The sequence below is a fragment of the Bdellovibrionota bacterium genome (assembly GCA_035292885.1).
In the GTDB taxonomy this organism is placed as follows: domain Bacteria; phylum Bdellovibrionota_G; class JALEGL01; order JALEGL01; family DATDPG01; genus DATDPG01.
Map to the genome: position 1 here is coordinate 1 of DATDPG010000189.1, position 57,671 is coordinate 57,671.

The 57,671-nt window shown below is 52.1% G+C and carries 42 protein-coding genes (1 of these 42 running past the window's edge); 22 read left to right on the forward strand and 20 right to left on the reverse strand.

All coding sequences use genetic code 11. The annotated features are described in order from the left end of the window. The 4 genes from VI895_13670 to VI895_13685 all read left to right on the forward strand — a co-directional run. The coding region (locus VI895_13670; protein HLG20848.1) for a TonB-dependent receptor at window positions 1-722 on the forward strand (722 nt) is incomplete at its 5' end. A 390-nt stretch (window positions 723-1,112) separates the two neighbouring features. Next, a complete protein-coding gene (locus VI895_13675) occupies window positions 1,113-2,159 on the forward strand; it encodes a polysaccharide biosynthesis/export family protein (protein ID HLG20849.1) in 1,047 nt (348 codons plus the stop codon). Continuing rightward, window positions 2,156-4,567 carry a polysaccharide biosynthesis tyrosine autokinase gene (locus tag VI895_13680; GenBank protein ID HLG20850.1) on the forward strand — a complete coding sequence of 804 codons (2,412 nt, stop codon included), beginning with the start codon at window positions 2,156-2,158 and terminating at the stop codon, window positions 4,565-4,567. Before VI895_13675 ends, VI895_13680 begins: the two co-directional genes overlap by 4 nt. Next, window positions 4,560-5,324: a CpsB/CapC family capsule biosynthesis tyrosine phosphatase gene (locus VI895_13685; protein HLG20851.1), complete on the forward strand. Its 765-nt coding sequence runs from the start codon at window positions 4,560-4,562 to the stop codon at window positions 5,322-5,324. The genes VI895_13680 and VI895_13685 overlap by 8 nt, the downstream gene beginning before the upstream one ends. Before the next feature lie 28 nt (window positions 5,325-5,352). Here VI895_13685 and VI895_13690 read toward each other — a convergent pair whose 3' ends face one another. The 5 genes from VI895_13690 to VI895_13710 form a co-directional block, all read right to left on the reverse strand. Then, window positions 5,353-6,795, reverse strand: a complete 1,443-nt coding sequence (locus tag VI895_13690) for a radical SAM protein (GenBank protein HLG20852.1) — start codon at window positions 6,793-6,795, stop codon at window positions 5,353-5,355. Next, the gene (locus VI895_13695; GenBank protein HLG20853.1) at window positions 6,792-7,373 is read right to left on the reverse strand and encodes a flavoprotein; all 582 of its coding nucleotides are present in this window, start codon (window positions 7,371-7,373) and stop codon (window positions 6,792-6,794) included. The genes VI895_13690 and VI895_13695 overlap by 4 nt, the downstream gene beginning before the upstream one ends. Further along, window positions 7,370-9,535, reverse strand: coding sequence for a B12-binding domain-containing radical SAM protein (locus VI895_13700; protein ID HLG20854.1), 2,166 nt, complete (start codon window positions 9,533-9,535; stop codon window positions 7,370-7,372). Before VI895_13700 ends, VI895_13695 begins: the two co-directional genes overlap by 4 nt. A gap of 191 nt (window positions 9,536-9,726) precedes the next feature. Further along, the gene (locus VI895_13705) at window positions 9,727-10,443 is read right to left on the reverse strand and encodes an SDR family oxidoreductase (protein HLG20855.1); all 717 of its coding nucleotides are present in this window, start codon (window positions 10,441-10,443) and stop codon (window positions 9,727-9,729) included. Continuing rightward, window positions 10,419-11,531 (reverse strand): alpha/beta fold hydrolase, encoded by a 1,113-nt coding sequence (locus VI895_13710; protein HLG20856.1) that lies wholly within the window; start codon window positions 11,529-11,531, stop codon window positions 10,419-10,421. Before VI895_13710 ends, VI895_13705 begins: the two co-directional genes overlap by 25 nt. A gap of 21 nt (window positions 11,532-11,552) precedes the next feature. Here VI895_13710 and VI895_13715 point away from each other — a divergent pair, with 21 nt between their 5' ends. Then, on the forward strand, window positions 11,553-11,693 hold the full coding sequence (locus VI895_13715) for a hypothetical protein (GenBank protein HLG20857.1): 141 nt from the start codon (window positions 11,553-11,555) through the stop codon (window positions 11,691-11,693). 346 nt (window positions 11,694-12,039) lie between these two features. Here the strand turns inward: VI895_13715 and VI895_13720 are convergent, their stop codons facing one another. Continuing rightward, the gene (locus VI895_13720) at window positions 12,040-13,221 is read right to left on the reverse strand and encodes an ATP-binding protein (GenBank protein HLG20858.1); all 1,182 of its coding nucleotides are present in this window, start codon (window positions 13,219-13,221) and stop codon (window positions 12,040-12,042) included. Window positions 13,222-13,346: 125 nt separating this feature from the next. On the opposite strand from VI895_13720, the gene VI895_13725 reads away from it, so the two are divergent. The 4 genes from VI895_13725 to VI895_13740 all read left to right on the forward strand — a co-directional run bounded on the left by VI895_13725 (window position 13,347) and on the right by VI895_13740 (window position 18,223). Continuing rightward, entirely contained in the window at window positions 13,347-13,931 is a 585-nt protein-coding gene (locus tag VI895_13725) for a flavoprotein (GenBank protein ID HLG20859.1), read from the forward strand. A 173-nt stretch (window positions 13,932-14,104) separates the two neighbouring features. Further along, complete coding sequence (locus tag VI895_13730; GenBank protein ID HLG20860.1) at window positions 14,105-16,219, forward strand: DUF5916 domain-containing protein; 2,115 nt, start codon at window positions 14,105-14,107, stop codon at window positions 16,217-16,219. 168 nt (window positions 16,220-16,387) lie between these two features. Further along, window positions 16,388-17,398 carry a cupin domain-containing protein gene (locus VI895_13735; GenBank protein ID HLG20861.1) on the forward strand — a complete coding sequence of 337 codons (1,011 nt, stop codon included), beginning with the start codon at window positions 16,388-16,390 and terminating at the stop codon, window positions 17,396-17,398. Window positions 17,399-17,446: 48 nt separating this feature from the next. Beyond that, window positions 17,447-18,223 carry an aspartyl/asparaginyl beta-hydroxylase domain-containing protein gene (locus tag VI895_13740; protein HLG20862.1) on the forward strand — a complete coding sequence of 259 codons (777 nt, stop codon included), beginning with the start codon at window positions 17,447-17,449 and terminating at the stop codon, window positions 18,221-18,223. 9 nt (window positions 18,224-18,232) lie between these two features. On the opposite strand, the gene VI895_13745 is transcribed toward VI895_13740, so the two are convergent. Then, window positions 18,233-20,035, reverse strand: a complete 1,803-nt coding sequence (locus VI895_13745) for a hypothetical protein (protein HLG20863.1) — start codon at window positions 20,033-20,035, stop codon at window positions 18,233-18,235. A gap of 84 nt (window positions 20,036-20,119) precedes the next feature. Between VI895_13745 and VI895_13750 the strand changes: the two genes are divergently transcribed. Next, a complete protein-coding gene (locus tag VI895_13750; GenBank protein HLG20864.1) occupies window positions 20,120-20,293 on the forward strand; it encodes a hypothetical protein in 174 nt (57 codons plus the stop codon). A 97-nt stretch (window positions 20,294-20,390) separates the two neighbouring features. Here VI895_13750 and VI895_13755 read toward each other — a convergent pair whose 3' ends face one another. Beyond that, window positions 20,391-21,461: an efflux RND transporter periplasmic adaptor subunit gene (locus VI895_13755; GenBank protein HLG20865.1), complete on the reverse strand. Its 1,071-nt coding sequence runs from the start codon at window positions 21,459-21,461 to the stop codon at window positions 20,391-20,393. Between the two features lie 1,515 nt (window positions 21,462-22,976). Here VI895_13755 and VI895_13760 point away from each other — a divergent pair. Together VI895_13760 and VI895_13765 are read left to right on the forward strand one after the other, a co-directional pair. Continuing rightward, entirely contained in the window at window positions 22,977-24,737 is a 1,761-nt protein-coding gene (locus VI895_13760) for a hypothetical protein (protein HLG20866.1), read from the forward strand. A 141-nt stretch (window positions 24,738-24,878) separates the two neighbouring features. Beyond that, on the forward strand, window positions 24,879-26,129 hold the full coding sequence (locus VI895_13765; protein ID HLG20867.1) for a hypothetical protein: 1,251 nt from the start codon (window positions 24,879-24,881) through the stop codon (window positions 26,127-26,129). A gap of 14 nt (window positions 26,130-26,143) precedes the next feature. Here the strand turns inward: VI895_13765 and sat are convergent, their stop codons facing one another. Further along, window positions 26,144-27,877: a sulfate adenylyltransferase gene (sat, locus tag VI895_13770; protein ID HLG20868.1), complete on the reverse strand. Its 1,734-nt coding sequence runs from the start codon at window positions 27,875-27,877 to the stop codon at window positions 26,144-26,146. Further along, on the reverse strand, window positions 27,871-28,737 hold the full coding sequence (locus VI895_13775) for an inositol monophosphatase family protein (protein HLG20869.1): 867 nt from the start codon (window positions 28,735-28,737) through the stop codon (window positions 27,871-27,873). The genes sat and VI895_13775 overlap by 7 nt, the downstream gene beginning before the upstream one ends. Before the next feature lie 45 nt (window positions 28,738-28,782). Here VI895_13775 and VI895_13780 point away from each other — a divergent pair, with 45 nt between their 5' ends. Continuing rightward, on the forward strand, window positions 28,783-29,526 hold the full coding sequence (locus VI895_13780; protein HLG20870.1) for a sulfite exporter TauE/SafE family protein: 744 nt from the start codon (window positions 28,783-28,785) through the stop codon (window positions 29,524-29,526). 162 nt (window positions 29,527-29,688) lie between these two features. Next, window positions 29,689-30,531 carry a sulfotransferase gene (locus VI895_13785; GenBank protein HLG20871.1) on the forward strand — a complete coding sequence of 281 codons (843 nt, stop codon included), beginning with the start codon at window positions 29,689-29,691 and terminating at the stop codon, window positions 30,529-30,531. Between the two features lie 157 nt (window positions 30,532-30,688). Here the strand turns inward: VI895_13785 and VI895_13790 are convergent, their stop codons facing one another. From VI895_13790 to VI895_13805, 4 genes are all read right to left on the reverse strand, one after another. Beyond that, the gene (locus tag VI895_13790) at window positions 30,689-32,311 is read right to left on the reverse strand and encodes a glycosyltransferase (GenBank protein HLG20872.1); all 1,623 of its coding nucleotides are present in this window, start codon (window positions 32,309-32,311) and stop codon (window positions 30,689-30,691) included. Between the two features lie 239 nt (window positions 32,312-32,550). Beyond that, complete coding sequence (locus VI895_13795) at window positions 32,551-33,807, reverse strand: TldD/PmbA family protein (protein HLG20873.1); 1,257 nt, start codon at window positions 33,805-33,807, stop codon at window positions 32,551-32,553. Window positions 33,808-33,830: 23 nt separating this feature from the next. Next, window positions 33,831-35,342: a metallopeptidase TldD-related protein gene (locus VI895_13800; GenBank protein HLG20874.1), complete on the reverse strand. Its 1,512-nt coding sequence runs from the start codon at window positions 35,340-35,342 to the stop codon at window positions 33,831-33,833. Further along, window positions 35,266-37,587 (reverse strand): fused MFS/spermidine synthase, encoded by a 2,322-nt coding sequence (locus tag VI895_13805; protein HLG20875.1) that lies wholly within the window; start codon window positions 37,585-37,587, stop codon window positions 35,266-35,268. The genes VI895_13800 and VI895_13805 overlap by 77 nt, the downstream gene beginning before the upstream one ends. A gap of 612 nt (window positions 37,588-38,199) precedes the next feature. Here VI895_13805 and VI895_13810 point away from each other — a divergent pair. Beyond that, window positions 38,200-38,982 (forward strand): hypothetical protein, encoded by a 783-nt coding sequence (locus VI895_13810; GenBank protein ID HLG20876.1) that lies wholly within the window; start codon window positions 38,200-38,202, stop codon window positions 38,980-38,982. Here the strand turns inward: VI895_13810 and VI895_13815 are convergent. Next, complete coding sequence (locus VI895_13815) at window positions 38,955-41,534, reverse strand: lantibiotic dehydratase (GenBank protein HLG20877.1); 2,580 nt, start codon at window positions 41,532-41,534, stop codon at window positions 38,955-38,957. The genes VI895_13810 and VI895_13815 overlap by 28 nt on opposite strands. A 191-nt stretch (window positions 41,535-41,725) precedes the next feature. Between VI895_13815 and VI895_13820 the strand changes: the two genes are divergently transcribed. From VI895_13820 to VI895_13840, 5 genes are all read left to right on the forward strand, one after another. Beyond that, a complete protein-coding gene (locus VI895_13820) occupies window positions 41,726-42,598 on the forward strand; it encodes a hypothetical protein (protein HLG20878.1) in 873 nt (290 codons plus the stop codon). A 73-nt stretch (window positions 42,599-42,671) separates the two neighbouring features. Continuing rightward, a complete protein-coding gene (locus tag VI895_13825; GenBank protein ID HLG20879.1) occupies window positions 42,672-43,580 on the forward strand; it encodes a hypothetical protein in 909 nt (302 codons plus the stop codon). A 25-nt stretch (window positions 43,581-43,605) separates the two neighbouring features. Continuing rightward, complete coding sequence (locus tag VI895_13830) at window positions 43,606-44,091, forward strand: nuclear transport factor 2 family protein (protein HLG20880.1); 486 nt, start codon at window positions 43,606-43,608, stop codon at window positions 44,089-44,091. Continuing rightward, on the forward strand, window positions 44,088-45,245 hold the full coding sequence (locus VI895_13835) for a hypothetical protein (protein HLG20881.1): 1,158 nt from the start codon (window positions 44,088-44,090) through the stop codon (window positions 45,243-45,245). Before VI895_13830 ends, VI895_13835 begins: the two co-directional genes overlap by 4 nt. Window positions 45,246-45,328: 83 nt before the next feature. Next, entirely contained in the window at window positions 45,329-47,752 is a 2,424-nt protein-coding gene (locus VI895_13840) for a di-heme oxidoredictase family protein (GenBank protein HLG20882.1), read from the forward strand. Between the two features lie 68 nt (window positions 47,753-47,820). Here the strand turns inward: VI895_13840 and VI895_13845 are convergent, their stop codons facing one another. Continuing rightward, the gene (locus VI895_13845) at window positions 47,821-49,158 is read right to left on the reverse strand and encodes an ATP-binding protein (protein HLG20883.1); all 1,338 of its coding nucleotides are present in this window, start codon (window positions 49,156-49,158) and stop codon (window positions 47,821-47,823) included. Between the two features lie 151 nt (window positions 49,159-49,309). On the opposite strand from VI895_13845, the gene VI895_13850 reads away from it, so the two are divergent. Then, window positions 49,310-50,017, forward strand: a complete 708-nt coding sequence (locus VI895_13850; protein ID HLG20884.1) for a response regulator — start codon at window positions 49,310-49,312, stop codon at window positions 50,015-50,017. A 101-nt stretch (window positions 50,018-50,118) separates the two neighbouring features. After that, window positions 50,119-50,895, forward strand: a complete 777-nt coding sequence (locus VI895_13855) for a PilZ domain-containing protein (protein HLG20885.1) — start codon at window positions 50,119-50,121, stop codon at window positions 50,893-50,895. 41 nt (window positions 50,896-50,936) lie between these two features. Here VI895_13855 and VI895_13860 read toward each other — a convergent pair whose 3' ends face one another. The 4 genes in view from VI895_13860 to VI895_13875 are tightly spaced (at most 19 nt apart) and all read right to left on the reverse strand, a layout consistent with a single transcriptional unit that may run on beyond the window. Then, window positions 50,937-54,230 (reverse strand): FG-GAP-like repeat-containing protein, encoded by a 3,294-nt coding sequence (locus tag VI895_13860; GenBank protein HLG20886.1) that lies wholly within the window; start codon window positions 54,228-54,230, stop codon window positions 50,937-50,939. Continuing rightward, window positions 54,227-55,933, reverse strand: a complete 1,707-nt coding sequence (locus VI895_13865) for a CRTAC1 family protein (GenBank protein ID HLG20887.1) — start codon at window positions 55,931-55,933, stop codon at window positions 54,227-54,229. The genes VI895_13860 and VI895_13865 overlap by 4 nt, the downstream gene beginning before the upstream one ends. Window positions 55,934-55,952: 19 nt before the next feature. Continuing rightward, window positions 55,953-57,170: a hypothetical protein gene (locus VI895_13870; protein ID HLG20888.1), complete on the reverse strand. Its 1,218-nt coding sequence runs from the start codon at window positions 57,168-57,170 to the stop codon at window positions 55,953-55,955. Continuing rightward, window positions 57,128-57,671: the 3' end of an FG-GAP-like repeat-containing protein gene (locus VI895_13875; protein HLG20889.1), read on the reverse strand. Its footprint extends 1,496 nt past the window's final position; 544 of the gene's 2,040 nt are visible here — the last part of the coding sequence; its start codon lies beyond the right edge, outside the window; the stop codon is at window positions 57,128-57,130. Before VI895_13875 ends, VI895_13870 begins: the two co-directional genes overlap by 43 nt.

A 57,671-nucleotide genomic window follows, 5' to 3' on the forward strand; every position in this document is an offset into this window, starting at 1 on the left:
AGCTCTTCGATCCGTTCCACGCGAAGCTCCTCTACAGCCGGGCATTTCGCGCGCCCGGAATCGAACAGATCCGTTTGGGAAATGACATTCAGCCGGAGACCACCGACATCGTGGAGGCCGAATTCGGATGGAGCGCGACGCGACGCTCGATCCTCACCGCCAATTATTATGAAATTCTGATCGATGAACCGATCGTCTTTTCCTTTGATTCCGTGCGGAGCGTGGACAGTTACCAAAATCTCGACGGCATCCACACGCGGGGCATGGAAGCCGAGTATCGCTATACCGACTCCTGGGGGTACGCCCTGCTCTCTTATTCCTTCTATGCGCCCGTCGGTATGGTGGAACCCTTTTACGAAGTGCCGGGGAGAGATGACGTGCTCCTCGGCTTGCCGGCGCACAAGATTGTCGCGCATTCGAGCATAAAGATCCTCGGCGGTTTGCGCGTGAATCCCACGCTTATCCTTACGAGCCCGCGCTACGGATTCGTTACTCAGGATAGCAACCGGGATCCGGTCAGCCGATCCCTCGGCGCTCACATCGAATGCAATCTCTACGTTGTTTATCGGGATCTGGGGATCAAGGGGCTCGATCTTGGGGCGGGGGTGTACGACATTTTCAACGATGCGCCGTCTTTCGTGCAACCGTACAATGGCGGTCATGCACCTCTTCCCGCCGCCTCGCGGGAATATTTGGCGAGAGTCACATACGCCTGGCGATAGCTGAAAAAGTGCCTCGCACATAATTCACTATTATCGCTGACCGCGCACATTGAATTCCAACGTGTTACCAAAAAGGAAGTCACAAGAGTATGTGAAGCCGCATTTCGTCCGACCCAAAGAATACTGCGGGGCGTCTCAATAATTACCTTTTTGTTGATCAAAACACCAAGGGGTAATCTCTCGGAAACCCTTGCAATGCCTTGAATTCCCTGCGTATAGGAGGAACGGACAACGAGGAACGACGTCGACATCAAAGATGACAAAGGATCGCGAATTCCGCGGAGTGGTCCAATCTTCCACGAGGCACAAAATACCCTCTGATCAAATTCAGAGATCCCGGCTCTTAATGACGTGATGCTTCCGGAGAGCTTAGAAGACGGAGAGTTCCTGTTGAGGACCCAAGCAGCTCTGTTCGCATTGTTCGTCGCCAGCTGTGCGGCTCAGACCATTCGGCTGAAACAAGAAGACTATGTACGCGTGCAAAGGCTAGAGGTGCCCAAGAATCGAGCGAGCGAAACCGTGGAACAGGCAATTCCAGAAGGAGCCGGCCCGACGCAGGCTCAGGAAGTTCAGAGCCAGGAGTACCCCATTGGAAAGGGGGATCGCCTCAGCATCGGTGTTTACGGACGGAAAGAGTTGTCGAGTGAAATTTCGGTCCGCGGCGACGGAACGATTTTTGTTCCGCTCGCGGGTGACATTGAAGTCGAGGGTAAAACACCGAGAGAAGTTCAGACGATGTTGCGGGAAAAATTATCGCGATATTTTCGCGAACCAAATGTCGGTGTCCATGTGAGCGAATATCGGGCCTCCGGTTTCTCCGTACTGGGCGCGGTCAATGCTCCGGGAAGATTCCCGCTGATGGGGCCGCTATCAACGGTGTATGAGGCCGTCGCCCTCGCCCACGGCTTCACCCCAAGCGCGGATCCTTCAGACAGTTACGTGATCCGAAGGTCTTCTCGAATCCCGCTCAACCTGGAAGCGCTATGGAACCAAGACGCAACCGTGGAAGCGTTCAATATGATGCCGGGAGATATCTTGTTTGTGCCTGGAGGCGAGCAAAACTTCATTGCGGTCCTTGGCCACGTGGCCCAACCCGGCCTCATTCCGGTCAAGGGCCGAAACATGATGTTGGCGCAAGCCCTGGCGTTAGCCGGAGGCCCGAAAAGGGGCGCCAAACTCGATGAAGTCCGGATCTTGCGAAAGGTGGGAGCAGGCCAATTCGATTTTCTGACCGTGGACGCAAAACGCCTGTTGGCGCGCGGAATCGCGCCGATGCTCCCGGGAACGGAGATGCGCGCCGGAGACGTACTTTATTTGCCGCAAACGGGCTTTTCCAATTTCCGCGATGCCTTGCAAGAAATGATCCCCGTGATTCAGGCATTTACGATCCCTCTGGGTCTCACCACGGACATCCTGATCTTGAAGGATCTGCTTTGATCGAAAGGACGGATAAGAGTGGCTTGGAAGGGATGCATTCACTCGCGGAACTGGTATCGATTCTGAAGAAGAGATGGAGGCTCGTCATCGCCGGTACATTATCGGTGGTTGGGTCAACGATGTTTTTTACCTTTCGGGCGATTCCAAAATACCGGGCGGCGGCAACCGTACTTGTCGAGGATTCGAACTCGGGTCACAACCCGTTCAATCAATGGACCAAAATGGGAGCCGCCAATCCCCACGTTCAAACGGAAATCCAGTTATTGAAGAGTCGAAGATTGAGCGAGGCGGTTGGAACGACTCTTGGACTGCAACTCGCGATGTCCGAAGAAGACAAAAAGAAATTCGAACAAATCTTCTTTCCGCCCCAGATCGAAAGAACCGCCCCTCGGGTATGGTTTGCCTTGGAAGGTGCCCGGCTCAAACAGGAGACTACAGGCGGAACCGTAGCTATTCAGGAGGTGAACCTGCCCGTCCACCTGGGGTCTGCCGTGTTTTCAATGAAGAAGCGTCCGGAGGCCGGTGATCGAATCCGTTTCGCCTTGCAAGGCTCGATAGATGTGGCCGGGTGGATCGATTCGGTCACCAGCGTTCGGGCCGTTGGAGAGGATTCCAACGTGATAGAAATCGTGGTGGAAACCGACAACCCGGAACTGGCAAGGAATCTGGTCAACGCCCGAGTGGATCGTTACGTGCAATTCAATATCGCGCGCCGCGGAAAGGACCTGGCACAGACCGAGGAGTTCTTAGCCACCCAACTCGAACAAACCCGATCCCAACTGACTCACGAAGCCGATACACTGCGCGGCTTTCGAGAAGAGCGCGGCGGAATCGACCCCGAACTCGAAATGAAAAAAATAATGACGGTCCGCGAGACATTGGAAACACGGCTCCTCGACCTTCGGACGCGCACGGACAAATTTGAGCAGGCGGAAAAGGCTCTTGCCGCGGGGGTGGATACGACTCGGCTCGTTGCCATTCTCCTCCAATCCGGCTTCGTGGTTTTGGAAAAACTCGCCTCGGATCTGCGCGAAGCCGACCAGAAGCTGGTTGAACTCGGCCACAGTCTGACGCCGGAACATCCGGAATACCGAGAAGCGTTAGAGAGGCAAAATGCATTGCTTCAACAAGCTTTCCAGCTTGTGGCTTCCCAGCTCCAATTCCTGCGACGAGAAGAAAAAGTCATTCGCCAACAAATCCAACGGAACCAGGATCAACTGGCGGCCATCCCCAAAATGGAGCTCGACTTCATTTCGCTCAAGAGGGCCTCGGTAGCAAAAGAAAACGCTTTTTCGTTCCTCTCCACCGGGTATGAGGAAACCCGAATTGCCCGCGCGGCCACGATCCCGAGTGTGTCGGTCATCGATGAAGCCATCATTCCACGAGCACCCTTTTGGCCGCGGCCGATGCAAAATTTCTGGATGAGCCTTTTGGCCGGATTTCTTCTTTCAGCCGCAGTCGCGATGGCGGCCGACTATCTGAAGGATACCATCGAGGAAATGGCCGAAATCGAGAAATTGATCGAACGGCCGATCTTGGGGGTCATTCCCCGGCTTACCGAACCGGAACAGCTGGCTACGGCTCGTTTCTCCCTTCGGCGGTTCCTGGATACCAAGAGTACGGGCAGTCCGATTGTTACTCACGCGAATCCCAAAAGCGTTGACATGGAAGCGTTTCGGGCTCTTCGGACCAATTTGCATCTGTTTTCCGCCCCAAACCAGACCCAGGTTTTGCTGTTCTCGAGTTCCATGCCGGGCGATGGAAAAACGACCATCGTTTCAAATTTCGCGTACGTCCTTTCCGATCTCGGAAAGAATGTCTTGATCCTGGATGCGGACTTTCGAAATCCGAATCTCGGGCGCGTCTATCAAAGAGAAAGCGAACATGGGCTGTCCGATATTGTGAAGGACGAGCAGATCAATTGGAAGCAATGCGTTTGTGAGATTCGAACGCGAGACAATGCCCATGGGGTCCTCCATTTTATTTCCGCGGGCCGTGAATCCGAAGACCCTTCCCGCCTTCTGCATTCCGCGCGATTCGGCAAGCTGGTGAACGACCTTCGACACCGATATGACTACGTGCTTTTCGACTCTCCGCCCATTTCACTGATTCCCGATGCCGTTTTGCTGGCCAAGTTCGTCGATGGAGCGGTGTTGGTCGTGGCGCCCTCCCGGACAAAGCGGATCGCCTTACGGGCGACGTGGCGGCGTCTGCAAGAAGTGCAAGCTCAAGTCTATGGAGTCGTTCTCAATCTGAGGGAGCGCAGCACATCGATCTCTTCGTACAATGGAGGCTATGGGTACGGGTACTATGCTCAGTATGGCCGGGCGCGGAAAGAGGTTTCCGTCGTGTCCAAGCACCTTCGGAAGATCAAGTTCCTCCGATTGATGAAACAAGGCCATGGTTGATCTCCACTCGCATATTCTTCCCTGTCTCGACGACGGCGCGACTTCAAGGGAGGAGGGGATCGAACTGATTTCCATGCTGAATCGGCTCGGATTCACCGAGATCTGTGCAACGCCGCACCATATTGAAGGAGGGTGGATGCCGCAACTCTCCCGGATCGACTCGGCATTGGACGATTTAAGGACAGAGATCGAGTCCCGTTCCCTTCACGTGCGCCTTCTCCGCGGGGCTGAGTATTACCTGGATGTATCGCTCTTTGATCGGCTCGCGGCCGCCGAAATAATCCGCCTGGGCGAGTCGAACATGTTCCTCATCGAGTTTCCCCACACCGTGAACGCCGATCTTCTTTGCGCCAGCTTATTCCGGCTGGCTCAAGAGTGTGCCGCAGCGCAGCTCACCCCGCTTCTGGCTCATCCCGAGCGATACAATGGAAAAGATTTTGTGCGGTGGATCGCCCAGCTCAGCCAGTACGGTTTTTTATTTCAAATGGATTTATTGTCGCTTTCGCATCGTTCTCCCCGTCACGTGGGAAAACAGGCGGTCCAACTGCTCGAACGGCAAGCCTATTACGGCTTCGGAAGCGATGTGCATCGACCTACGCCTTCCCTGGAAGCAGAACTGGAAGGAGCTCTTGATCAGGTTGAAAGACTCGGCGGCAGGAAGAGCTTTGGTCTGTCTCAACTGGCTGATCCGCGTTCAGACCTTTTCACGCCCGCTTCCAAGGACGAAACCTCCCCTTGGTGGGAGGGGGCGAAGTAGCGTTCGATCGCGCGACGTACAGCGATTTTCACCGAGATTTATTGTCGGATCCGGGTTCGTCGGCCCGGTTGAAGCAGTTGTCCAATACTTTGTCCAACCGCTGTGAATCCCCCTGAAGTCGGGATAGGTGGATCAAAATTTCTTCGATCACACCGCGGATGAGGTCGCACCGGTGTTTGGGAATGGGTTTCAACCGTTTCGTCTCGATTTCCACGCCCGCGACGCAGATGAAACAGAGATCTTGTGCCCAGCAGGAATGGCACTGCATTTCTTCCTTGTTCATTCCCTCGAATTTCGATTGAACTTGCTGAAACTTGGGAGCGTGCGAGAAGTCGGCGTTCGAGATATGCCCCATATCGAATTCAGCTCGATCATTCATCATCTGGCAGGGAAAAACCTTACCCGTGGACGAGACCGAAAAGAGATCCTTTCCCAAATTGGCGTAACAAAATTGGTTGGACGGTCTCTTCTCCTTCACGAAAAAAAGGCCGAGGACGTGCGACACTTGGTAGAGAACGATCGGCCGGTCGCTTCCCAGGGTTTCCAGAGAAAAGCGCGCGGCTTCGCGAAAGGCGGGAATAAGAAAGTCGTAGAATTCTCGTGTGGCGCTAGAGTCCTCAACCTCCCCCGCTGCGGGACCGATGGTGATCGATCGCGAGCCGAATTCGTCGCGGAAAAATTCGAGAAGAGTTTTGGGGGTGATCCCCATCTCACGATGTTTGGTCGTATAGGTGCTCTCAATGTTCGGGGAGATTCCCATCTCTTTCAGAAGTCTCAGTCCGGAAGCTATTTTTGAGTAACTCCCTTTTCCGCTGAGTGTAGGCCGAAGGAGGTCGTTGATCGGTTCCGGGCCGTCGATGGAAACTGTGACGCCAAAACGGTATTTGGCCAACATTTCAACGTTTTGCGGTGTGAGCAACGTGCCGTTTGTGACCAGCGAGAACGCAGGCTCCGACGCGCCCCTCCTCTTCGATTGCTCCAAGGCATACTCACAAACCTTGGGGATGAGAGGCGCCTGCAGCATCGGTTCACCGCCGAAAAAGGTGATCGTTCCGATATGGCCGAACGCTTCGTAGAATCGATCCACCGCTTGAAACGCCAGGTCCGGGCCCATCATTCCCGGAGGCGAATTGTAGGTTCCCCCATTTGCAAAACAGTATCCGCAACCCAAGTTGCACGCGTTGCTCACGTTGAGATAAAGACTGATCGGCTTTTCTCTCGTCATGGTTTTCAGTTTGATTTGATCCAATCGCGACTGAGTGCGTTCCATTACGGAAATAGCTTCAGACACACTTTCCTCACTCCCCCCGAGTTCAGCCGCAATTTCAACTGTTTCTTTTCCGGTTTGAAGTTGCTTTGCGATTTCACCGAAGTCCTTGCTCAGTCTTATCAACGAGGATGCTTCGCGGTGATAGAGAAGATATTCCTCCGCATGTTCGATCAAATGAAAATGGGGAAAGCGGGCTTTCAATGAAATAGCTCCTGGCAAACGTGGAGAACCATCGATTCCGTGCAATAAAGCTTCTCTTCCACCTCACCCGTGGCCTTGACCGTCACGCGACACGTCTCTTGCGGGATAAATCGGTGCCCGTACTCCTTAAGTAGTTTGAGATTTCGTTGTGTAACCCGGCTTTCGTACATTCGCCGGTTCATCGTCGGACCGAAATAAACAGGACTCGTCGCCGCCAAAACGAGGCCCGCCACCAGACTATCGCAAATTCCATGTGCGCACTTGGCGATCGTGTTGGCCGAGGCGGGATAAACCAACGTCACATCGGCCCAATCGGCGAGGTTGATATGGGGAACGGGAAACTCCTCCGTCGTATCCGTGTGATGTACGAACATCTTCCGACCGATGAGCTTTTCGACAACTTCACGTTCAAAGAAGCCAAGCGCCGCAGGTGTAGCTGCTACGATCACTTCATGCCGGCCGATCTCAGGATGATAAAGAAGATTGGAGACCAAACGCGGCGTGACCTCAGCCTGGACACACCCCGTGACCGCCAAAACAACATGGGGCAATCGACCTTTCGGCTTCGCCGAATTCATGCGGCTTGAACCTCCGCTGTACGCTTGCCGCGCGGGCGCGTCAGCCGAACGATGCCGGCCCGGAACCACTTATAGAGATCTGTCCGGAGATCACGTACTTCAATGCCGCCGGCTTTTTCCACCGCGCTGATCAAGAGGGGATTAGGCCCCGCACGCCTTAAAATCGTTCCCAGGCGTTCCGAAATCGGAATCCATGCAAAGTCGACGGCGTTAAAGAGAACCCACTGACTGGCGGCTGTGCCGGGAAACGACAGGATCCGGGAATCCTCGGAAAGCGAAATCTCCCACTCCTTCAAGTTCTCACCGGCGGAGAAAGCCTCACCACCCGGCAATACGATTTCCATCTCCGAAAGCGGCTGTTCGAGTTTCTTCCCTTCTCCCTTATCTCGATAGCGTGAAACATATAACAAGTGAGCCGCCCAGCAGCACTCGGACGGGAAAAGACCGGCTAAAACCGGAAGGTTTTGTCCTAGGCGCGCCATAAGTCTTTCCGTTTCCGCCTGCTGCTCCGGCGTCGGTTCTTGAATATTCACCAGCGAGAATTCCAAAGCATTGTCCAGATCGTGATCCGCGACCTTTTGGACGGAAGCCACATAGGGATTCCCTCCTTCGGCTATAGGAGCGCCGGGATCAAAATTAAAATCATAGAGGTGAATATAGTCGCCGGCTTTGGCGTATTCCCATACGGTTTCAAGCGTTTCCAGATATTCTTCCGGTTGCTCTCCAGGGAATGAACGAATCGTGTTCAGGTGGGCGGTTATCGGTGTGCCGCGCAAATCGCCCAAGAATCTCAAAACGCGTTCCCGGTCGTACCCCTTTTTCATGAGCTTTAAAACGCGGCTGTTGGCCGATTCCATTCCGACATGGAGAAGCGTGACACCGCCTTGGGCCAAGAGTTCGAGCCTCTCCTTCGTGAAATAGTTCTCGACGCGCGAATGCGCGTACCATCGCGTGGAAAGCTTCTCCCGCGCGATCCGTTCGGCGATCTCAACGTGCTGTTTCGGTATGAGAAGTTCGTCGACAAAAAAGAGCTTGGTGGCTCGATAAAGCTTTTCGTACGTTTTGATGTCGTGAATGACCGAATCGGTGGTACGCGCGCGAAATTGGCCGAAATAGTTTTCATGATGATTGCAAAACGAACAGATGTCGTAATAACAGCCGCGGGTACAGTACATCGGCAGAACCGGCTCCGGCGTCCAGTAGGACTGTAGCCGAAGTCCCGAAAAGTCGGGCGTCGGCAGCTGATTCAAATCTTCTATTTTTTGGGAGGAGTTATGCCGGATGCTTTCTCCCTGCCGATAATGAAGATTGGGCACCGTTTTCAATTCACCACCGGTTACAACCGCATTCAGGAGAGAAAGCAGTGCTTTTTCTCCTTCGAAGGTCACGACGTAATCAAAGATATCGAATGTCTTGGCGTTACTGCAGATCACGTCCCGGAGCGTTGTGATAAAGCTTCCTCCGATCACGAACGCTTTGGAAACCGCTGCCTCCCGCATCCATCGCGCCAGCAGGAGTGCGGGCAGCAGTTGCTGTGGATTCGCACAGGAGAAACCGACGAGGTCAAATGGCGAATTCCTCGTTAAGAACGAGAGGTGCGATTGGAAAAACTCGTGAAGAAGCCGGTATGAATTCTCTTGTCCGGCGAATTGAATAAGATCGTCCATGGAAAAGCGCATTCGCGTGCGGTCGATCTCGACCGAAAAACCATTTCCACCGAATGTGTGCCGTATCGGATCCGGCTCGGTTGAATAACATTCCAATGCAAGTCGAACGATCGCCATCGCGCGGTCATACATACGGGTGTCGTAATAGCGTTTCGGGTCGTGAAAGATGTCAATGGCATCCTGGATCGCAGACCGGAGCTGCGGCAGCATATACAGAGCTTTAGCCTGGAGCGTTTCCGTCCCTCCCACGGCTTCTTTGGAACGAATCTTTTCTTCTTGTTTCAGCAAAGTCGCAGGTTCGAGTAAAAAGCCCAGGAAACCAAGATTGCTGTCCCAGACATCCACCTCTCCAACGCCTTGGGCTTTAAGATATCCTGTCAGGCAAGGGATCCCGAGAGTAGGCATGTCGACATAGGATGCAGGAGGGTACACCAGCAGCACTTTGGCGCCGGCAAGATTATGCGGAGAACCGCCCGTCGGGTGTGGTTTTTTCATCTTTCTTTAAGGGAGGCTTGGGTATTTCCTTCGACGATTCTATTTTAAGATATGAATCCCGCCTCAGTCTAATCATGATCTACGTCATGATTTGTGCGGGTACTTGACAACCGAGTAAACAGGAATCAACCGCGATTGCGAAAGCCCCGATCGCAAAAGCCGCCGCACTATAAGCCAATAGAATCAATAGGTTATTTATTTGGATGGATCGACAGATCCCTAATAATCACATGGAGGGGCTGGGTGAGCACAAAAAGAATAGCTCGCGCCACATCTTCCGGCTGCAGAAGTTGTTTCGCCAGAGCTTCGCGCTCCTCACGATCGGTCCAATATTCATTCCATAAATCCGTCACCACCGTGCCCGGGCGAAGCGTCGAAACTTTGATCCCGTAGGGCTTCACTTCCTTTTGAAGCGCGTCCGAAAATCCGACAACGCCATACTTGCTCGCCGTATACAGCGCCATGTTTTCCTGGGGGACGGTTCCTGCAATCGACGAAATGTTCACAATGTGGCCGCTTCGCTGGCGTTTCATCAGAGGGAGGACTTCTCTGCAGCAAAGTGTCGTGCCCAAAAGGTTGGTGTCCAAGATCTCACGGATTCTTTCCACCGGAGTTCCATCGAGCGGAGCGCTCGTTAAAATGCCGGCCGAGTTAACGAGAACGTCGATCCTCCCAAACGTCTCGAATGTCTGGTGAATGAGTGCCTGAATATCCTTGGGATTGCGGATGTCGGCGGGGAAGATTCTCGCGTTACGTCCGCAAGCCTTTTGCACCTTTTGAAGCTCCGCCTTCCGGCGGGCCGCAAGACAAAGCTTCATCCCTTCTTTGGCCAGCAGAATAGCTGTGGCGTTTCCAATGCCGCTGCTGGCTCCTGTCACAATGGCTACTTTGAGATTTTTCTCAGCCATGTTGCAATGCGATCCGGAATCTCGTCCGACATCTCATACGGGACATCGTACTCAAAGCCTGGGAAATCGCGACATGCTTTTGTAAAAAAATGATTCAGGCCTTTAAAGCGATGAACCTCATACGGCACATGGGACTTGGACAGCGATGCAGCCATCGCCGCACATTCTTCCACCAAGATTTCCGCATCTTCTTCGCCGTGCAACAAGAGAACAGGAATCCGAAGGTTTTTGGCTTCCAAGGCTGGTACGTTCGAAATCTGTTCCGACCAGAGCGCGAGGCTTTTTCCCATCCATGGAACGTTTTTGATTTTGCCGCCGGTTTTCGAATGGAGCGACCGGACATATTGAAAAATCCGGCGTAGGCGAGCGATCTCGCTTCGAGTTTCGGCGCCAGGTCTTTTCATCCGTCGAGCCTTAAAGAGAGTCTTATTCAAGATGACTCGATCCAGTGAATGCGCCCGTGCGCCGGCCAGGACAACTCCTCGTATTTGCCGACTCTTCAGAGCGGCGGAAATCGCCAAGTTGGCGCCCTCACTAAAGCCAACGAGGATCACGGGTTTTCCTTTCATGCGATCCGCAACACACTCCGTGGCGGCAATGACATCCTCCAGCAGATTGGTCCGGCTTACCTCTTTCCAATTTCCCCCGCTCTTTCCCACGCCCCGTTTGTCGTACCGAAAGACACCGATCCCATGGCGGATCAGTTTCCGGCTAAGCTCCCGGAAGGGCCTCGCCTGTATGACATTTAGATCCCTCTCCTCAAACCCCGAACCACTGTCTCGTGTCTCCTGGCCGCTCCCATGAAGCAGGATCGCGGTGGGAAGCTTCGTTCCTCCTTTGGGAACCTCAAGTGTACCCCAAAGACGGGTTCCATCTTTCGAGCGAAAAGATAGATTCCTCTCCTTTCCTACAGGATCGTCACTCCGGTAACGAAGAGTTCTCTTCGGTTCTTTTATTTTTCTTATGTGCGCAACAAAGGGAATAGAGTCAGCGAATCGGCGGATGCGCAATTCAAGTTTCGGAAAAGTAATCGTTCGGGGCCCAAGGTCATCCCACTCGACGTGTCCGGACAGATCTTCGCGGTTCACTCGAATGTCAGCGGTATCGAAATGGGATCTCTTATCTGCCCGCCGCACAGTCAATTGTTCAATCCGATGATCATCCATGTTGTAGGCCACGTGCTCGATCCAGGAATGACGTTTCCCCCTTGGACGGAGGGGAAAGAAAGGAAAAACGAGATGGGTACCTAAAAGCGTAAGGTTGTTCCCGTTCTTAAAAAAGTGACTCCAAGATTCCCCCAATTTGGACCTAAACAATGCCCAGCCTCCTCGATGGGAACGAATCCATATTCGGTCGGTCCATTTTTTTCGGCCGGCTTTCTGGATTGTTTCGAGCTGTACGTAACGTAAATGCCGCCCCTCATATTCCGCAAGAGCGTACCGTTTGAACCCAGGTGACTTAACCGTGTTCTCAAAGATCGTTCTCCGGCGGCTCGAACGGACTCGAACATACGAACGCCCCACAATTCGGCCATCGAGCGTTTCTAGAGAGAACGAAAAACCGCCGAGCATGGGAGAGATAGTACCTTACCTTGAATCACGTGACTCGAACGGACCGAGAACGAAAATTGCGGTTCAGCAGAGTTTCGAAAAATTCAATCGGTTTCTGTAACGTCACCCTTCCCATCCGCCGGGACTCTTGAATGTTCGAAACTAGGTAGCTCTCCACATGGCCGTCGATTTGCCGTAAAAAGCCATTTAGACCCCGAAGAAGGGAAACGGTAAAAGTACGGGAATGTTTTATTTCCACCGCAATAAGTGGCTGTGATCGATCTTGTCTGGATTCCAAGACAAGATCCACTTCAAACCCCTCCTTGGTCCGGAAATAATATACCCGTCGCAATTCTGTATGTGCAGCCCATCGGTAAATGGCTGCGACGAAAGACGCCTCCAGCATGATGCCTGGATCTTGTGGGAGCCCGCCTGCAAGTTCCCAGGCCATCCAAGGTTCTGTGAAATAGATTTTCGGAGTCTTGATAATCCGGTTGGAGCGATTTGAAAAATACGGTTCCAATAAAAACACCTGGAAACTGGCTTCCAAAATGGAAATCCACCTCTTCACCGTGTTGGGAGCAACCGACACATCGCGGGCAATATCCGAAAAATTGAGCATCTGACCGTTCCGCAAGCTCAAAATACGTAAGAAACGGGTAAAATCCCGCAGGTCCCCCACCTCGGCGATTTGGTGCAGATCTCGTTCAATATAGGTTTGGATGTAGCCCTTCAACCAGCTTTCTCGTTTCTTGGGGAATAGAAAAGGCTCGGGGTACGAGCAAAATTGAAACCATCCGTCTTTGGTAAAACGCTTTTTATGTTTCCTCCACTCCAGAACGTCGAAAGGAAGCAAAGGCAAGTACACCGCTCGTCCCGCGAGACTCTCTCCGATGCGCGCATGCAACAATAGATTTTGTGAACCAGTTAGAAAAAAGCGGCCCGGGCGTCGGTCTTTGTCGACGGCGGCTTTAAGATACGGGAAAAGATCCGGCGCGGCTTGAACTTCATCCAGGATGATCGGAGATTCCGTATCCAAAATGCTGTTGGGATCCGTGAGTACCGTGGCCTGAATTGCGGGGTCGTCCAAAGAGTAATAGGGAATGTTCGGATACAGATGCTTGAGCAACGACGTCTTACCGGACTGCCGGGGCCCCACGACCGCCACGATCGGGTGGCGACGTGCGAGGGTTCGAATTCGCCCTTCGATCGTCCGAGATACCCACATACGACCAATTTGCATTCTTACTGCAAATTAGTCAACATCCATTCTTGTACGGGGAAAATGGGCGGTAGACAGATTTTACGGCCGGACACCGTAGAAGGTAGTAAGATCGGTTTCAATTTATTACGGTGAAGAAATTGCGCCAAAGGAAACGTCATGTCCTGCTTATGGTGACAGGCTGCGTCCAAGCCGAACTTACACCGAAACTCGTTTCCGACTTGAAATCCTTCCCCGGGATCGGCCGGCCGGAAGTCATTGTCGTAGCCACCCGGCCCGCGCTTAAATTTTTCAACACGGCAAAAATTGAACGACTTACGGAGCATAAGGTTTTTGTTGACCACGAGGACGGCACTGTGGAATTTCCGGTCCCGCACATAAATCTTCCCGAATGGGCGGATGCCATCTTTGTTTATCCCGCTTCAGCGAACACGATTGCTAAATGTGCCCACGGACTGGCGGACAGCCTCGCTTCCAATATTGTGTTGGCCGCAAAACGCCCCGTATTTTTTGGCCCTACGATGAATAAGGCTATGTACGAAAATCCTGTGACTCAACACAATCTAAGACTCCTCAAAAAGGCGGGATATGTTCTTTTGCCTCGAAAAATGTGCCGAGTCACGGTGAAAGCCACGGGGCAGGTGGAAGAAAGGCTTTTCTGCCCGGAGAGCATGGTGCTGGCCATGTGCTTAAAGCTATTCCGACACAGTCCATGAAAAGGCCCTATGCATACAATCCGCAGCGTTGATTGTCACATCTGCTGTTCTTCATCGTAAATATATATAGTAATCATCCGATGCGAATGTGGTCCTTCCTCGTTTTCGTTTTGTTCTTTCACTCGATAGCTCTTGCAACTGAAGGTGAACTCCATGGCCATGACACAGTCCCTGTGGCCAACGCCGTTAGGAGTGGCGAAACGATTCAAATAGACGGGAAACTCGATGAAAACTCGTGGAAGGAAGCCCCCGTTTACACCGGGTTCACTCAAATGCTGCCTTTCTTGGGACAACCGGCGACGGAACGGACGGAGTTCCGGGTTTTGTATGACGACGTGAATTTGTATTTTGGAATCATTCTTTTTGATCGAGAACCGGACAAGATCGTGAAACGGGCGATGAGCCACGATTCCGTCCGCACGTTTGACGATGATTTTGTGACCGTTAATATCGACCCTCAGCACGATCATCGCACCGGTTATAGTTTCACGGCTAATCCTCGCGGAGCGCAAGTAGATGGTAAGGGAATCAACAATGGGAACCTTTTTATCACCGAATGGGACACGGTCTGGAGTGCAGGAGCACAAATTCGAGAAGACGGTTGGGTAGCCGAGTTCAAAATTCCGTTTACTTCTTTGGATTATGACGCAGCGGGCAATAAAGAGTTCGGTCTCAATGTCACGCGACAAATCGCCCGCAAGTCCGAGCTTTCCGTATGGGCGCCGCTCTATCGCCCTTTCCCGCCACGGGGTACAGACCTGGAGACGGCCGATTTTGGTCATCTAGCCGGTGTCGAATTCTCGCCAAAGCCGTGGAGACATTTGAGCCTGCTTCCGTATTTTTCCTCCGGTTTTCGTGAGAATCTTACGGACACAGACTCGGTAATACCCGCCCATACGAGAGACGTCGTTCTGAAACCAGGAATTGATCTGAAATATCCGATTGAACGGACGGCGATTTCTCAACTCACCGTAAATACTGATTTTTCGCAGGTGGATGTCGATAACCAGCAGATAAACTTAAGTCGGTTCGACCTGTTTTTTCCGGAGAAGAGGCCGTTTTTTTTGGAAGGGAGCCAATTCTTTGAATTCGGAGTACCCCAATCGGCACAACTTTTCTTCAGCCGGAAAATCGGACTTCAAGACGGCCGGGAAGTCCCTATTCTCGCAGGGGGCCGTTCTTATGGAAAAATCAACAGATCGGAGTACGGCTTTCTAAACATCCAGACGGAAGACACATCCCAGGTCCCGGATCGGAATTTTACCGTCGCGCGTTTCAAGCAGGATATTTTTGCGCGATCGGAGATGGGATTCATGGCGATCCATCAGCAGGACACCACCGGTCCTCTCGGATCGAACACGTCGGGTGGAATCGATGCTACCTTTCGATCGGTCAACGGCCGTTTGGTAGTGAATAATTGGGCCGCGGCCACCAACTCCGATCCCAACATGCCAGACGAAATAACCGGAAACGGCACATCGGCGTACAACGGAACCGTTTGGCGACCGGGGTTATGGGAAGTTCGGCAATCGAATCTGTATGTAAGCGATGAATTTAATCCAGAAGCTGGATTCTTCACACGCGCCGGCATATTTGAGCCCGCAGCCTCACTTTACCGGAGCTTTCTTTTCCCGGAATATGGCTTCAGCGAAACTAAGGTCGGTGTCCAAGGAAATTTCTTCACTTCTGATGAAATGGATCAGTTTCTTGACTATACGTCGCAAGGAGATATTACGCTGACATCGAACAGCGGCTACACGTACCACATCGTCGGAAAACACTTCTCTGATAGAGCCCTCAACCCCTTCGTCCTCAATTCAAAAGTAACAATTCCTGCCGGTCGATATACGGAGTCGAACGTCGGATTCGGTTATTTTACGCCATCGCGATATGCTATCAGTGGATCCGTCGAATACAGTTACGGTGGATTCTACGGCGGGACAATCCACACCTGGATCCCGACTTTCACCGCGAAACCGATCGACGGACTTTACCTAAAAACGGACGCAAGTATAAGTCGGATCGAAATTCCTTCTTTGAACGCGGACTATTTTTCTTCGGCTCTCAATTTCTCCGGCAGTTACTCATTTCTTTTCAAGATGTCGATCGATGCCAATGTCGGTTGGAATCAGGATAACTCTCTCCTGGTGTTCCAATACCGATACCGTTGGCATTTCGCCTCTTTAAGTGATTTGTTTGTCGTTTACAATGAGGAGCGAGCTTCTTCGAATTTGAACACGAGCTTTCGAGGTCTTATTTTCAAGATCGTGGGGTATTTTTCGATCTAAGGAAACGGATTTGGGGTCGCCAAGATCTTATGGCATAATCACCGGGCATCGAAGTCAAATATTCGCGGTATCGTGTCGGGAAGAGGGAACAACAATCTGAAGCGAGTTCCAATTGAAATAGACAAAGACCTAAAGCGCATTAATCGGCTGTGGGGCACGAATCGACCTATGCTCATCGATATCCCCAAGAGCCTGCCCAGCCCGGAAAATGCTGTTGAATGGGCGCTTTCCATCTGTCAGGAAGATCGTGCTCTCATCGGCACCGCTATGCGGCGGGTATTTAAGGACGGAAAAGATGACGATGATGCGATGATCTATGCCTCTCGGGGAAACGCGAACGCCAAAACTCGCGCGGCCCTGATCAGCGGCGTGCGTAAGAAGCTGGCCGTTCAATTGCAAACGGACTTTCTTGAGAAAAAGGCGCCGGAGTTCGGGAAATATATCAAGCGGGCATTTCATTCGGCATGGTCCATGGCTTACCCATTCGGGTATGATCCCGGCATTTCTCTCTTCGTAACGGGTTCAGACCACGTATATGATGCGCACTGCGATGTGGGAGACGGCATTTTGCTTCAGTTTCACGGCAGAAAAATCGTTAAACTGTGGGGGCCAACTCAAAAGTTCTACGAGAAGGTTATCTTCGATCACGATTTTCGTGGAAAGCCGGAGCTGTTCGAGAGTCCCATTGCTACATATGAACTAATAGCCGGGCAAGGGATTTACTTACCACGAGGAGCCATGCACGAAATATCTGTTCGCGGCGGAGAAATATCCGTATCTGTAGGGATTCGGCCCGAATCGATTTATCCAGTGATGACGCTCTGTACGGAATTATGTGAGATGGCAGGAGTCAAAGACGCTTTCTCGGTTGTCCCGGGGTGCAACGATTGGTCCAAGTTTCTGGCGAAAATGTTCAACCCGACAGATTTTAAGAGGTATCTCGGCAGCCGCACGATGCCCCCCGCTCTTCGCCAAAACCTATTGACAGTTCTCCAGCCAAAATCTGAAAAGCTGTCGGAACGACTGGCGCAATTATTGGACAGATGGTGGCAAAAATTTTGCCGGCGACGGAAGCCTTCGCCGACCGGTCCCCTCCCCGCTAGGCCGATCGACCGCGAGGCAATCCTTAAACAGTGGGAGGACGAGAGATATCGAGCCCGTGAGCAGAAACGAGGTTGATCAAACACATTTGCTTGGGTTTGTGGATGAGGCGAAGGAAATGAGCTTGTGAATATCCTTCGTCGTCCTAATTTCCCGGAAGCCATACGCACCTTCTTCCATGACCATGAGGAATGGGAGCGAAGTGGTGAGCTGCTTCGACGGAAATATTGGAAAACACACGATGCGATAGAGGAAAAAAAGCGGAGTTTCGCTTGGATTCAAGGAAAGAGCGGGTTGCCCTGGCTGGAGTTATCCATCAAATTTCCTTTCGAGGAGATGCTGGAAGAAGCGAGGCGTTTGCGTCATAGATTCGTATCACACAGATCAGGCGGGAGAAGAGGATACCTTGACGGAAATCGTGGATGGACGGCGTTAACGATTCATGGCCTGGGTTCCGAGATTACCGGTAATGCCCATAACTATGGCTATGAAGATGACAAGGCAGCACCTCACAAGTGGACGGAAATCGCCGACATGTGTCCAGTCACCACACGATTTCTCAAAAGAGTGTATCCTTGCGACAAATTTTATCGAGTTCGATTCATGGTGATGGCGCCCCAAGGGTTCATATTTCCGCACACCGACCGCGAGAATTCCTACCTGGGCGAAGTCAATTTTGCTCTCAATCATCCAACAGGATGCTTTCTAAAGATGAAAGGGGCGGGTTTTGTCCCGTTCCGAGCAGGAAAGGCCTTTATTCTCGATGTCTCGAACATCCACGCCGTGGTGAATTTGTCAGATGAAGAACGGTACCACATGATCGTTCATGGTGAAACGATCCGAAATGAAAAATGGGGAAGGCTGATCGAGAAGAGCTATCGCGACTTTATGCGACGTAAGTAAGGACCGGTTCTAAAATAAGTAGTTCGTCCATATGAAGTAAACGGCTCCCAGCCAAAAAGGTTGAAACAATACGTATATGAGCGGTTTCATTCCAGCGTCAATTGTGGCGGTCACACGGGTTCCAAGCCGAAGTTCCGAAGTGTCGGGGCATCTTATCTGACCCTTAATCAACACAGTAGACTCGGGTGGGGACATACCCATAAACGCCCATTCCTTGGATTCGCGTGGTACGTATGTAGGAGAAAGATGAATTAAACGTCCATTGCAGGGTATTCCGGTCACAACCAGCGACACCCGAAATGGTAATCCCATTCTAAGTTCCGAAGCCTTTTTCTCGGAAATCAACAATTCGATTCCCAACTCTCCAGTAGCCAATAGAACGAGGGGATCCCCCTTACGCACGGAATGTCCAGCGACGTCATGAAGCATCGGCGTAATCACAATCCCTCGATCCGGGCTTCGAATCATAAGATCCGATCCCCCTTTTGAAATTCGGAAGAGCGGCGCACCAACCCCCACATGTGCACCCTCTTCCACGTATACCTCTTCAATCGAACCCCCACCCGTTGATCGCACGAGTGTGGACTGCAGAGGGAGAATCGTACCCTCCGCCGGAATTCTATAGGGAATGGGAGCCATAAGGGCTGCGCCTAGCAGGAGCATGCACACGATGGGTTTCCAAGATATTCTAAACCGGTAGAGAGATCGCAAGAAATGGGCGCGATTTGTCTGTGGTACTCTTCGTAGAAGGTAGCCGATCATTCGCGATATCAAGGCTAGAAGCATGAGCAGATAAAGAATTTGCGGGAAAAAAATTGAATATGCCCATGCGATAGAGACAAGCCATAAAGTGAGCAGAAGTTCGCACGTTAGAAAGAAGATCGTGGAGAAATAAAACAGCCAGAACCAGCGAATCTCCCGCGATGTTGGAACGGATGTTGTTTGGGCTTTGTTCCCCGTAATCGCCTGAAGGATTCTTGAATTGCAGTACCGGAAGCTTCGCGAATAGAGATTATCGATGTTGAGCAGATCGGACAAAATGAAATAGCCGTCCAGTTTGAACACGGGGATAATGCTGAACAAAATATCAATCCCATTGGCGAGACAAAAAAGAAGCCCAAGCAATTGGATGTAGGACCCGGAGGGCGCCACACTCCAAACAATCATTCCGCAGCTCCAGAGTACGAGTTGAGATAAAACGCCGGCGAGCATGACGAGGATTCTATTTCGTTGTCGGAAGAAGTAGCTGTCTGAAACGTCCGCGAAGAAGGCCGGAAGAAATCCAAGAAAAAGAATCACCCCCATACGCCGAACCTTCCCTCCGAACTTGTAACAGGTTAGTGCATGGCCGAATTCGTGGGCGACAACAGAGAAACGATTAACAAAAGTCGCCAACACGATGTGGTTGAGCATTTGATATATCGGTTTGTTAAATCCCCTGATCCAGTAATCGCTGTGGACCCAAAACAAAACCTGTGCGACGAAAAACAGTCCGGCCATCAAAGTCAGCGTGAAACGGGAAAACAGCAGGTTGATAAGCGGCTTAAAACGGCCGAAAATTTCCTGGGGATCAAACAGATTGAACTGTGTGGTGAGAGCCGGCAGATGGCGCTGTCCCCCGTCCGCCGTGGAAGTTTGTGTTCGCAAAATGGCCTCTGTGGCGGTGTCTTTAGCCCAAAGGTGATCGCGTTCTAACTCGTTCCCAAGATTCGATCTTTTGGTGATTTCGATGAGCCCAACGGGATCCGCATTATGGAGTCGACAAAAAAGGTCTGACCAGAAGTTCACTTCGATCGAGGTGGGATGCTTCATGCCCCAGCGACGACGCAAAAAGCGAGCAAACATGTTTTTGAGAGACGAAGTGATTGCGAGCCGCTGAGACGGTGAAAGCTTGAGATGGTGATCTGGTTCCAGGAGTCCTTTTCTATCCATATTTACGAGAAACCCTTCGATGGAATCGGATTCCATTTCGACGCCGTATTTATTCGAAAGAAATTCGCTTGCCTCAACGGCAGTGGCCGGGCACCGTTGGAAGAATCGGAGAAGCCCATATTGGAAGAAGGACAGTGACCAGTAGGTACCGAGAATCGGGTCTGCGGCAATGTGACTTAGTTTTCCGCGAGAATATGTGCTTCGGATCGAAATATCCGATCGAACTTTAAAGATCCTATACGACAAGATTCACGCGTATGTAGCGAGTGATCTGCCGCAGGAGAATCGTCCCTGCCGTTCGCCATCCGATGGCGATATGCCCGATTCCGGTCATCCCCGGTTTAAGTCCGGGATGTGCATTATCGCAGTCGGCATATACGCGGAAAAATCGTTCTGGCGGTTCAGGTAAGTCCTCCTTCGGAGTTTCCGCCATAGGCGCGATCCTGGTCAGGGTCGCCGTAAAGGTCTCTTCCGGAATCGCCTGGACCTTGAACTCAATCAAGTCGCCTTCGTGGATGAGGGCAACGTCCTTTTCGCTGACATAGATTCGAATCATCATTTTTCGCAGGTCGGATACTTCCATGATTAGATTGCCGGGTTCGACCTGCTGCCCGATCAAACGCGAAATATCGGAGGATACGACGACGCCATTTATGGGCGAGCGTACGAGCGGATAAGCTTCTTTGGTACGGCCGCCATGTAAACGAACAAGGGGCTGGTCAATAGTGACCGCGTCTCCTTCCTGAACAAAAACCTTGTCGATGGTGCCTAAGAGAAAGGTACGAACAAAGAATCTACGGGATGGCTCGACGAGCAGGTTGCCACCTACGTGTAACTTCCATGGGAAGACCAACAAGATGACGGTGGCAAGCGCAAATTTCCCGATTTTCGAATTCACAACACGAACCAGGAGACGCGAATCGGTGGCATGGCTGCGAATCTTTTTAAGCTGCTCAAGCCCTTCGACGGCTCTGCCCGGCATGAACGATAAAGTATTCTTGTGTTCGGCTTCATCGAGGCCCAGAGTTGAAAGAGGGTCCTCCAGAAAACCGAGAGTTTCGGATTTCTGTAGAAAATCGAGCACCTGATCTCGATCGATCTGAAGCCCATGTTCGTCACGTAATTTAATACACACGGTTTCGATATCCCATTCTCCGGATTCAAATTGTTCCGCTACCAAGTAACCGGTGGAATCGAGACGTAATGTGGCTCCCGTACGGGAATCATTAAGTTGAAAATGGGAGGGATCAAGTTGCTGGATTTGAAGATCGGATCGAAGCTTGGGTTGTCGCCTTGCGGTAGTCATCTGAAAAAGTCCTTGATTTCTAGAGCGTTAGGTTAACACAGCTGTCGTCTATGGGAAGCTTGACACGACCTTAGTGGTTTTGTTAGCTTATGTATGTAACTTTTGTGATTAATTGTTACTAAAGTTACGTGCCTACTAGATCAATAGTTTGGTAGGTCTTCGCCGAAACGGCTAACCGGCAGCGAAAGCGCGGGGCGCAAAGGTGGTGACCTAAAGGCTGGCATGTGTGTTGGCCGATGGTTGATTATCTGTCGAAACGAAGGAGTCTAAAATGAAGAAAGAAACAAAGAAAGTGGAAGTCAAGAAGGTTAAATTGGATCTCGAGATCCTGGAACTTGAGGCCAAGATTGCTCCCAAGCTTACGCAGTCTTCTGGCGCAGAGTGCTAATTTAGCCTTCCTAACGGCTTAGAGAAAAAGGCCCCCAAGCGGGGCCTTTTTCTTGTGGTGCGCCCATCATGGGCAATTGTCCAGTAATTCCCAGAGAATCCAGTTTGATAAATGTGCGCGTATCGGTTCTAAATCTTCCATCAAGATCTTCAGAGTTGTATTTGAGCGACCGTTGCAGCAAAGTCCAAACAGTGGGCTAGAGGCCGTAAAAGCGTATAGAGAACAGCAATTCCCGTAAAGTGAAGCGACCCGGACGAGGCTCTTGGAACTGATTATCTCGGTATTCTTCAAGCAAACGGTCTAACCCACCATATTTGTTTTCTCAGAAATTCCATCAAATTCACCCGCGATTCGAATAGACTTATTGGTCCCTCGATCTCTTCCTACCCTAACAACCCTATGAAGATGAAAGACCTTACAAAATAGTAGTGCGGGAGGAGGATTTCCCGACATTCAGAGAAGTAGCGTATAAAGTTTCGGCTAAGATCAACATCACGGTTTCCAAAATCGTAACCGGTTCCCTTTGTGGATAGGGCTCAAAATAGTTGCCATGTAACGTCCTTGGGAGGTACTTAACTGAGGTGATTTGGACTCTTCCATGGAAGGATCCATCTTTCTTTCTTGCTGAGGAGTCGGATGTTCAGGGATCTCAGGCTTCTGTCGACCATAATCTTTTTTTTCGGGATTTCCTTGCCTCCTCAAAAGTTATTCGACAGCAGAAGAAGGATGCTCAAGCCCGAGTTGTCCAACTGAATCGCCTTGAACGATTGCGTGGAGAGGAGGTGCGCGCATACTCCCACGCAATTCGAGAGATCACTGTCATCAACTCGCTGATCTCGCGATCGAACAGAGCTCCAATCAAGGACCTAGAGCTTTGGGAGGATTATATTTACCTGCTGACTTCCGACAATACGTCCTGGTATTTCTCGCTCACAAAGGCCTGTTACCGATTTAATTGTCCGCTGACCCAGATCTTAAATCCATCCACTTACGGTAGAATCGGAAACCTCTGGAACCTATATCTCGAGTCCTATCTCCATCAAACGACTGAACGATTCGACCGACAAGATCTTGAGATTCTTTTTTCGGAAGAAGGTCAGTCCCCTTTTCTGATCAGTGCTTTACCATTGCTGGCCGATCCCAATATTAACGTTACGATCCTAGTTTTGGGTCCAGACCGTTTTGACTCCAAGTTTTTGGAGGCCCTGCGGAAAGTCATTACCACCGGGGCTCCAGGCGCTCGTTTTATGGTAAGTCCCCTCAGAAAACAGGGGCGTAATACGCGCGCGAAGAAGACCGGTCCCCAACCAGCGCGCCTACTTACCTGGAGGTTTGACCACTCGTTCCTGAAATCAGGAACCCAGCTGCGGGTGTTTAAAAAACAGCTGATGAATCTGAGTCGTGGCACAATCCGGCCCTTTCTCCAGGTGCATCTTGCGATGGATTCGTTTCCCAGGCAGCAGCAAGCTATCTTCGCCGTCATGGATACTGTTCTTGAGATCCAAAATAATATCTCCGGATTCGACCTAAGAATACACGTCGGGAGCCTCATAGGCCCCGACGGACGTGAACTGAACTGGGAAACACAGCAAATGCGAATCGCTAATGTGGAAGATGTGATCAAGACGCTGCTCTGGGCCGAGTTCGACAATCGGGCGCTGGTTCCGAAACGAGCTCGCCGCTGTTCCGACGACGTATATGCCTCAGGAGTTTCATTGAGAGCGCGACAGCCGACTGAAGTGGAGAGCTGTTTTCCGTTGGATGAGATTTCCACATTGGAGCCGCCATTAAGTCGTCACCATCTACGTTTTGGGCGTGATTTTCAGGATATGATCATCGATGAATTTGAAGCTGAAAAGCGTCCACATAAATTTCTCTTCTTCGGCAACGGCCCTTTTGTTGTGGGCTCAACGCCGAGGCATGCGACTGCAAGGAGCATTTTACGGACGTTTCAGCGATGGCGTCCCCTTAAGTCGTATCTTAAGGTTTTTAGAAATTCCGAAGATCAAAAAAAAATGCTTTCGGTTTTGGACCTCCTCGTACGTAACGAAATCCTTGAGGTCCGCAGACCCCTTCAGCGCCGCCGTAAGATCTCGGCCCCGTCCAAACATGGCTGTATTCATTTCGTAGGCGTGGGACCCGGCGAAGAGGGTGCCATGAGCATCGGGGCGGCCGCCGCCTTGGACGGTGCTGAGGAGATTTGGATGCAGGATCTCGGACCTCCTGGATTTGAGCGCGCGTTTTTGCGTCGATGGATTTACAATGCTCCAAAGGTCGTGAACCTGAGCAGCTTTTATGATATCGCCGAGGCCTCGCGCTCTCTCTTTTATAACATCACCCCTCGGCGAATTTTGCACCTGGCGCAACAGGGACGATCTATTACCTTCGCTTTCTCGGGAAACCCCGAGGTGTGGGTGTATCTCACGGAAGTGGTAAAACAGCACACGTTGCATCAGAGGGTGGCCCTGAAGCTGACTCACTCTATGTCGTTCATAGACATCATGTACGAAGCGACCCCCCTCTCGTTTCCCGACAAAGTTCAAGTGCGCCTTGGAGGCGTGACCGCTCCGGATATTTCGCCAAATATGGATTGTATCCTTGGTCAGTTGGGGGATAGAGGAAAGACAGGATTCCACAGCGCCACGAAGCAGCTGGTAGAGGATCTCCAGCGATTTTTTCCTGATGACCATCCGATATTTCTGTCCGGAAACCACGCAATTTCCGGGACCCAGAAATCTTTACAAATATCGGTGAAGGAGCTTGCAGCCGTAGCTCTGAAATTCAATCAATGGAATTTCAGCGCTTTGATCCCTTCACTTAGCCGTGGACGGCTGGTTCAAAAGTTGTTTGCGGAAGGAAACCCCGACAATTCAATGGTTTTCTTCTGACGGTCGACGTGGTGAAGAAACTAGATATCCACGGGCTTACGCCCGGGGATCTTCTAAGGTGTATTAGAGGAGATTATCTCCAAAATCCTGGATAAAATGGATAAATTAGAAGTAGTTGAGTAACCTTACGTTCTATCATCTGTGTTGAACCTTCCTTTTCAAGTTTACTTTGCCTTCCCCGACGGTCTTCTTCGTTATAATTGTCCGGAATGTGGTTTCCAATGTTGCAAGGGCGCTGGTTTCGGTGTCACCGCTAAAGAAATGACCAAACTGGAAGTCTTGTACCCTACGCTTAAATATTTTGCTCAACCAGCTACCAGACGAGCCGTAACAGGCGTGCCACTCATCAATCTGAAGCCGAAATGTTTTTTCTTACAAGACTCTGGTTTTTGTGACATACAAGCCAAACACGGCCGCGATTTCAAACCTATAGTTTGTAAAACATTCCCGGCAAACGCCTATTTCTTTTCGAATGATATTCTTGTGGTGGACGTTAACTTTCTTTGTCCGCTTAAGATTTCTAGCTCTCCAGAAAATGATGCGGTTTTGTATTATGAGGACATTTTGAAAGATATTATGGTTGCAGCCGATTACATTAAAGGCGCAGGAACAGTAACAGCTAGGAGGCCCGAACAACCCCCACAAGTGAGAGAACTCACAAAGCAAATCATTCAGCATGAAACTTGGTCTCGAGACTCTTTTCGTAGGATAGAAACGACGGACTTGTTTGATGTGCTTGCCACCTGGGAATTAACGTCTCTACAAGAGAATGACAGTGAACCTGAAGTGCCACCGCCACATTTGATCACAGAAAAAAAACAAGAGCTTGAGTTGTTCCGACGGCAAATAGTAATGTTTATCGGCGCTGAAGATTACCTTGCGACACGAAGCACTATCGACGATATGGCATTAATTGTACTGTCTTCGTCGATCCGGATGTCAATCTTGAAACGATTCCCCCACATTGTGTACGAAACGGAATTTTTGCCATCTATCTCACGAATATTTTGTGCTGCGTCAACCCTTGTTCAACTTGCGTCAATAACGCAAGGCACTCCCTGCTCTCTGCAAGCAGTTTCTACAGTAACGTCCTCGTTTCTCGCTGCAATTTTCCTGCTTGGACATTTAGATCATGTGCCAACGATTCCAGCCCCAAGAGAGGGAGAAAAGATGACCATTGACGCAGCACTGTCCTACGAAGGTAACATAAAAAGATTCTTTCAATTCGTATATGAGCAGAACGACGAACTAAATCTAACGTTGAGAGAGATTGTTGAGCAGCATGCAAAAGAAGATCGATTTGACTCGTTGATGTTTCTTAAGAGCTTATCCGGGAACGCAATAAGCCGTATGAAGTTTCTACCAAAGGGCCCAACGCATTCGATATCGTAACTTGATGTGTCAGATTACTGCTTAATGAGCTTTGCTTGATCCAAAAACCCAAGAATCTTTTTTGCACTTTCACCTACATTTTCGGTGTCGGTCCTTACCAGGACTTCGGGGTTATCAGGAGGTTCATAGGGATCTGATACTCCTGTGAAGTTTTTAATCTCGCCTGCGATCGCTTTTTTATATAGGCCCTTTACATCCCGATTGATCAACGTATTTAATTCGGCCTTCACAAAAACCTCTACAAAAGGAACGCCGTCTTGCGCCGCAAGTTTTCGCACTTCATTCCGAATCTCTTTGTAAGGCGAAATCGCAGCCGTTATTGCGATGACACCGTTTCGCGCTAAAAGTCGGGCCACGAATCCAATCCTCCGAATATTGGCGTCGCGATCTTCTTTGGAAAAGCCAAGCCCCTTGGAAAGATACGTGCGAACCTCATCCCCGTCCAAAATTTCAAGTCGGCGATTGGAGAGTTGTCGTTTAATGACATTCGCAATCGTACTTTTTCCTGCACCTGACATTCCCGTGAACCAAAGGATGAAACCCCCTGGTGAATTCGTAGAGATTGTAGGAGCATTTGTGCGATTTTCGGATTTTGTATCGGCAGCGTAATAATCGCGAAGAACCTTTGCAACTTCAGGGCGTGTAAACTCTTGGGGGAGGTTCCCTCCACTACGCAAGATGTCGCGTACTTTGGTCCCAGAAAACTCTAATCGTTCAGAATCCCCATGAGGGCAGGTGCGCTCAGAGGCTAGGTTTCCGCATGCCTTGCAATAGAATGTGGGATCAAATTTGAGAGCAACTACACCCAACTCCGATGGTTCAAAACGATCAAAAATCTCCTGAGCCTCGAGCGGCCCGTAAAACTTTCCGACGCCTGCATGGTCGCGCCCTACAATGAAATGGGTGATGCCGTAGTTTTTCCTAACCAGGGCGTGAAAGATGGCTTCGCGAGGTCCCGCGTAGCGCATAGCCGCAGGGAAAGCTGCAAGCAGCGTACGGTCTTTTGGATAATAATTCTCGATCAGAATTTGATAGGCCTGGAAACGGACCGATGCGGGGATATCATCGCTCTTGGTTTCACCGATAAGAGGATGGATCACGAGACCATCGGTAAATTCCAAGGCAAGCTTTGTTAGATGTTCATGCGCGCGGTGGATTGGATTTCGCGTTTGAAAGCCGGCCACACGTTGCCATTTTCGCTGAGCGATCTTTTCTCTTAAAGCTTTTGGGGTCAGACGATACTCGGAAAAAGAAAGATTGGAGGGGAGGGGTAGAACCTTTACCTTTCCGCCAATCAAAAGGGTCGGCCTAGAAAGGAGATAGGCCACTCCTGGATGGCTCGGATCTTCCGTGCGATAGATCGCCTTTGCCTCATGTTTTGGATCTCGCTCAAAAATCTCTTCGATTTGAAGAACTCCCCAGAGTCGATCTGTACTATCGTAAAGCGCTGCCTTCTTCCCCACAGATAGCTCTTTTCGCTGGATATCATTGATAGCTATCGTTATGGGTAGTGGCCAAACCGTCCCGTTTGACAGTCGAAGTCGGTCGAGGACGTTTAAATAGTCAGCAGACCCCATGAACCCTTGCAAAGGACTAACAGCTCCTACTGCAATGAGCTCTAAATCTGCCAATTCCCGATTATCGAGTGTGAGCTTTGGAAGTGTCTTAGCTTCTTTTTCAAATTCAGAAAGCTCCGCCGAAGAGACGAGGCATTCAATTAATTGCCCACCATGAGGTTCGGTTAGCATAGTTTTGCTTGATCAGGTGCTACGGAAAAGACCTCTTTGGCTACACGGTTCCAAATTTCTTGGGGTGCCGCAAAAATCCCACCCGGTTGATGAGGATCCTTTTTACCATAGCGAAATTCTTTTCCATAACAGTCTGTAACGATACCGCCTGCGCCACGAAGAAGCGCTTCCGGCGCACATGTATCCCATTCCTTCAAAAATGGTACCGGATGAACGTAAAGATCGGCTTGATCTTGCGCGATCATCGCACATTTTAGCCCTACGGAGCCACAAAGGACGATTTCTGCGTTCTTTAGTCTTGTCTTAAGTTGTTCCAGTTTTGGATCCGGGTGAGATCGGGAACAGACAAACCTGAGACGAGGCGATGGAGATTGAGAAAGGATGAGTGGGTGAGGTGTTTTCTCTTCCGTCGGCTGTTCCACCATCCAGGCGCCTATCCCTATCCCTCCAAAGTGGAGAATGCCAGGGTCTGGACGATAAACCGCTCCTAGCTGGCACTTTCCATTCAGTGCAAGACCAACCATGACACTGAATTCTCCCGTTTGACTAATAAAGTCATTCGTTCCATCCAATGGATCCACTAACCAGAGCCGGTCGGAAGCTTTGTCCTCTTCATCTGGCGGGCTCTCTTCACTCACGATCCGGTCTTTTGGGAAATGTTGGTGCAGCATTTCTAAGATGATTCGGTTTGCGGCAAGATCCGCCTCTGTGACAAAGTCCCCTGGCTTTTTCTCCCGCGTCATTAACCCTTTTTTACGATAGTATTTGAGCGCTTCCCTTCCTGCCAAAACTGCGGCTTTAGTCGCGATTTTAAATTCCTGAACGAAACTTTTTATCTCTAATGGAAGAATAGAAATCATGTTACATTTTTTTTGTAAGTTCAGTAAACTTTTGAAATGAACCCAATGGCCATCTTTCTTGGGTTTTTTGTAGGAACTCTGGTGGGTTTCACATCTATTGGTGGCGGAGCTTTGCTTACTCCATGCCTCATTCTTATTTTACACATTTCACCTTCCATCGCGATTGCCACAGATCTCTTTGTCGGAAGTATTACAAAATTTGTGGGGGCAGGGACCTACGCGATTCGTCGAGAGGTGAACTGGGAAATAGTCGGTCGGCTCGCTTCTGGATCGGTTCCTGGAGCCATCCTGGGAACTCTTCTGATGAACTATCTCCCAAAAGAGGATCTCGAGCCGTTGCTCAAGCATCTTCTAGGTCTAGTCTTGATCCTGGCGGCAGCATCGTCATGGGCGAGAAGTAGATATTACAAACGAATTTCAGAACCTAAAGCAATGCCTTCCTTTGTTCGAACTATGATTTTTGGCTTTCTTGTGGGATTTATTGTGAGCATGACAAGCATTGGAAGCGGATCGGTTCTTCTTCTTATTATGACTCTCTTTTTCCCGATCCATCCCAAGACCATTGTTGGAACCGATCTCATGCATGCGGTGGTTCTTTGCTCAGCGGCATCACTCGGCCATTTGTTAAAAGGAAGAGTTGATTTTCATTTGGCAAGATCGATCTTAATTGGAGCCGTGCCTGGAGTTCTCCTCGGTGCGCAGCTTGTTTTGATTCTTCCAGCAAGGATTATTCGAACTGTTCTAACCGTAGTTTTGATGCTGGTCGGACTTCTAATGTTGTTGCATTAGAGGCTGGGATGTCTGTAATTAGATTGGCTTTTTATCTATTCTTTCTCTTTCTGATGGTTGCCAAGTAGCGAATAAGATGAATACATTATCATCACTTTCTACCGAACTTGTTATAATTTGACGTATGCATAACTCATACAATACAGCCTTTTTTAGTCGTTTGTGAAAATCTTTGGTATTGGTCTGAGTAAGACAGGAACTTCTAGTCTTTCGCGTGCACTCGAAATCCTAGGATTCAGTTGCATTCATTTCCCAAGCTCACTACGACAAATTGAGAAATATGACGCCAGCACAGATACTCCCGTTGCTCTCAATTTCCGTCAACTTGATCACCGCTTTCCCAATAGTCGCTTCATCTTTACACCGCGCGAGAAAGTCGAATGGCTTTCTTCATGCGAACAGATGTGGCGACGACGACAGAAGCTCTACGACCAGGATATTTTCATCACCGGAATCCACCGTGCATTATATGGCGGGAAACAATTTGACAGAAAAAAATGGTCCTCTGCCTATGATAGACACGACATCTTGGTGCGTCAGTATTTCAAGGGACGCCCTAAAGACCTCTTGATCCTTAATATTTTTCGTGTGAAGAACCCATGGATTCCACTTTGCAGATTTCTCGGTGTTCCAATTCCTGATGTCTCATTCCCAAGAGTGAATGACAGCCCGTCGATTGACGCAATTATTTTGCGATTGCTCAAGTCAACAGGTCATCCGGCGCTTGTTGCTCGTGCTTGCCTTGTTCCACAGGAATACGTTCGACACTTGGCGAGCCAAACTAGAATGCAGCATAATCAAGTCGCGTCTGCCGACAAAATCACCCGCGGTTGGGAAGTTTACCTTATGCTAACAAATATAGTGAAAGAGTTCGGATCTAGGAGGATAGCGGCTCTGAAACTAGGAGTTTCAATAAGAGAATTGAGTCGTTTGCAACGACTTGCGCCATCACCAACACATCAGCCTAAAGAAAGATCCACCACTTCTGTTTCCTCTAAGCGATAAAGAAAAGGTTCGATTTGATGGAGCCACACCCCACCATTGTGATCAGGGGGTAACGCAACGTAAACGGTCAAGAAATGACGACGCAGTTCAATCAACACAGCAGAAACCAGCCGTAGGCAGGAATCCTCGTTGGGAAAGGTCGTCGCGCACGAAGTTATCAAGAGAACAGTTCATAAAGCTCTTCTGGTAGGTTCTCAAGAACTGCCCTTTTAAAACGGATACCCAAGGGTGCTTTTTGGGGATTCACAACTCCAGCTTTTAAGTCAGTATACCAAGGAAAAGCGTCCATTTTTAGGGCCTTCAGGTGAATGCCCTTTAACTTATGGAGAAACACGGATGCCGAAAACTTGGTTATTAGTTGCTTGTCCTTTGATTCGTATATCCCTTTTTCTTTTCTAAATCTCTCCATCAATTGATGTAACAACTCAAGATTCTCCTGTATCAATCTTAATGCATCGCGACTAATTAGCATAAACTCAGTATCCAACATCCAAAATTTCGATGGATTTATCTTTAGGTCTCTCAAGGTTTGGTCGAGCCATTCTCTTGAGAAAGGAAAAGTGATAACTTTAGCTCCCCAGGCCTTTTGTATTCCAGGAATCCACTGCTCATGGGGAATACTAACTATGGAAATTTTCCCCGGCTTTAGCGCCGATAATAAATCAGGTCGTGTTAAGATCACATTGGAATTCATCAACACAATCGAACCAATAGGCAATGAATTCGGTAGATTAAGAATGGTGCTGTTTTCAAGAGTTTTTGAATAATGTACGCACTCGTTTGCTTCTTCATCTTGTAAGAAAGATAGGTCGAGTCCACGGCATGCTTTTGCTGGAATCACGAAAGTGATGTCTTGGTTTTTAGGAAATGCCTTCTTGATGTAGCGATATGTTGCTTTCATGGGAAGTACTTCGCGATCCTCTTCCGAACCGACAATTCTAAAGGTGGTCGACACATCTGAACGACCATGGGAAGTGGTCTTCTTTGTTGGAGACGATTTTATTAACGCACCAAAAAGTATCTTTCTTATTTCGTTCGCGGTTTTTTCGCTTGTTTGAGGCCTTTCTCCGTAATAAAGTTCGCGCAAAAACACCGCGTAATGATGCGACAAAGTATGCATCACTACTCCCCAGTCCTTCACAGCACCAGCCAAATATTCGAAATACCACGGCACTTTCTCTTTTGGCAGCTGAGCATATGTCAACCCCGGGATGCTTCCAATCAGAAGGCTACCCGCGATCTCGTCTCGCAAATGCCAATTATCGCACGGGTACTGTTCTCTATTCTCCTCAAACCGGCTGATCATCCTAAAAAGGAAAGGAAGATTTTCGGCCACTTTCAAGTGTGTTTTATTCTGAAAGAGCATGACACCGGTATTAAATACAGGTGTCACTGGAATATTCATGCTGGAAGCGAAAGCGCAAAATTTTTCAGGATCGATTTGCCGGCGTTGAAGGAAGTTTGCATAGTATTCCAAAGAGTGATTAAACGAAGTTCCAACTTCCTTCCGAGCCAGAAAATCTGCTCTAATCGGCAAACTGAAAAGCCGTTGGACATCTGCAGACGCGAAGGTGTCTGCATCAAGAAACAGGACTTCATCGGCATCCAGTTTTTGAAGACTCGTCCATTTTAAGAAGGTCAGCATATCTTGAGGCACATTTGCACAACTTTCCAAGTGCGCCAGCTTGCCAAGACTTTTTAACGAACCATCGGGTATTGAAGAACCATAAATAAAAACAACGATAGGAATCGTTGAGTTATATTTTCTGACGGATTCCACGCTACGCTGAACCATTCGGATATATATGGGATTATCATTGATTGCGTAATAAAGGAGCGATCTGTTCATGCGTTCTTTTCTAGCCTAACTTTATTAGGATGTGACAATCTTAGCGATTGATCATAGCCAGGACCATTATCCTAGTGACCTTTCCCCAATAAATCGAGCCACCGTATTTTCTCAAACACTACAATTTCTTCCAAAATGAACTTGTCCCAACGGAATTCGGGACACGTTCTCTAGCTTACAACAATGTTCGAAACCAATACGTGCGGGCCCCCTCGCCCTGAACGGTGCAAGAACTGATTACCAAAAAGACATCCACCGTCAGCGACCCATATTGCGTCTCTTGCCACACCTTGAATCGCTAAAGCTGTGGAGGCGATACTTCCCCTAAGTATGGGGCCGATCACCGGCTTCCCAAGTTGTCCGTTCTTAATCTCATAGCCATACTGGCATTGGATTTGAAATATCGTTCCAGTGGTCACAGCTCCAAGCGTACCGACCAGATAGAAGCCGTTCCTGACCGCTGCGATCAGCTCATCCGGGGCGGCCGTGCCGGGCATCATTCGAATGTTCATCATTCTCGTTATCGGCCAATACCGGAAATCCCGTGCGCGACCTCGTCCATTGGGCTCGGTCTTAAAGGCGAAAGCCGTCTCAAAGGTATGTAGCATATTTTGGACCACGCCTTCGCGCACAAGCGTAACTTTGCCGGCAGTTAATCCTTCCTCATCAAACGGAAGATGATCGATAACTGACGTCTCGTCCGGGACATCCTCAATCGCGACCTCCACGGAGGAGATTTTATTGCCGTGTACCAGTGACCCCAGGCGTGAATACCGATCGGCCTCGCAGGAATGTCCGAACATTTCGTGAATGAGCACGGCGGTCACCGTCGGATGCAATACGACATCGCACGTTACGTCCCGTTCCAAGGTGTCGGCATCTTGTAAAGTGCCACACACTTTTTCTGTGTCCTCCGTTTCGCGCCTTAAATCTTCTTCCTGCGGATCAAAGACGAAGCGTCGTAGGTGTAGAGAGGTTCTCTTCAGTCGTTGCCGCCGCTCAATCGTAACAACGCGAACAAGTTCCAAGCGTGATTTTCTAAATCCGAGATTATTTTCGAATTCGATCTGTCTCGCCTCCCAAAAGAAACGGAACGACATGGTTTTGTCCGCCAAAACATGGGCCGCTTCAACAAGGGTCGTAGGAATTTTAACGGGTTCGAAGTTGTTTTCGAAGAGGCACTCCCTGTTCGCCTCTCGCTCCCACCTCTCTCTAACGAACCGGGCGAAAGCGGCGTCCTTGGGAATTGTTGTTGACCTGTCCGGTACAATATCAAATCCGGTTCTTCCAGCGACGCGGAAAATGTGCCCGCTCCGCTCTGAGCGAATCGAATTTTCTATTTTCCCCTCGCGCACATAAAAAGTATGCGAAGAGAGGTTCTCGCGGCGTACGTCGATGTACCCCTCACTCCGGAGCCGTTTTTCCATGAGCCCGTAATTCGGATCTCTATCTACCATCTCATCTCCGGGACAAAGATGTGGGGGAACCAACCAGCTGCCATAAGGTTACCATCTTTCAAGACGATCGCGGATCGATCAATGAGGCCGAGGAAGCTCCCGGGTCTCGAGGTCGTGCTCTGGGAAGAAACTCGCCTTTTCCCGGACCAATAGGCGGCATGTTTTCCATGTTGGTATATTTCCCCTATTAAACTCACCGTGCTGGGCATATTACCGGCGCCCGAGAGTTGGCTGAATGGAATCGGAATTTGAGTCAGAAGCAAGACCTGATCGTGGTCGGTAAGAATGTCGGAAGAACGGGCCTCTCCGGGTCGAAGCATGAGATTGGAGGGATGGCATGACGGCGGACGATCGGAAGAAGGCTCAAAAAACGGGCCGCGGCGAAAACCGTTTCCCGTGCTTTTTGTAAGATGTTCGTGGGCCGTCGCAAGATCGGAAAAAGGTGTCACGCGATCGGGTCCGTAACAAATGGTCTTGCGGCTAGTGGGTGTGCCTTCATCGTCAAATGGCGCACTGCGATATCCCCCGTTTAAGTAAGGCTCATCGATGAGTTGGAAGGCATCCGGAAGGACCGAGAACATGCTTGTGTCCCATTTCAGACCCAAGCGAGCTGCGCCCGCTATGATACAGCAGATTGTTTCTACGACTCGAGGAGACAGCAGAACGGGCAGGGAACCTTGAAGATTTTGCAGGAATGAAGCCGGTTTCCCCATCCTAACAAGACGATTTTCTATAGAATCCGCAAGATCCTCAAAATCAACAGGGACATAATTCCAAATGTTGGAATGTGTGTTCAAGGTGCGATCTTTAAAAAGAACGATCGTGCGCATGAACGTTTTTTCGTAACGACCTTTAACGCCATGGCTATTCACGAGCGCGGTCTTGGAATGATCTTGTTCAAAATGGAGAATTACGTCCAGGTTAGGCCACTTTTGCCCGAGTTTCCGTTGATATTCTTCTGATCGTCTCAGGAGTTCTGACGAGCTACGGTATTCGCCTCCATCAAAGTTCGCGCCGATTTGCATAAGATCCCTCTCGGGGCTATTGAGTGAAAACGAACTTATCTCGCTTTCATCGATGGACGGAGCGATTATCCGTCCCTTTAGCTTATCGCGATCATCGGCGCATATCGAAAATCGATGTAACCTTTGCTTTCGGATGCCGGTGAACATTAAGCTGTGAGTACGAACCTCTCGCAGCGGACCCCTGTCTTCACTAGAGCTGGAAACATGAAGTCGCTCTTCAAAAAGAGACAGGACTTCGATTTCATCGAAAGAAGCGGAAAGCGTCCGAACAAAATGTCCCAATTCTTCCGTCGAAAATTCTTCCATGAAACCGAGTGATCGTAACATGCCGATGAAAAAACTATACTTTACTTGACCTTCAAAATCGTCGGGTACTATTTGATCTAACTGGGATATGTCGCAACTAAGGCGAGTTTTGGGCTTGCAGCTTCTGTGTAAGTTGCAGCCGATTGCTAGACCGCACGAAACCACTAAGCGCATGATCTCTTTCTTTGCCGGTCAGGAGTTCTTCGGCCTTTCGATATGCGTTTCGCGCCTTATCTGACTGCTTCATTTGAGTATATGCATCGCCTAGAGCCTCCATCAAGAGCGATCGGGCATCCGGTTTTGTCGCGGCCTTTTCGAGTAACGGGATGGCCCGAGAGACTTGGCCTTGCCGCAGGTAGACAACGCCGAGATTTCCATGGAGTTCTCCTTGTTCCGGCCATATTTCTAATCCGCGCTTTAGGATCTCCTCGGCCTGTTCCAATCGACCTTCGTACACGTATTGTTCACCGAGAAAGGGCACAATATAAGAATAAGAATTTCCCTCGTCTATCTCGCCGAGCTTTTCAAGTAAGGCCCGAGCGCGCTCTCGCTTCTTGTGCGATATCAAAACCCAGGCCTCGACCATCTTCATTTCTGGACTTGGCCAATCTCGGAGTCCTTCTTGGAGCAATTGCTCCCGTGAAGGGAGGTCCCGGTATTGGGCTGAGATTCTCACAACCGCGCCGAAATAAAGGTCCTCAAAGTTTGACCTGTCGTCGGTCAAGACAGGTGTGTCTGAGTTATCTTGGAACTCCAAAGTATTCATTTGAATGCCTCGGAGAGCGTGCCAAAGGCACTTCCGTTCATCCCGTAAATTCACCGAGTACGTCAGTTCGAGGGGCTTGAGCTGTCTTAGAATGTGGTCGAGGTTCCATGGCACACTGGCCCCGATCAAAATAAAGCTTCCTGGAAAATCGGTAATCACGAACACCTTCGGAAAGACACTTTTTAAAACGCGGGCCACCGCCTTTGCGGTTCCGTTGAATGGATAGGCAAGATTCATGGCCACAACGCCGTTTTTTGAAAGATGTTGTTTGATCTCCTGAAAAAATTCGAGGGTCGATAGGTGGTAAGGCGCGTTGGCCCCGTTATAGGTATCAATCGCGATGAAATCATACTTCTCCGTATTCTTTTGAAGAAACTGGCGAGCGTCCTCCTCAAAAATGCGCATCTTGGGGTCTGCAACAAAGTTAAAATATTGATGGGCAAAGGCCACAACCTGAGGATCGATTTCAACGAGATCAATTTGCGAGGGAAATAGCGTGCGCCAGCCTATGGCGAGTGTTCCTCCGCCCAGGCCGAGCATAAGCAGTTTTTGAGGTGGTTCTTCAAGAATGAACGGGAGAAGCGTGATCTTGGCGATATAGGAGTTTTCATAGGGATATTTAGCATGGGGATCGAAACGCGATTGGCCCCCACCTTCATTGATTTTCAGATTGATCACCGGCGTTTTGTCATACCAGCTGCGTTTAGCGTGGCGAACCTGTATGTTACTGTACAGAGACTCCTTTTCTGCGATCAGATCTGGGTCAGGCGTTTTCATTTCAGGTAAGCCACATAGCGGTAAGAGAAAGATCAGAAGACCATACTGCCGACCTGTCTGTATAAGCCCGACGAGAACGCTAAGAATCAAGAAAACATAATTGAAAGCGATCGTATTCTTGACCCCCAGGTGGGGGATGAGAAGAAAAGTAGTAACAAACACGCCCGCCAAACTTCCCACTGTAGAAATGGAATAGATGGTACCCGCCGTAGCACCCACGTGCCCCTTCGTGACGAGAATCCGAATAATGTAAGGAGAAACCATGCTTAAGGGTACAAGCGGAATTCCGAGCACAATGATCGTGGAAAGAAGAGATCCTTCAATAATACCGAGTGGCCCAATCGCCACGAGCAGTTTTCGATGAAATACGATCAAGAAAAGCAGCCAGAAGCTTGTCACACCCATAGTCAAGTACAACACCTTCGAGGTTGGGTACTTGTCCGCAAGCTTTCCACCCCAGAAATATCCAACCGAAAGGGCGAGCATAACAACCCCAAGCAAACTGCCGCTCACATACACCGAGGTCCCAAAATGAGGAGCCAACAGACGAAAGCCGAGGGTTTCAAGACTCATGATTACGAAACCGCCGACAAAACAAGTTAATTTCAGCACAATGTCGCCCATCGCGGTAGTCGTGTGGATATTCACCTGATTCATAGCAGCTGATCCTACTTTTGTTTTCCTGAAAATCCTAATTCCACGTGGCAAGGCCGGTGCAATTGCGTTTGCAACCATGGTAATCAGATGAGACAATTGCACGAACGGTCCAAGTTGTTGAGTGGCCAGACCGGGAAACACCCCTTGATTGACCGAGATTCTATAAAGATCTCCCGTTTTTCTCTGGCCTCCGAACTGGATGGCGGAAGATCGTTTCATTCAACGCATCGAATTGTTTGGGGGAGAAGTCAAATTATCCTCGAGAATGAAATCCGCTGGAACTCAGGGGGGATTCGTCAAAGACACGACAGTCGGACCGTCTTGCGCCGGGACGACCTTCGCTTTCTTTCCCTTCGGGGGGTCTTTCAGCTCTTCAACGTACCGAACCATGAAATAGCGATACGCCCCGATGAATATGGCCTGGTTTCAGAGCACCGAATCAGGAAGAAGCGTTGGACGGAGACCTATAGGGGCACCGACCCATCTATCGTTCCTTATATCCCTCACGGATTCGCGGAGGTCGTCTTTCTGGCATCTCGTCTTGATTGGGGAAAAATGGACCCCCAAATCTTTCCTGTGCTTCCCATCAATGTTTCAAGGGAATTCGGCGCAGATCGGTTCTATTTCGTTTTCAAGGTACTTGAAAACACGTTTCCCCGAGGCAAGGTGTATCTCGTATGTGTGTATCGGTCCCCTTTTGGCGTGACGCGGGGTTCCCCGAACGCCGTGCTTACCATCGACCGCTCTGCATGGGTACCTGTGCGTGTTGGCGAGGATCCGAAGCTCGTTGAGTCAGGAATGCTTTCGTTTCCTCGTCGGTGGGATTTGAGGTTGCCTCGGTTTCGCCCGAAAGATCGAACGTTCGTTTTGAAACCTGTAATAAGCGTTCAGAAGCCGATTGAGTTGTCACTCTGGACAACGGAAACCAAAAAAAGCAAAAGGAATCTTGTTCTTCTGTTCGATCTGGTTCGAGTCGTCGACCAGCATGTGTTCGGTACGCATCTCGATCGCAACTTCGTTCGCGGTCGCTTTGAAGACTGTGGTTTCGGAGTTCTGGAGTTCCGCGAGCTTTTGGGGTACTGCCCGATTTTCGGCACCGAGAAAACAACTGGCGACTTCGACTCCATTCGAAAATCTGTCTTGGCTCTCTGGCGAAAACTACCTAAGGCGAGGCGGTCGTCGATTGTTTTACTTTGCCTTGAGGAGAACTGTTTCTTGGCTCCCCGGATTCTTGCGGACCAACCGGACCGCCCGTTTTTAGTTTTAATCAATCCTTTTTGGACTACGCTTGCCAACTGGGCTCGCAACTTTGAAAGCGATCAACGGGTGCGGAACGAATTGAAACTTGAGGATCCGGAGGAAACTCTTCCCGTCCTCCTCCGGCAGTACGCGAGACCCGTCCTGGCCATTGGCCGAAATTCGCCGACCACGATTCCTGTGAACGTGACGTTTCGAAAAAGTGGCTTTCGAGGGCGTTTCTTAAATCATATAGGGATTCCCACTCGCCACGGCCAACCCGGCTTCGAATACATGGCGGAGCCTTGGGCGGAAAGGCCGATGCGCGAAGTCATCCAGTGGCTTGAAAATCAATTCGATTTATCGGGCTCGAAATAGACAAACGGCATTAGTCCGACGGTATAACTGCCTTGTCCGTCACCGGGAGCTTTCAGCCAGAATTCATCGGGGGAGGGGAGCATCTCGGAAAACCTTAGTTCTTCATTCTCCCTTGCCAGGCCGAACAGCACTTCCACGAGAAAAAAATTGCGAAAGTCGATCATGATGTTTTTCTTCGGGCCTGACGGGTCCACAAAGACTAGTTCCGGGAGTCCGGCATGAATCTGGGTTCGAATGGCGTCGACGTAATCGAGAAAAATGTCCTTTTCCTTGCGAGGGGGAAGGGAAAAGGTTGACGAGGGGAGTCTCCAGTTTTCCCGCTGAAGGACTGTTTTGCCTATACGCAAGCGCGGAAAATGGCCCGAGAATCTCTCATGGATCAATTTCCGGCTGAAGCGGATCTGATTGGGAAACGAGAAATGAACAGGAACGGTTTGATCGCCGATCTTCACGCAAATCGGATGGTCCGAGTGAGGTGCCAGAAGGAAGTCGCGGAGTGAAGTCTTCTCGTTTTCGTCTTTGAAGCTCGGCCCCATCCATTCGATGTCTATTCCCCCGCCAATCCATGGCGTGAATTTAGAGTGCTGCCGAAGCCACGGGATGAAATGAGCGAGCCTCGCCACATTCGCTTTGACGAGATTTTTCAGAACAGCTTCGGTTTCCTCCATTTGTGCCGCGCGATCGGTCGCAAAATAGTTCAGGACGGTGAGATGCATGCTGTTTCCGAAGATGACCGAATCAAACACGATTCGAAAATCGCCGGCCTCTAAGGAGGAGAGATCTTTGGCGGCAAGCTGAAAGATCGGACCGCTCGCATAAACCGGGAGCGGTAGATTCGTATTGATCATCACTTCACGAAATGTTCGCCGGTAGGCTTTTATGTCCGGTTGTTCTTCCGAGAGGATGATTTCCCGTTGGGAGGGATCCATGGATGTGAAAATCTGTTGGGCCATCTTGGCAAGGTCGGTCAGAGCCGATAGGCAGCCGACCACTTCATCGTCCGCCTTCATTTGATCGGAGAGGGGCTGGTTTGCGGCGGCCAAAAGCGATTCGGCGAACTCCGAGATCTTCTTTGCGGCCTCGAAGCCGGAGAGGTCCGCCTCAAGATTCTCCTTAATGTGTTTTTCGAATCGGTTGGCGACGAATACGGCCGGAAGGATTCGAAAAAGCCAAAAAGGGGCGAGGAGTTCAAGTGCCAGGGTATAATGATCCCGTAGTTCCCGCGCCAGGTCTCGGCCGATCTGAAGCGGCTGGCAATCCCGTGCGCAATCCTCATAAAAGATGAAGCGGTCGGCGTAATACTCACCCGCGCCTCGTGTCGCGTTTTCGCTTGTAGCCTCTTGAAACAGATGCCCCGCCGTTTTGAGAATGTTCACTTGTTCGTCGAGATTCGACCTTCCAAAATTCACTCGCAGTTCTTCAAATCGAGTCAACCGTGCGTTCCACTTCGCAAGCTCGGGGCCTTCGGTACGCGCGGTGCGCAGCAATGCTCGCAGGTACTCGAGTGGGTGGGGATCGCCCGGGGGGATATCCAGGCCATCGAGCAAGAATCGCCGGGAGAGCAATTGGATCACTTCCATTTCCACGGCTTCCCGGTCTTTGGAATCGACAGCTGGAGCTTGGATCAGGTCGATCGCACCGCGGCTCTCTCCCAAGTGTTGGATCAAGGTAACCATACTCTCGGAGAGGGCGGCTCGCTCCTCCGATGGCAGAAACTCGTCTTTCATTTTGGGCGCGCACGAAACCAGTTCATGACCCATGAAAAAAACCGCAGGATGCAGACGGAGCGGGAGGCGGAGTCGAATCTCGTTGGACCGAGCGATGGCATTGGCGAGGGCTTGTGCGCACCAATGGGCAAAGAACACTTCACGGTCACCCACGCCGTTTTTGGACTCCGCACGGGCGTTCCATTCAAAAACGATGTTTTTGTTCCCTGAAAAGAACCCACCGAAGGTCGGGCCCATCGATCCGACGGCCGAGTTCTTTGCGCAAAACCGGGAGAGATAACTGACGAGCGTGTTTTCCTTCTTTCGCATTTCGGAGTCCCGGTTTCGCGACATCCATTGTGAAAAATACCTTCGAATATGTTCCAGAAAAGAAGGATTGAGCTGAAACAGAGCGAGCTGAAATCGCGGTTCGGAGGCTAACGCCCAAAGAGCCGCTCGTCGTTCCTCGAACTCACGTAAGAACGTGTCGCGCGCGGTTTCAAGGGATACGGCCGCGCGTTGGAAACGTGACTGCCAGTCCGTGAGCTCCTTCCGCAACGATGGATCCACGGACGGATCTTCCCCGAGGATCGAAATGTGGGGTGAAATGTCCCTCCCGTGGGAAAGGTTGTTCAGTAACTTCTTCCATTTTTTCGAATGAGGAGGAAAAAAACGAAGAGTTTTCAATCTGTTCGCAATACGTTCGGCCTCGCTTTGAAGGTCCTTTTCCTCGCCCAGAATTTTCAAGACCGCGTCGTATGTGACGTTGAAACGGAGTCGGAATAGCCATTCCACCGGCATGTTGGTGCCGGAAAGAGAGAGATCGCGAAGAGTCTTCCAGGGCATGGTCGCGGTGATCGTACGAAGTTTTCATGCTACTAAGGAGTTCATAAGTATGTCTACAGATACGGCCCGGTTCATTTCGCCGCGCGTCGCGAGCCGATTGCCAAAAAAACTAGGTCTTTTTAGCAAGTTCGCATACCTTTACCACTAGCTGATTTTAAAACCCTTCATCGGAGGATTTCCACGTGCGTAGAATGAGAACAAACGGTTATTTATGGTTGGCGGCCCTGGCGTTGAGCGCCTTCGCGGTCGCTTGTTCTGATGACGACGGCGCTCCGGTCACGATCACGGGCGTCCTTGCGGATATTGACACGGCCGCGCTTGTCGAAGGTGCGAAAGTCTACCTGATCGATGCCGAAGGAACCCTTGAGACGGAGGCCCCCTCCGCGGCGGATGGCACGTTTTCTCTCACGGTGCCCAGCGGATCGGCGGGAATCCTCGTCACGGACGACTTCGATTCCGGCGGGACGAGTTATATCCCTTTGATCAATTATTTGGCGCCGGAAGGGATCGTGACCTTTGATGCCGATACCGATGTCGGTTTGATCCACGTCTGCCCCGCGGGCACCGGAGGTGATCAGGGCACCGTCGCCTCGATCAACAATTATCTGGCCGCTGGATCCCCCGCGCTTTTCACGCCGGCCACTATTGCAAGTTCGGCCGGTGTCCTGGGAGCCGTATTCGTGCAGGCAAACAGCGGAGCGTTCGGCTTAACGGATCAAATATCGGTCGCGTCGAACACCGCGGACTGCCCGGTTGGATACATCAACGGTCCCAATTTTTACGACGAGAGCCTGGTGCCCCAACCGGAACTCGGTCCCAATATCTTCCAGGACGGAGGTACGGCGACGGACGCCGCGTCGGGAACGTTGTTCTCGGTCTGTGCGGGCGGCGATTCGGTCGAGATTACCCTGACGGATAACGACGCCGGCCGGGCGCTTGACTTCGGGGGTCCGTATGTTGTTCCGGTCCGGCCCAATTCCGTGAGCCTCCTCATCTTCGGGTCGGTTGACGGCGTGACCGGGAAAAGCATTCTCGAAGTGTTTTCAGCGGGCGGCCTACTCTAAGTCGGCGGTCCTGCGGGTGAATTGTGAAACGCGCAAAGGCAGAGGCTCTTGGAGCATCTGCCTTTCGCTTTCCATGCTCGGATGCCTGTTTTTTGCGCCCCGGGCAATCGCCGGCGCATGGACCCACGAACCGAACAAGTTCTACGTGGAGGCCTCGATTTCTTACTTTCAGGCGTCGGAGAGCTTTGATCGCGACGGAAATCGGAGAGGCGTCGGCCTTCTTCCGGACCCGCAGGTTCCATCCTCGATATTCGCCGGTCTGATTCCCAGCACGTACGAGCAGCTCGACGCGAGCCTTTATGCCGAATACGGCCTGCCGGCCGATTTTGAAGCGGTACTCTTCTTTCCCTTTTTCCGTTTTTCCCAACAGGACTCCTCCGTCGGCGAATTTGACACGACGGGCATCGGGGATGCGACGGTCGGTATGAAATATAAGTGGTTTGAGCGTCCTTGGTTGGTCTCGGCCGTAATGGCCGAAGTGGGAATTCCGGTCGGCGACGAGGAGGCGATGGGCCATGTCGCGGGACAAAATTCCCAGCCGATCCCGCTGGGCGACGGGGAGTGGGATTACGCGATTCGTTTCTTCGCGAGCCGGAGTTTCCATCCCGTTCCGGCGTATGTCTCGGCGGATTTCGGATATCGCTTTCGCACTTCTTCCGGCGTCGTTGATTTTGGCGACGACCTTCCTTGGTCCCTGGACGGCGGATATACGTTTGAGTTTGGCGAAGGGTGGTTCTCGGGCATTACGCCCAATCTCGCTTTTCGCGGCGTGATCGCGACGAAGAATACCTCAACCGCGACGTTGTTGAACCTGTCGGTTTCAGGCAACGCCCCCAATCAAGAATTTGTCGACATTCAGCCGGGCCTCTTTGTTCACGTCTTCAAAGGGCTCGGCTGGAACAACTCGTTCTCGTACACGCTGGCGGGAGAAAACACGGGCGCGGGCTGGACCGTCCGCTCGGGTCTGACGTACGAAAATTAAACAACAGGTACAAAGGAGAGAGCCGATGCGCGCAGGAATCTGGTTGATGGGATTGGCCTTGGTGGGTTCGGTCAGCTGCGCCGGCCGGCGGTGCGACGTCATTTCGAAGGATTATCCGGACGACCGGAAGGCCGTCGCCGCGCGCGTTCACGATATTTTCGGCGCCGCGCAGAAGAAGGATCTGGCGAAACTCGAATCGTACCACCTGTTCGGGCCGAAGTTCTCCAAGTTCGATGATTGGGAGCCTCTGGCCCGCCAGGACGCGGAAACGGCAAGGAAGGGCGAAAACGAGGCTTTTTCGGCGATCTCGGATTTCAAGTACGACATCCACGATTTGAAGGTGGACGTCTTCGGCCCGGTGGCGGTAGCCACGTTCACGATCGACTACAGCATGAAAATGGGCAAAGACTCCGCCGCGGCTAAAGCCCGGGGAACGTTGATCTTCGCTCGCGCCGAGGGCGACTGGAAGATCACCCACGAGCACTTTTCGGCGTTCAAAGCGAATCCGTGAACCGGTTTCCCGCGCGGGCGATCTCCCTTGGCGTGGCTGTAGTGTGGCTGACCTGCCTCGGTCACGCCCAAGAGGAACGTGTTTCGGCCGCCGCGTCTCAACCTTCCGCCGACCAACCCTATCCTCGTGTGAGTTGCGGCGAATGGCCGAAGGATCGTGGAAAGGAAGGGCGCTGCGACATCGAGACGGAAAACACGACCTGGGAACTTGGCTATTTCCGAGAGGGGAAGGAAAAGAGGAGCCTTAAGAACGTCGTCAAGAATCTGATCGTTGTTTTTCATCCCGACGGCTATTCCCACCGCATCCACGAATGGTGGGACTCCATGGTCGGACCGGGCAAAGCCTTGGATACGGATCGTTGGGTTATCCTCTCTCTCGCCACGCTGGGCGATGGGAAACCTCAGAAAGGGGCGCCCCTGCTCTTGACGGCGGATGAGATGCTGTCCTGTCAGACGGGAGTCGTCGATTTTCTTTATCCGAAGTCGAAGGCGATCGTGGGCGGACCCTCACGGGGAGGGCAAATCGCAATCCACTGGGCGTTGAGGAACCCGGAGCGTATCGAGGGACTTTTTCTCGTCAACGTGCATGGATATTCGCAGATCGAGGAGAAGCCGATATTGAGCTACCTCGAATCGATCGAAGTCGCGGAGCGTTCGCAGGGCCCCTACGTGAATTGGAGCACCGAAAGGAAAGGCGATTGGTGGAAGCCGGCGTCTCGTCTGTACGTGGGAATTTCGTACACGGATGAGTACTTCAAACAACCGCGATTCATGGTCGAGGTGGGCAAGAAGCCGGAAGAGTACCGGGACGCCAAAACGTCCTTCGATCTCACTGTGACCAGCTGGAACGACTTTTTTCGAGATTTCGTCGATCCGCATTGGTTCTTGGCGCAGGTTTCCACGCTCGATCGGGCGACCGACGCCCTTGGGGACGACGATTTTTCGAAGCTGCCCAAGAAGATCCTCCTCGCTTGGAACCCGGACGACAAAACGGTTCTCCAAAAGGACGTAGCGCGGTTTTCCAATTTACTGAAGAAGCAGGGAAAACGCGTCATCGAGCGCGGGATTGCGGATCCCAGAGGGCATATGGCCTGTTGCTCCGTGGAGATGCCGCAGGACACCCAATCGGCGATTCGCGCGTTCCTCAAGGATTAGCCGGTCATCGCCTCACTGCAGAAAGAGCTGAGGTAGGTCAGTGACTTCTCCCTATTGCTGTACGCATCCTATAATTGATGTTCATGAAACCGAGGTTGGGTGAGCGGATGCAAGTTGGATTTTCCAATGCGATCCCAAGATTCCTGTGGGGCGTTGCATGTGCAACGTTGGCACAGGGGTGCAGCGATTCTCCGCCGATCGCTAAAGGGGTCTTCGCCGAACTCGGAAAGCCCATGCCGATCTGTAACGCCGAGGAAGCGGCGATCTTCGAACGGGGAAAGAAGATGGCTCTGCATCGATTCACACCGGAAGAGGGCCTCGGTCCGCAATTCAACGTCGTCGCGTGCGCCGGTTGTCACGAGAAGCCTGCCTTCGGCGGGGGCGCGGCGCGGTACCGTGATTTTCTTCTGGTCGGCAGTGTGTCGGACACCGGAGCGTTCAGTAAAACGGGCGTCAACGGAATTCAAGATCAGTACACCTTTTCCGCCGAGAGCCGGGTGGTCACGGCCGTCGATACCAACCTAATGGCGACGCGAAAGCCGATTCCCTTCTTCGGCGTCGGTTTGATCGCCGAAATTGACGAATCCGAGATTCTTCAGCACAGCGACGAGATCGACGCCGACGGCGACGGAATCAGTGGTCGAGTCAATCATGAGACCGTCGGGGCCGAACTAGTTGTCGGCCGCTTCGGGCGGAAAGCGCAGACATCGTCGCTCGAAGGCTTCGTCCGAGGACCGCTCTTCAATCATATGGGGATTACGAGCAAACCCTTAACCGGCGACGAGCGCGACACGCTGCCGATACCCTCCATTTCGGCACTCGATCTTATCTTCAGGCGGGCGTCGCTCTCCGCGCTTCTTATCCGCCCCATGGAACGCGCGTGGGATCGCTTTGTACCGAAGGTGTTCGCGCAGGCGATTCCGTCGGCCGGAAACACGGTCGATTCCGACGGAGTACCGGACCCCGAACTCACGCCGGCGGATCTTTTCGACCTCGCAGGCATGACGATGCTTTTGGCGGCACCAGAGGCGGAACCCCCTACGGAAACAACGCGGGCGGGCGAGGCGCTTTTCACACAAGCACAATGCGCGAGTTGCCACGTTCCTTCGCTGAAATCACCGCGGGGTCTCATTCCGCTCTTTAGCGACCTTTTGATTCATGACATGGGAGAAGATTTGGGGGACGGGATCGTTATGGGCGAAGCTACCGGAACCGAGTTCCGGACGCCGCCTCTTTGGGGTGTGGCGGCGGTATCGCCTTACCTGCACGACGGCCGAGCCGATACGCTGGATGATGGTATTCGCCTCCATGGAGGCGAAGCGGAGCAGGCGCGCGACCGTTACGTCGCGATGTCGGAAGCCGACCAAGCGAAACTTATCGCTTTTCTCGAATCGCTTGGAGGCGCGACACAGCGAAGTGAAGGGCTCCTGCCTCCCGCGGTGGCCGTGCCCGCCGTCGGTGAATTCGGGGGACCGGCGACAACGCTTTCGGCCGCGAATCAAGAGGCGTTTCTGGAAGGCCGCGCGATCTTTGACCGCGATTTCGGCCTGGTGCAGGGTCTCGGCCGGCCGAATTTCAACGGCGATTCGTGCCGGGCCTGCCATTTCGATCCTGTGATTGGCGGTTCGGGACCGGCCGATGTGAACGTCATGCGCCAGGGGATCGTGGATGAGGCCGGTAGCTTCACGACGCCGGCCATGGGAACTATGGCCCACAAACAGAGCACGATCTTCGACAGCCGTCCGCTGGTAGACGAGGCATCCAACATCTTCGAGCACCGGCAGACACCGCCTGTTTTTGGTTTAGGCCTGGCCGAGAAGATACCGGAGGCGACGATTCTCGCCAACGCCGATCCCGACGATCTGGACGGAGACGGCATCAGCGGCAGGGCTCGGATCCTTCCGGACGGTCGGCTGGGGAGGCTAGGCTGGAAGGCCGGTGTGCCGTCCTTGGAAGAATTTTCACGTGACGGCATGACGAATGAATTGGGAATCACGGTTCCGGCGAGTGCTACGCTCACCTTTGGCTCCACAACCGATACCGATGACGTGGCGGATCCGGAAGTCTCGAGCGGAACCCTCGAGTTTTTGACGTTCTTCATGAGGAACCTCGCGCCGCCGCCTCGCACCCGCGTGGACGAGGCGCTTGAATATGCCGGCGAAGCACTGTTCGGGACGGTCGGATGCGCAAAGTGTCACACCCCGTCGATGGTGGCGGAAACAGAGTCCCCGGTGACTGTTTCGCCGTACAGCGACTTTTTACTTCACGACGTAGCACCCGTGGAGTTCATCGGAATTGCCGATGGCGACGCGACGATGCGCGAGTTCCGGACACCGCCGCTTTGGGGCATTTCAAAAACGGCTCCGTATATGCACGACGGGCGTTCCACCACGATCGAGAAGGCGATTGAGGCCCACCACGGTGAGGCGGAGACGATCACGCAAAACTTTCTTGGCCTCACACAGGCCGATCGTGATGCGCTGCTGGCCTTTCTGAATTCGCTCTAGCAGGGGCCGCACCCCGGGCCAGCCACCCTGAGGGCCCGCGAAAATAATGTAAGGTTTTTTTGCGAGCCCTAAGAATCGCGATCCACGTCGCTCATTGCCAGGAACTCGTGCAAAGGAAGCGCCCTGGCCAGCGGCCTCTTTTTCGAGAAGTCCTTTGTTACCAGGAGCCCTTTTTTGAACGCCCGTTCCATCACTTGGAAATCCCAGTCCGAGATGGATTGCCGATATTTCACTTCCACAGGGAGTACGATTTTTTCGGTCCTGTTTAGAACGAGATAATCAATTTCGTTGCCGCCCGAGCTTTTCCAGGTGAACACGTTTCGAGGAGCGGAAAGTCCCTCCCAAATGCGTTTTTCATATCTTCGCAATAATTCAGCACCCACGGCCCACTCAGCTTTGGCGGCTTCGGACGCCGCATCCCCCTGTCCAAGCCACGCGGCCAAAAACCCAAGAGCGGGATCCACCCAAAACAGCTTTCTATCCTTCTTGGGCGCCACACGATTTCGGGAAGTATCGAACGAGGAAATCGTGGCGAGAAGAAACGCATCGCCCAACGCGTCAATGTATTTCTTCGCAGTGTCTCGCGAAACGGTCATCGGCTTGCTGAAGCCCTCCATGCTAACGGCGTTCGCCTCAACCTGGGAAAGACGGGAGAACACCTCCAACGCGATCGTTCGGTCGAGTTTGCGACGGCCGATTTCATAGAACACCACGTCGTCAAAAACTTGGAAGCCGTTCAGGGAATCCCAAGGACTCTCCGCTTTCACCGATTTGATGTACTCATCCACACGGAAAGGGAAACCGCCCACGTCGAGAAACAGCTGAGCCTGCTTCAGTAGAGCCGGACCCAGATCGTTCGCCGCCAACTGAACCTGAAAATCAGAAAAAGACATCGGCAGCAGCGTGCGATCCGGAAAAAGGACGTTCCCACGGCGACCGGCCATCCGTTCCACCCCGGATTTCAAATCGAAAGCCGAACTCCCGGTAAGAATGATCGTTGCGGCGGCCAGGGTTCCATCATCGCGAAGCTTCTTGATCACGCGTTGCCAGCCCACTACGGATGTCGCTTCATCGACGACGATCAACTTCGGTTGATGCCGGGCCTGAAGATCCACCAGATGCTCCTCGACTTGCGAGAGTGTGCGAAACGTATCGAAGCTGGTCCATACAATGTCCCTTCCCCGCCAGCCTCGCTTGGTAACCAGCTCTGCGACGAGAAGTTTAAGAGCGACCGTTTTCCCGGCGCGGCGCGGCCCCCGTAACGTGATGACCCCTTGACTGGTGCATTCCCCTGGATCAATGGGGCGTGGCACATACTGAAGCCAGGACGATTTCACCTTCTTAAGGTCTGGATCCTGCCAAAGTCCCCCATAAAACCACCAAGCATTTTCGATAGTTACGCTCACTTTCCTATTATTACTACGCAGCTAGCGAAAATGCCAGGCATTATTGAAGAGATCGCCCCGGGCGGAATAAATGACTTAAGCCGTCCGATCGGCTCAGGCTCAAGACGTTGAATTGCCATTGCATAGTGCGATAGGTATACGGCGGCACACCATGAACAGAGGCCTCGAAGGTTTAATCCGCAAGTGCCTGCAAGAGAGGCAAAAGACATTGACGGAGTTTTCCCGCGAATTGGGGGTGACGCGTGTCACGGTCTACAACCTTTTCCTGGGGAAATACAGCCGGAAGCTTCTGGAAAGAGTCTCGAAATGCTTATCCATTCCTCTCCATGTTCTTCTTTCGGCGAAAAACGGGACCGCCACTGACGATTTCAAGAAACGGCTCGCGTTGGCCTATCATGCGGCGAGTCCCAAGGTACGGTCCATCGTGCGCGCTTTGCTGAACCTCGAACATGAAATCCCGGCATCAGATAAGAAACCGGTCGTGATTGTTGTGGACGACCTGCAAGACAACGTGGACCTCCTCCTGCGCTGTTTTCGAAAGGATTTTGAAGTTCTTGAATTCACGGATCCCGAAGCGGCCTTTGAGGCGGCCAAACGAACGGATGTCGCCGCGATCGTGACCGATCAGAGAATGCCGAAAATGACGGGAACGCGTTTACTCGCGAAAATTCAGTCGTTGGGGCGGCCTGTCGCCACCATGATCGTTTCCGCTTATTCCGACAATCAGGCGCTCATGGAGGCGATTAACGAAGCTAAAGTCGATGCCTTTATCATGAAACCATTCCGGCCGCAGGCCGTACATGAACGTTTGCATTCCATATTGGCGACGCGGCCGGCACAGGATCCCATCGTCCATTGATCGTATGTAGGCCACAAAGGTCACTTTCCTGGTCGTCGTCTCAAAAAACCCTTACATGGCGTATAATTTTTTTTTACATCTGATAAAATCAGGCGCTTAGAATGGGCTCTCAAAAATACAACGCATTGCTTCTCCATCGCGAAAACGAAAGTCTGCCTTTTCGGAAAAAATTAATACGTGTGTTGGATGCCTTGCGGTGCTCGACCAAGAGTGTCACCCGGTGGAGCAAAGCCAGGGAAGATTTGGAAGGGAACGTTTCTCGATACCAATTCGTTGTATTGGATCCCGCGGTCAAAGGCTACGACAGTCAAACACTGCAAGACATATGGGCGGCGATGGGCCGCCGACAAAGGCCTATGCTGGTCCTTTTGAATCCTGCTTGCGGGCAGGCGGTCCCGGATCCGAAGGAAGAACCTTCGAATTTAAGCGCCGTGATTCGGGAGGATAATTCGTTGTATGAAATCGCGTTCATCCTTAACCGGATCTTGTTTCGACAGAACATGGGCCAACGGGAATTCCCGCGGGCGTACACGCAATTTAATGTGGAGTTCGCTCGTTCATCCGAACCTAACGCGAGGACCGGTCAGGCGTTGAATTTAAGCGTGGGGGGATTTTTTCTTCATACCGAGGTCTTAAACCCGGAACGGACGTTTCTTCATCTAAACCTAATGCTTCCGGATGGCTATAGTCCGATCGAGTGTTCCGGCAAAGTGGCATACACCCACTTCCCCGATTCTTCTCAGATCGATTTATTTCCTCCGGGGATGGGAATTCAATTCAAGGGGATCAACGACGTGGATCAAAGTCGAATTGGGAAGTTTGTGTGCGATCGGCTCCTCCGGATCGATCAGAAAGCGTTCGAAGGAAAAGAGATATGATCGAAAGTTCGGTTTGGCGCGCATCCGCAAAGTAGCGCGGATCATCTCCCATTTTTTTCTCCTTCCGCCGCCAATGACCGCGTTTGATCGTCTTCAAGATATCGCCGGTGAAGTTTATCATCGGGGTAATTTTTGGCCGGCGGATACGCCGACATACCGTGAAAAGGGAGCGGCTCGACGGTATTTGGACGGGCGGTTCGGAAATCGCCGTCTTTGATCCACCCCCCGGTATCGAGAACGTAGTCCCTCACCCAGCCCGGCTGAAGCGCGGGGAGTGCGGCCGAGGGAAAATCGACGGCGACTTCATCTCCGGGTGCAAGAATGACGAACCGGTCGTCGGCGTCGTAAAGGAGTTCGGTCACGTCTCCGTACGCTGTGAAGTACCCCGCATGAGAATTTTCGAACGGGGGGACCTGTTGAAGGATTTCATAACGGTAGAGGTCGGGAAGTTTTCCATCCGGACTGTAGATCCGGGAGAACCCGCGATAATGAAGGTCGGCGCGGAGCGGGAGAAGGTCCGTCTCCTGTCGAGGGGAGGCGCCATTCGAGTCAATTCCAAAAAAGGCCTGATCCCAGAGGACGGCCAGGTTCGTCGAGATCCGAACGCGTTTGTCCTTATGCTGAATCCGTCCCGTCAGATTTACCGGAAGGAACTTGTCCACTCCGGCGGGAAGACCGATATCGTCTTCCACCCGAAGCCAGCGGCCGTCCCGACCGATAACATCCAACGCCACGGCCTGCGTCGCGATCTCGGGGTTCTGCGCGACGGCGAAGTTAACGCTTGCATCCGGCCAGAGCGTGGTTCCACGCAGGAACAGCCAGAGTCGAACGGAGTTGGCGGGATCTCCCGGATCGAGGACGATCTCATGGAGCCGGGTGAATCCGGGATACTTCGGATTCACCGGCTTTACATCCTCCGCGTAAACCCGATCCGCAGCGATGAGCGCCCGGCGAATGTCGTGACCCGCGCCGTCGAGAGCCGTCTGTGGTGGCGATGGTTGGCTTACGCTGTAGACCGTGAAAGGTTTGTACGGAGGCTCGGAAAACCGGTCTCCCGGAATGACGCGGGTTTCTTTCGGATGATCGAAAGCATGAAGGCGGAGGCGGTCGAGATACGTGATCTCCGCCAACTCCTGCGTAATCCGGATCGAGAGAAGGCCGTTTTTCTCGCGAAGCCGTTTCCCGTCGATGAGTACGGCCTCCCGATGGTTGGGTTCGAACGGAACTCCGGGAACGAGTTGAATTCCGAGCGGGGTCGTATCGAGAATATCCGTAATAAATCGAAATCCGGAACCGTCAAAGGCGAATAGGAACGGACACGACTCGGCTAACCCCGGCCGCTCTTCGAACCGGAGCGGCTCCTTTTCTTTGACCTTCACATCGAGAAGATTTTGCGTAATGCCGGTCGGCCAACGAAGTCCGACGACATCCAACTTCTTTCGCTTGCCGACGCCAAGATCGATCCAACGCTCAAACGTTTCACGAAGAAGATAAAACGGTCCGTCCTTGATCCAGACTTTCGCACCGTAACCGTCCATATTGTTCTTGCGGCCGAAGAGACGAAGCCGAATCGAACGGTTCGCGTTCCCCCCGTCGTTGCGCAAATAGATGATTTTTCCTTCGGATGCGACGATGACGTCCGTATCGCCATCGTTATCGACATCCGCGGTTGTCCCGTTTCCTTTTCCGGGAGGGATCGTCAACCCTTGAAGGGATGCTTCCTCAGGCTCGCTCCAGGCTCCGGCGCCGTCATTTCGATACAGCGCGCTCTTCGACCCAAACGCCAGAAGATCCAAGTCGCCGTCGTTGTCCAAATCGGCAAGAACGCCAAAATTCGGGGGAGTGGGTTGTGCCGTCCGAGCCGGAAACCGCAAGCCGGCATCCTTTATGAAGCGGCCGTCGCCGACGTTGTTCCAGATTCCGACGGCATCGGTGCCGAACAGGATAAGATCCGGCGCGCCATCGCCGTTGATATCTCCTACGACCACGAAGTTAGCGCCAGGCATGTCGGAAAGCCCCGACTTCCGGGCCATCTCGCGAAATGTTCCGTCCCGATTATTGAGAAAAAGCCGGTGATCTCCCTGGCCCGAAGGGAGAAGCACGTCGATGTCGTTGTGGAAATCGGCGTCCGTGAACAGCAGGTCGACGATCGCCCCTTTTCCCGCGACGATTCTTGAGGTGTGAGTGATGTCCGCAAACGTTTCATTTCCGTTGTTTCGCAGAACCAGAACGCGCGAGGAGGCGTTTTTCTCCGCGACGCACACAACGAGAATGTCGAGATCTCCTTCATGGTCGAGATCCACGAAACGCGCATGCCGAGGCGCCGTCCCGGCCGCACATTCCGGAAGCGGCTTCGCCTCCTTAAATGTAAAATCGCCGTTTCCGATCAGAAGCAGAGGCCGTTTTCCCGAACAGAACACGAGGTCGAGCTTGCCATCGTTGTTGAAGTCGGCGGCATCGGCACAATTCGTGCGGGAAGGATCGATCCCCGGGGGAATTACCGGGCCAGCCAGACGACCGTTGCGATTTCGATAAACTTGAGCCCCCGCGATGAGATCGGGGAATGCATCGTCATCAATGTCGGCGAGACGCACGAACGGGGCCCGGATTCCCGCGAGACCGCTTGCGGCTGTCGCATCCCTGAACACGACGGAGATTTCATCCGAGCGGTTCCCCTTCGCCATGGCCGGTGACGCGATCAATTCCATGTACCGTGATTTTTCAACCTCGGACAACGAGGTCCCGGGCCCGAGACCTTTTTCTTTCGTTCGCATGTACTCCTTGAAGGCCCGCTGCGCCCGCAGCGCTTCACGGCGGCCGGTGTAGTAATTAAATAACTGAAAATGCGCCGGCCCGTGGTCCGGATCGAGGCGGATGGTCTCCTCCCATTGGTGAGCGGCCTCCGCCAGTCGACCGAGTTTCTTGAACGCGACACCGAGATTGTAATGCGCGGCGACACAGAGGGGATCGAGGGACAAGAGTCTTTCGAACTCCCTTCCGGCTTCTTTAAACCGGTCAAGACGCGCCTGCGTCACACCGGCCAGGTACGCGACGTGGGGAGATTTCGGTTCAAGGCGTCTGGCCTCGTTCAAGTCGGCAAGCGCCGGTTCATGGTTGCGCGCGTAGAGAAGCGAGATCGCGAGATTAATCCGGTCGTCCAGAGAGGTGGGCGCAAGCCGGACCGCCTCCCGAAAGTGAACCGCGGCACGGGCGTATTCCTCGTTCTGATATTCGGCGAGTCCGAGATTGCGCGCGGTCGCAAGCGTATGGACATCTCCAAACGCTTGTACCGTCAAAAGGAGGATCATTCCACAGGCAAGAGACAACGCCCTCATGGAGCCGTCTCTTTTAGTTCGACCCCTTCCTCAATCAAGATCGTCTGATCGGCTTTCGTAGGGCCGATGCGATCGATCCGGCCGCTCGGCCAACGAAGTTCAATGGCATCCGCGCCGTCGTTTTCTCCCAGGCCGAAGAGGTTTCGCGGATCGTTCGTGGCGAGATAGCTCGACTGCGCTCGAACCTCCTGGATTTGTGTGCGGTCGCCCACAGTCACGAAAATCTTCGCGCCGATTCCGTCCCGGTTGCTTTTGCGCCCGGAAACGCGAATCCGCAACCAATGTCCCGAGTTCTTGGTCGCGTTGTGGTAGAGGGCGGGCCGTTCACCGGCGTCGGCCGCGAGAAGATCCATTTTCCCGTCGTCGTCGACATCCGCGTAAGCCAGGCCCCGGCCGAGCTTGCGAACGGCGTACACATCGCCGCAATCACGAGTGACATCGGAGAACTGTCCGCCCCCCCGGTTGAGATAAACCTGGCGTTCCTGCTTGGACGTCATACTTTGAGAAAACGCGTCGATGTAGTCGACCATGTGCCCGTTGTTGACCAAAATGTCCCGCCATCCGTCGTTGTCGATGTCGAGCGACGCGACGCCAAACCCCACAAAGCGGTACGAATCCTCGGCGAAATGACTCGCGCGAGCGATATCCCGGAAACGCATGCCCCCCTCGTTGCGAAACAAGGAGTTGAACTCGAAGATCATATTGGTCATTACAAGGTCGAGGAGGCCGTCGCCGTCGAAATCGTCCACGGCGACCGCCATTCCCGCCGTCGCTTCGCCGTCTTCACTTACGGCCACGCCGCTCCGAAACGCATGCTCGCGAAAACGGCCTTTCCCGTCGTTCTCATACAAGAACTTCGGTGTCCGGTCATTCGCAACGAAAATGTCTTGATCCCCGTCGTTGTCGAGATCGGAGAACGCCACCCCTAACCCCTTGCCGCCGGGTGAAAGACCCGCGTTCTCCGTAATATTCTCGAACGTTCCGTTCCCGTTGTTTCGGTAGAGCGTGTCTGTAACCGCGTCGTAGTCGCGCGGGCCGGGGAAGAAACTGAATCCTTCCCGTTTGGACAGCGCCCCGGCATGAACATGTTTCATCTCGGGGCGGTAATCAATATAGTGCGTAACGTAAAGATCGAGGTGCCCGTCATTATCGATATCGGCCCAGGCGGCCTGCGTGCTGAACGCATTGACGACTTCGAGTCCCGCCTTCTCGGTCACGTCGGTGAACGTGCCATTGCCGCTGTTATGAAAAAGAATGTTCCGGCCGTAGGAGGTGACGAAAAAATCCTGATGGCCGTCGTTGTCATAGTCGGCCGCGGCCACCCCCATGCCGTACCCCGCGATCTTGAGGCCGGCCTTTTCGGTGACATCGGTGAACGTCCAATTCCCTTCGTTCCGGTAGAGCCTGCTCTCCCCGCCCCCGCTCTGCGCGAGAAAGATATCCATTTGGCCATCCCCGTCGTAGTCGAAAAAGCCGACTCCAGATCCGACAGAGTCGACCATGTTTCTCATCCGCGGGCTTCCCCACGTGTGAACAAACCTCAGGCCCGCTTTTTCGGTGGCATCGCTGAAATGACATCGTCCCGCCCATTGGCTTTCCGGATTCGAACGGCCCGGAATCGTGAGCCGCTCCGAGCAAGCCAGGACGAGGAGAAGCGCCGTCTCCATGAGCATTGTCCTTTTCTTGTATTTCCAATCTTTCATGGCCCTTTTCTTCCCCTCTTCATTCGTAATAGTTCAACGTGAAATAGAATTGATCGTCTTTCGGGCCCATCATCACGGGGATTCTGAAATCATGAACGTAGTCCAGCCGCAGCGTCGTTGAGTTGCTCAGTGAGTAGGCGGCTTCGGCAACGGAGTAGGTATGATCCTTAGAGGTGGAGCCTAAATCGGCCCAGATGCTCTTTACTTGAAACTTGAACTCAAGCTGCTGGTAGCCTGGTGGAATGTAATCGACGACGACATGGCCCGCCAGGGTCGTCGTGTCGTCGGGATGGAAGCTTTTGGGCATGGGTGGGTTGCTATTTCGTCCCACTCCGGCTTGCGCCATGACGATCGTGTGTTCCATATATTTGTAGAAGGTATCAACGTTTACACGCCATCGTTCAAGAGGCGGCCCGAAAAGCTTCTCGTCAGCCATCAGACGCGGGAGCTTTCCATACAGTCCCGAAAGGCCGTACTGGAAGCGCCAATACGTAGGAGCGCCGACTCGCGCGCTGGCTAAATAGGCCGAGGGTCGCTTCGAATCGAACCAGTCGGGGTCATGCAATCCGAGTCCGCCGCCGGTCGTCAACGCGACCTCATAGTCGTATTCGCCGAGCGGCGCTTTCCAGCGAACTCCCCAGTCTTTCTTCAGACCGATATCATCGATCTCCGGAGGCATCAGGAACTGTCCTCCGCGCGGCGACATCACCGGGTTGACGCCGTAAGGGATGTCGAAATGCCCCAGGAGAAGGGACATCCGCGGATGTAATTTCGGTTCGAAACGGATCCAAAAGTCGTGCAGAATAAGTTTAAGGCTGAGCTTTTTCGTATCGGAATTGAAATCCACGCGCATCGGATGGAACTCCACATCCGACGCCGACGGCTGCTTCCAGCTGGAGAACGGCGGATCGAAATCGAGTTCAAGATGAGGGTTCAGGTCGATCGTGGCCAGGCGCAAAGGCCACAATCCGGTTCCGGAGGATTCGTGATCGAAGATCCGGATGTATTCGATTCCAACGTAGTTGCGCGGAATCCGGTCGGTCGGCTGGAAGTGGGCGAATTTCGTCGCCGAGAGAACTTTTCCTTCGGCGGTTATTACACCGGAGGCATTGAGATCGAGGTAGAGAAACGATTGATCTTCCGCGAACGCGCGCACGGCGGCAAAACAAATCAAAAAGAATACGATTCCGGTTTTCAGTTTGTATTCCTCCGTGTGGCCAGAACGAGTCCCGGCCACCGATCGCCCGCAAGAATGCCCGCCTTGGCCACGTAAAGATCCGTTTTCCCGTCGCCGTCGATGTCCTCAGCCGCGACACCCGTGCTCTTCCACGGGAGTGCATTGTCCAGCGGTGAGGGAAGCCGTGCTCTGAACGATCCCCCTTTTTCATTCATCAGGAGAAGATCGGGTTCGAAATGGTCTATTTCCATCCCGCCGCAGGCGAGATAGAGATCGGGATATCCATCCCCGTTGAAGTCGCCTGCCGCGGCTTCCATAACGTCCGCCCCGATATCCGGCAAAAATTGGTTCGCGTTTACAAACCTTCCGTGTGCAACCTGACGGAAAAGCGCCATGTGAACGGGTGAAGTTCCCGCGTTTCCCGTGAATCGGGAACGGAGTAGTTCCTCGTTTTTCCCATATGCGGATACGAAAAGATCGATACGGCCGTCCCGGTCGAAATCGAGAAAAGCGGATGAAAGTCCGGTGGGTGCGTTTTGAAGGCCGGCGGATTCCGTAAGA

Bases quoted from the DNA above. Each gene is read 5' to 3' on its own strand.
- VI895_13685 (HLG20851.1), top strand. From the start codon at position 4,560: ATGGTTGATCTCCACTCGCATATTCTTCCCTGTCTCGACGACGGCGCG.
- VI895_13695 (HLG20853.1), bottom strand. From the start codon at position 7,373: ATGAATTCGGCGAAGCCGAAAGGTCGATTGCCCCATGTTGTTTTGGCG.
- VI895_13825 (HLG20879.1), top strand. From the start codon at position 42,672: ATGCTCGGATGCCTGTTTTTTGCGCCCCGGGCAATCGCCGGCGCATGG.
- VI895_13840 (HLG20882.1), top strand. From the start codon at position 45,329: ATGAAACCGAGGTTGGGTGAGCGGATGCAAGTTGGATTTTCCAATGCG.
- VI895_13745 (HLG20863.1), bottom strand. From the start codon at position 20,035: ATGAAGCATCCCACCTCGATCGAAGTGAACTTCTGGTCAGACCTTTTT.
- VI895_13705 (HLG20855.1), bottom strand. From the start codon at position 10,443: ATGGCTGAGAAAAATCTCAAAGTAGCCATTGTGACAGGAGCCAGCAGC.
- VI895_13830 (HLG20880.1), top strand. From the start codon at position 43,606: ATGCGCGCAGGAATCTGGTTGATGGGATTGGCCTTGGTGGGTTCGGTC.
- VI895_13700 (HLG20854.1), bottom strand. From the start codon at position 9,535: ATGAAAAAACCACACCCGACGGGCGGTTCTCCGCATAATCTTGCCGGC.
- VI895_13800 (HLG20874.1), bottom strand. From the start codon at position 35,342: ATGCGCTTAGTGGTTTCGTGCGGTCTAGCAATCGGCTGCAACTTACAC.
- VI895_13715 (HLG20857.1), top strand. From the start codon at position 11,553: ATGGGATCTCTTATCTGCCCGCCGCACAGTCAATTGTTCAATCCGATG.
- VI895_13865 (HLG20887.1), bottom strand. From the start codon at position 55,933: ATGAAAGATTGGAAATACAAGAAAAGGACAATGCTCATGGAGACGGCG.
- VI895_13720 (HLG20858.1), bottom strand. From the start codon at position 13,221: ATGTGGGTATCTCGGACGATCGAAGGGCGAATTCGAACCCTCGCACGT.
- VI895_13735 (HLG20861.1), top strand. From the start codon at position 16,388: ATGCTCATCGATATCCCCAAGAGCCTGCCCAGCCCGGAAAATGCTGTT.
- VI895_13775 (HLG20869.1), bottom strand. From the start codon at position 28,737: ATGATTTCTATTCTTCCATTAGAGATAAAAAGTTTCGTTCAGGAATTT.
- VI895_13805 (HLG20875.1), bottom strand. From the start codon at position 37,587: ATGAAACGATCTTCCGCCATCCAGTTCGGAGGCCAGAGAAAAACGGGA.
- VI895_13815 (HLG20877.1), bottom strand. From the start codon at position 41,534: ATGCCCTGGAAGACTCTTCGCGATCTCTCTCTTTCCGGCACCAACATG.
- VI895_13780 (HLG20870.1), top strand. From the start codon at position 28,783: ATGGCCATCTTTCTTGGGTTTTTTGTAGGAACTCTGGTGGGTTTCACA.
- VI895_13755 (HLG20865.1), bottom strand. From the start codon at position 21,461: ATGACTACCGCAAGGCGACAACCCAAGCTTCGATCCGATCTTCAAATC.
- VI895_13820 (HLG20878.1), top strand. From the start codon at position 41,726: ATGAGAACAAACGGTTATTTATGGTTGGCGGCCCTGGCGTTGAGCGCC.
- VI895_13750 (HLG20864.1), top strand. From the start codon at position 20,120: ATGGTGATCTGGTTCCAGGAGTCCTTTTCTATCCATATTTACGAGAAA.
- VI895_13795 (HLG20873.1), bottom strand. From the start codon at position 33,807: ATGGAAAAACGGCTCCGGAGTGAGGGGTACATCGACGTACGCCGCGAG.
- VI895_13855 (HLG20885.1), top strand. From the start codon at position 50,119: ATGGGCTCTCAAAAATACAACGCATTGCTTCTCCATCGCGAAAACGAA.
- VI895_13850 (HLG20884.1), top strand. From the start codon at position 49,310: ATGAACAGAGGCCTCGAAGGTTTAATCCGCAAGTGCCTGCAAGAGAGG.
- VI895_13860 (HLG20886.1), bottom strand. From the start codon at position 54,230: ATGAGGGCGTTGTCTCTTGCCTGTGGAATGATCCTCCTTTTGACGGTA.
- sat (HLG20868.1), bottom strand. From the start codon at position 27,877: ATGCTAACCGAACCTCATGGTGGGCAATTAATTGAATGCCTCGTCTCT.